This is a genomic window from Pseudomonas sp. TWR2-1-1, from assembly GCF_049897045.1.
Lineage (GTDB): Bacteria > Pseudomonadota > Gammaproteobacteria > Pseudomonadales > Pseudomonadaceae > Aquipseudomonas > Aquipseudomonas versuta.
Genome location: NZ_JAFCVM010000007.1, coordinates 222,886 through 279,495, shown reverse-complemented (window position 1 = coordinate 279,495; position 56,610 = coordinate 222,886). Strand labels below are relative to the sequence as shown.

The window sequence follows — 56,610 nt, the reverse complement described above, 5'->3', positions numbered from 1 at the left end:
GCGTCTGGAGTCCAAGACCAAGCGTGGCAGCATCAAGGCCGGGCGGGGCAAGGTAGATTTCTGACACCACCTGTATCTATGCAGGAGCGAGCGCCTGCAGTCTTTACGCGGGCCTTAAACGCTTGGCCTGGCGATACAGATAAACACTCAGCAACAACCCGCTGAACGCCGCCATTGCCGCGAACAAAAAGATCGAGGCAAAGCCAAAGCCTGCAGCCACGGCACCCACCAGGGGGCCGGTAATGCCCAGTGACAGGTCGATAAACAGCGAGTAGGCGCCCACTGCCGCGCCACGGCTGGAGGCCGGCACCAGATTGACCGCTTCAACCCCCAATGCCGGGAATACCAGCGAGAAGCCGAAACCACTGAGTGCTGCGCCTGCCAGTGCCAGCTCAGGGTTGGGCGCCAGCCATAGCAACAACAGCCCCAGGGTCTCGACGCTCAGGCAGGCAATCGCCACCCGAAAGCCGCCAATGCGGTTGATCAGGTTGCCGAACAGCAGTCGCGCACCGATAAAGCTGGCGCCAAACAGGCTCAGGCACAGTACGGCGTTTTCCCAGTGATTGGTCGCGTAGTACAGGGTGATGAAGGTAGCGATGGTGCCAAAGCCGATCGAACCCAGCGCCAGACCTGCGCCATGGGGCAAGACGCGGCCCAGCACATGCAGGAACGGCAGGCGCACGCCGCTGACAATCGGCGCTGCACGTTTGGGCCAGGCCAGCAGCAGGCCGATGGTAGCCAGGGCAATAATGCTTGCGCCCATGCTCCACATGCCCCAGTGGCTGACCATCAGCACGCCCAGCGGGGCGCCGATGGCGATGGCGCCATAACTGGCGATGCCATTCCAGGAAATCACCTTGGCAGTGTTTTGCGCCCCGACCCGGCCAATGCCCCAGCCGATGGAGCCGGAACCCACCAGGCTTTCAGCGCTGCCCAGCACCAGCCGGCCGATCAGCAGGCAGGTCAGGCTCAGCGCCGGCATGGCCGCGGTCCAGGTGGATGCGAGCATCAGCACGCCACTCAGGCCGCAGCCTGCCAGGCCATACATTACGGCGCGCTTGCTGCCACGATTGTCGATGATGCGGCTGGCATAAGGACGGCTCAGCAGCGTGGCCAGATATTGCACGCTGATCACCAGTCCGGCGATGACCGTGCCGTAGCCCAGGTGGTTGTGTACGTATCCGGGCAAGACAGCCAGCGGAATGCCGATGTTCATGTAGCCGATAAAGGTGAACAGAACGATGGAAACCACTTGTAGCGTGATCGCCATTGGACGCTGTGTTTCAGGCATGGGGTAGGGGTCCTGCGGGGGTGCGGTTGGGTGCGGATTGATTATAGCGGCGCAACCAGTTGTGTCGCGATCAGGGCGGCCAGGGCGTTTTCCTTGGTGCCAAAACGTTTGAGCAAGGTGGCTTGCTTCTCTGGGGTAAGGCGCTCCCACAGGACGATCATTTTCTCGGCGGTGCCGATCAAAACGCTGGCTTGGGTTTCGCTGAAGGTATCGGTCACGCTGTATTCCTGGGAGGGGGGTGGAGCGATTGTGTCAGTCGGTGTGAAAAAACCAATGCTTTTTCACACCGACTGATGAAGCCGTCAGTCTTCGCTGTCGGCCATGAGGCTTTCAGAGGCCTCTTCCAGTGCGGGGTTTTCGCCACTGGTGTGTTCCGGGATTGGCTGCTGAGTTTCTTGCAGGCTTGGGAAGGGGAGGTTTGGGATTTCGTGCATCGTCGCGCTCCTCGCAAGGTGTGTTTAAGTAGCTTGCTAAGGATACAGGACGAAGTGTGACAATTTGTCTTTTTCTTGGGTCTGGCGGGGATTATGTCGAACTTTTCATTTTTTCGTTGTCCCGGCCAGAGACTGTAGGAGCGAGCTTGCTCGCGAGCTTTTCAACGCGGCAATGAAGAGCTCGCGAGCAAGCTCGCTCCTACAGTGAGTGGGGCTAGCGGGTACACACCTGCGCAATGGCCTTGGCCAGCAGGCCCAGGCGTGTGCCATCGACCCCGGCCATGTTGGCGCGTCCTGAGCCGACCATGTACACGCTGTGCTTTTCACGCAGCAATTGCACTTGCTCGGCAGTCAGGCCGGTGTAAGAAAACATCCCGCGTTGCTCGTTGATGTGGGCAAAGTGCTCCGCTAGACCGAACGGGGTCAATGCCTCAACCAGCCCGCTGCGCAATTGCGCGATACGGCTGCGCATGGCCTCTACTTCTGCGGCCCACTCCTGTTTGAGCTTTGCATCGCCCAGAATGGTCGCCACTACCGCCGCGCCGTGGTCCGGCGGGTTGGACCAGAGATTGCGGGCCAGATAAGCCAGCTGGCTGCGTATGTCAGTCAGCTTTTCGGCATCGTGGGCACACACGATCAAGGCGCCAACACGCTCACGATACAGGCCGAAGTTTTTCGAGCAGGAACTGGTGATCAGTACTTCCGGCAGTTCGCTTACGAACAGGCGGGTGGACCATGCATCGTCTTCCAGCCCGTCGCCGAACCCTTGATAAGCAAAGTCGATCAGCGGCAACAGTTCGCGCCGGCGCACCACTTCCAGTACTTGCAGCCAGTCAGCACGCGACAGGTCAAAACCGGTCGGGTTGTGGCAGCAGGCGTGCAGCAGCACCACGTCGCCTTTGGGTACCTGCTCAAGCGCGGCAAGCATGGCGGCAACGTCCAGCTTGTTGTCGTTGCCCACATACGGGTAATGGCTGATTTTCAGGCCCGCGGCGGCGAAGATGGTTTCGTGAATCGGCCAGGTCGGATCGCTCAGCCAGATTCCGCGGCCCGGCAGGCATTGCGCGATAAAGTCTGCGCTCAGGCGCAGGGCGCCGGTACCGCCTGGCGTCTGGGTGGCACCTGCACGCCCGGCTGCCAGTAACGGCGACTCGGCACCCAGGACCAGTTCGCTGATCAGTTGGCCGAAACGGCTGTCACCATGGCCGCCGATATAGGTTTTGGTTTGCTGTTGGTCCACCAGGCGCTGTTCCGCCTTTTTCACCGATTCCAGGATCGGCGTCAGGCCATTGGCATCTTTATAGACACCCACGCCCAGGTCGAACTTGTTCGGGTTGGGGTCCTGGTTGTAGGCGTCCATCAACCCCAGAATCGGGTCGCCGGGGACCCGACCAATGCCTGCGAAGTGCATTACTTGCGGCCCTCAGCGGTTTTCGCGACGTCGTCAGTGCGTGCGGCCATGATGAAGTCATTGCGGTGCAGGCCTTTGATCGAGTGGCTCCACCAGGTCACGGTCACTTTGCCCCACTCGGTGAGCAGGCCCGGGTGATGACCTTCGGCTTCAGCGATTTCACCTACGGCGTTGGTAAAGGCCAGGGCAAATTTGAAGTTCTTGAACAGAAAAACCTTTTCCAGTTGCATGACGCCGTCGCGAACTTCGATATTCCAGTCCGGGATCTGTTTGATCAGGATCGGCAACTCTTCATCGCTGACTTGTGGAGCATCGGCGCGGCAGGCTTCGCAGTGGGCTTGGTTCAGTGTGTTCATGGTGTATTCCTGAAGTCAGTTGTTCTTCTTGTGTAAAAGAAATGTTCAAAAAGACCGGTCAAGCCGCTTTCGGCCTTGGCGGGAACTTGGGCGCGTGCAAGCCCATGGTCATGCCTTTTTCGACCATGCCCATGATGTCCTCGTGGGCCAGATCAAACAGTCGCTTCAAGTCCGGCAGGACAAAATACAGCGGCTGCAGAATGTCGATGCGATACGGCGTGCGCATGGCTTCCAGCGGATCGAAGGCCTGATGTTCAGGCTCTGCCGACAAGCTGTAAACCGTTTCTTTGGGCGATGAGAGAATGCCGCCGCCGTAAATGCGCTTGCCCTGCGGGGTGTCGACCAGCCCGAACTCGATGGTCATCCAGTACAGGCGGGCCAGATACACGCGCTGCTCCTTGGATGCCTGCAGGCCGAGCTTGCCGTAGGTGTGGGTGAACTCGGCGAACCAGGGGTTGGTCAGCAGCGGGCAGTGGCCAAAAATCTCGTGGAAAATATCCGGCTCTTGCAGGTAATCCAGCTCTTCAGGGGTGCGAATAAAGGTCGCTACCGGGAATTGCTTGTTGGCGAGCAATTCAAAGAAGGTCTGAAACGGAATGAGCGCAGGAACGCGGGCAACTTGCCAGCCAGTGGTGGCGGCCAATACCTGGTTGATTTCGCTCAGTTGCGGAATGCGGTCGTGGGGCAGGCCGAGTTTTTCGATGCCTTCCATGTATTCGGGGCAGGCACGGCCTTCCAGCAGTTTCAGCTGGCGGGTAATCAATGTATTCCACACCCCGTGTTCTTCAGGCGTGTAGTCGATAAAGCCGTTGGCATCCGGCTCGCGGGCGACGTATTTCGTTTGCTTCATGGGGCTCTCCGCAATGAAATCGTTTTTATTATTCGGTTTGTTGCGATGCCCTAGTGATACCCCATTTGAATATTTCATGCCCCTAGCCTAAAGCCAGCAATACTGGGATGATGCGGCTAATTCGTAAAGTATTCGTTACGATTGTGTGGTCGAGCCGCCACTCCTGAGTATATGGCGGCAAAACTGTCAAATAATCGTGACGATGAAATGATTGGTTGTTCAATCTTTACCCCTGTGGGAGCCGGCCTGGCGGTGCATTCGCGCTATTGGCCAGCAAGCCGGCTTCCACCATTGGCCCCCCTGCCACCTTATTTGCCCCGAGCCTTGCCCCATGCGTATCAAAGTTCACTGCCAAAACCGGATTGGCATCCTTCGCGACATCCTTAACCTGCTGGTTGCCTACGGCATTAACGTCAAGCGCGGCGAAGTGGGGGGCGACCAGGGCAACGCGATCTATCTGTACTGCCCGAACCTGATCAACCTGCAGTTCCAGGCCCTGCGTCCGAAGTTCGAAACCATCGCCGGGGTCTTCGGGGTCAAGCGTGTGGGCTTGATGCCCAGCGAGCGCAGGCACATGGAACTCAATGCCTTGCTCGGGGCCCTGGAGTTTCCGGTGTTGTCCATCGATATGGCCGGCAGCATCGTGGCCGCCAACCGTGCCGCTGCCCAGTTGCTGGGAGTGCGGGTGGATGAAGTGCCGGGGATTGCCCTGTCGCGCTACGCCGAAGATTTTGACCTGCCCGAGCTGGTGCGCGCCAACAAGTCGCGGATTAACGGCCTGCGGGTCAAGATTAAAGGCGATGTGTTTCTGGCCGATATCGCCCCCTTGCAGCTGGAGCACGATGACAGCGAGGCCATGGCCGGCGCGGTCCTGACCCTGCATCGTGCTGACCGCGTAGGCGAGCAGATCTACAACGTGCGCAAACAGGAACTGCGCGGTTTCGACAGCATCTTCCAAAGCTCTAAAGTCATGGCTGCGGTGGTGCGTGAGGCGCGGCGCATGGCCCCGCTCGATGCTCCTCTATTAATAGAAGGGGAAACCGGCACCGGCAAGGAGCTGCTGGCCCGCGCCTGCCACCTGGCCAGCCCGCGCGGACAATCGCCGCTGATGGCGCTCAACTGCGCCGGTCTGCCTGAATCGATGGCTGAAACCGAATTGTTCGGTTATGGCCCCGGTGCCTTTGAGGGCGCACGGGCCGAAGGCAAGCTCGGCCTGCTGGAGTTGACATCGGGCGGTACGCTATTTCTCGATGGCGTCGGGGAGATGAGCCCGCGTCTGCAGGTCAAGTTGCTGCGCTTCTTGCAGGACGGCTGCTTTCGGCGTGTAGGCAGTGATGAAGAGGTGTACCTCGATGTGCGGGTGATGTGTGCCACCCAGGTCGACTTGTCCGAGTTGTGTGCCCGGGGCGAGTTCCGCCAGGACCTCTACCACCGGCTTAACGTGCTGTCGCTGCACATTCCGCCCTTGCGCGATTGTCTGGATGGGCTGGAGCCTTTGATCGAGCATTTCCTGGATCAGGCCAGCCGGCAAATCGGTTGTCCGTTGCCGCGTCTGGCGCCTGCGGCCCTGAGCCGCTTGAGCCACTACCACTGGCCGGGCAACGTACGGCAACTGGAAAACGTATTGTTTCAGGCGGTTTCTTTGTGCGATGGCGGGGTGGTCAAGGCCGAGCATATCCGCCTGCCGGACTACGGCGTGCGCCAGCCGCTGGGCGAGTTTTCGCTGGAAGGCGGGTTGGAGCAGATCGTCGGGCGTTTCGAAAAGGCGGTGCTGGAGCAACTGTATTCCGAGCATCCGAGCAGCCGGTTATTGGGCAAGCGGCTGGGGGTCTCCCACACCACCATCGCCAACAAACTGCGCGAGTACGACATTATCAAGCCGGCTTAGGCCCAATCGCCGGCAAGCCGGCTCCCACATGATGTGTGTGAATTGCACCATCCTGTAGGAGCGAGCTTGGTAGGAGCGAGCTTGCTCGCGAGCTCTTCAACACAGCAACGAAGTGCTCCCACAGTTTATTGACCGGCCCCATAACTGCAGCAGCCGGCTTGCCGGCAATAGCGGCGCAATTGACAGCACAGGCCATGCCTTGCCGCTACCGGCACAATAGCGCCGTTTTTACGTCTTCAATCTTTCCTTTCCCGCCTCCACACAAGCCTCCAGGCCCCGCTGCGCGGCCATTACCCGCGTCAAAAAAAAGTTGGTGCGCAAATTGCTAGATGCTCTGCAGTACAGCGGTGGGCGGCAAGCGTCCGTCAGACAGAGGAAAGACTGTGGACAAGTACCTTTATGTGGCAATGACCGGCGCCAGCCAGAACGCACTGGCGCAGAAGGCTCATGCCAACAATCTGGCGAACATCTCGACCAACGGTTTTCAACGGGACCTGGAGCAGGCCCGCTCGATGCCGGTGTTTGGTGACAGCTTTCCAGCCCGTGCCTATGCGCTGACCGAGCGCCCTGCCACCGATTTCAGCCCTGGCGCCATGATTGAAACCGGGCGCGACCTGGATGTGGCCGTGGCCGGTGATGGCTGGATGGCCGTGCAGTCTCCCGACGGCAGTGAAGCCTATGTGCGTACCGCGAGCATGAATGTGGATGCCCTGGGCATTCTGCGTGCTGGCAATGGCATGCCGGTCATGGGTAACGGCGGGCCGATTGCCGTGCCGCCGGAGCAAAAAATCGAAGTCGGTGAAGACGGCACCATCTCCATCCGTGCCATGGGCGAAGGCTCGCGGGTGATGGCGCAAGTGGACCGCATCAAGCTGGTCCAGCCGGACCTCAAAACCATGAGCAAGGGCCTGGACGGCATGATCCACACCAACGACGGCAAGCCGGCCCAGGCCGACGCCAACGTGCGTGTGGTCTCGGGGTTTCTGGAGGCGAGCAACGTCAATGCCGTCGACGAGATGACCTCGGTGCTGGCCCTGTCCAAGCAGTTCGAACTGCATATCAAAATGATGAACACCGCCAAAGAAGACGACCAGGCCATGACCCGCGTCCTGGCAATGAGCTAACTCGGCCAATTACTTAAACGCAGCGCCCTGAACGGCGCGCGAGGAGAGCACCATGCTTCCGGCACTGTGGGTTGCAAAAACAGGTTTGGCTGCACAAGACACCAACCTGACCACCATTTCCAACAATCTGGCCAACGTCTCGACCACCGGTTTCAAACGTGATCGTGCCGAATTTCAGGACTTGCTGTACCAGATCAAACGCCAGCCTGGCGCCCAGTCGACCCAGGACAGCGAACTGCCGTCGGGCCTGCAGGTAGGCACCGGGGTGCGCATCGTCGGCACGCAAAAGAACTTTACGGCAGGCAGCTTGCAAACCACCGACCAGCCGCTGGACATGGCGATCAATGGCCGCGGTTTTTTCCAGATCATGCAGCCGGACGGCACCACGGCCTACAGCCGCGACGGTACCTTTCACCTGGACTCCAACGGCCAGATCGTCACCGCCAGCGGCTTTGCCCTGGAACCGGCGATTGTGGTGCCGGCCGATGCCCAGACGTTCACCGTTGGCCAGGACGGCACCGTGTCGGTGACGATTGCCGGCAACCCGGCCGCGCAAGTGATCGGTAACGTACAGACCGCTGACTTCATCAACCCGGCCGGTTTGCAGTCCCAGGGCGGCAACCTGTTCCTGGAAACCGCGTCCAGTGGCGCGCCGCAAATCGGTACCCCGGGCCTCAACGGTTTTGGCACCACGATGCAAAGCACGCTGGAAACCTCGAACGTCAGCACCGTGGAAGAAATGGTCAACATGATCACCACCCAGCGCGCCTACGAGATGAACTCCAAAGTGATCTCCACCGCCGACCAGATGTTGTCGTTTGTTACGCAAAATCTGTAATTACGCAGGAGCAGTCATGAAACGTTTTTGTTCAGTTCTGGCATTGGGCGCCGTCACCTTCGTGGCGGGTTGCGTCAGCCCGCCACCGCGGCCCAACGACCCGTATTACGCCCCCGTCCTGCCGCGTACTCCGCTGCCGGCAGCGGCCAACAACGGCTCGATTTACCAGGCAGGCTTTGAACAGAACCTGTATAGCGACCGCAAGGCGTTTCGCATTGGTGACATCATCACCATCACCCTGAACGAGAAAACTCAGGCGAGCAAAAACGCCAACTCGGCAATCGGCAAAAACAGCAACACCAGCATCGGTCTGACCTCGTTGTTTGGCGGCGGCCTGACCACCAATAACCCGCTGGGCAGTGGTGATCTGAGCCTCAATGCCGGTTACAGCGGTAGCCGCGCGACCAAGGGCGATAGCAAGGCCGGGCAGGGCAACAGCCTCACCGGTTCGGTCACGGTGACCGTAGCCGATGTATTGCCCAACGGCATCATCGCGGTACGCGGCGAGAAGTGGATGACCCTCAACACCGGTGATGAACTGGTGCGCATTGCCGGCCTGGTTCGGGCCGATGACATCAGCACCGATAACACCGTGTCCTCGACCCGCGTGGCCGATGCGCGCATTACCTACTCGGGCACCGGCTCGTTTGCCGATGCCAGTCAGCCGGGCTGGTTTGACCGCTTCTTCCTTAGCCCGCTGTTCCCTTTCTAAAAAGAGCCCATTTAGTGATGACCGCCCATCTCAAGCATTTGCTGGCAGCCGTACTGCTGATGTCGACCACCCTGGGCGTTCACGCCGAGCGGTTGAAGGACATCGCCAGCATTTCTGGCGTGCGCTCCAACCAATTGATTGGTTATGGCCTGGTGGTCGGGCTCAATGGCACGGGCGACCAGACTACTCAAACCCCGTTCACCCTGCAGACGTTCAACAACATGCTCTCGCAGTTCGGGATCAAGGTGCCGCCTGGCTCGGGTAACGTGCAGCTGAAAAACGTTGCCGCCGTGTCCATCAGTGCCGACTTGCCCGCGTTTGCCAAGCCAGGGCAGGTGATCGACATCACCGTTTCCTCCATCGGCAACTCCAAAAGCCTGCGCGGCGGCACGCTGCTGCTTACACCGCTCAAGGGTATCGATGGCAACGTTTACGCAGTCGCCCAGGGCAACCTGGTGGTGGGCGGATTCGATGCCGAAGGCCGTGATGGTTCGAAGATCACCGTCAACGTTCCTTCTGCCGGGCGCATTCCCGGTGGTGCGTCGGTAGAGCGTGCGGTGCCCAGCGGTTTCAATCAGGGCAACAGCCTGACCCTTAACCTCAATCGCTCCGACTTCACCACCGCCAAGCGCGTGGTCGACAAGATCAACGACTTGCTCGGCCCTGGCGTCGCCCAGGCAATTGATGGCGGCTCGGTGCGGGTCACTGCGCCACTGGACCCCAGCCAGCGTGTCGACTACCTGTCGATCCTGGAAAACCTCGAAGTCGATCCGGGACAGGCGGTGGCCAAGGTCATCATCAACTCGCGCACCGGCACCATCGTGATCGGCCAGAACGTCAAGGTTTCGCCTGCGGCCGTGACCCACGGCAGCCTGACCGTGACCATCACCGAAGACCCTATCGTCAGCCAGCCGGGCCCGCTGTCCAACGGCCAGACCGCTGTCGTGCCGCGTTCACGGCTCAATGCGCAGCAAGAAGCCAAGCCGATGTTCAAGTTCGGCCCTGGCACCACGCTGGACGAGATTGTGCGTGCGGTGAATCAGGTGGGCGCGGCCCCCGGCGACTTGATGGCGATTCTCGAAGCGCTGAAACAGGCCGGTGCCTTGCAAGCCGACCTGATCGTGATCTGAGGCCGCCGTCATGGATATGCGTAAGAGCGGTCTGGTCAGTGGCAGCGATTCGGGGGCGTTTACCGACCTCAATCGTCTGAACAACCTGAAGGTCGGCGACCGTGAAAGTGACGGCAACATGCGCAAGGTGGCGCAGGAATTCGAGTCGCTGTTCCTCAACGAAATGCTCAAGTCCATGCGCTCGGCGAACGAAGTGCTAGGCAAGGACAACCCGCTCAACACCCCCGCGGCCAAGCAGTATCAGGAAATGTACGACCAGCAACTGTCGGTGACCTTGTCCCGTCAGGGCGGCGGTATCGGTCTGGCTGACGTGTTGATGCGCCAGATGTCGAAGAACAAACCCGCAGTGCCGGGGGAGGCCGCTACGGCTGCCTTGAGCGCTGAAGTGAAAACACCTGCCCCGGTCACCCCGGCGGCGGCCAGCCCGTTTGTACGCTCCAGCGGCCAGCGTCCGTTGTGGGCCTCGCGGGTGGCCACCACTGCCGTGGAAGGCGGGCATAAAAATGATGTGGCAATGCTCAATCAGCGTCGCCTGGCATTGCCGAACAAACTGACCGACCGCTTGCTGGCCGGGATTGTGCCCTCGGCCGATCCGGCCCGCTCAACCCTCAATACCGGGACCGTGCCCGGTCGCACCAGCACATCGATGGATGCCGTGATCAAGGGCAGCCGCCACCCCATGCTCAGCGCGGGCGGTGTGCAAGGGCGGATGCAGATTTATGGACGGGCCGTGGCGCAACCGCCACTGGCACCGGCCAAACAGGCCTTCGAATCACCGGACGCCTTTGTCGCCACCATGTTGCCGATGGCGCAGCAGGCGGCCGACCGCATCGGCGTCGATCCGCTGTATCTGGTGGCGCAGGCGGCGCTGGAAACCGGCTGGGGTAAATCGGTGATGCGCCAGCAGGATGGCAGCAGCAGCCACAACCTGTTCGGCATCAAGGCCACGGGCAGCTGGCAGGGGCCGCAGGCGCGGGCCATCACCAGTGAGTTCAAGGGCGGGCAGATGGTCAAGGAGACGGCGGACTTCCGTTCTTACGACTCCTATCAGGACAGCTTCCACGACCTGGTCACGCTGCTGCAAAGCAACAATCGTTATAAAGAAGTGCTGAACGCAGCCGATAAACCAGAGCAGTTTGTTCGTGAGTTGCAGAAGGCCGGTTATGCGACCGACCCTGAGTACGCGAGCAAGATTTCGCAGATTGCCAAGCAAATGAAGACCTACCAGAGCTACGTCTCGACGGGTTCTTCCACGCACATATAAGGTTTGAACCATGGCGAGTTTGATCAACATCGGGATGTCGGGGCTGAACGCGAGCCAAGGGGCATTGGCGACCGTAGGCAACAACATTGCCAACGCCAACACCTCGGGCTACTCGCGCCAGCAAATCGTGCAGAGCAGCGCCGGCTCGCAGCAAGTGGGCGGGGTGTTTATCGGCACCGGCACCACCCTGGCTGACGTGCGCCGGGTGTACAACTCCTACCTCGACGCCCAGTTGCAAACCACCACCTCGCTCAACGGTGATGCCCAGGCCTATCTCGATCAGATCGGCTCGGTGGACAAACTGCTGTCAGATAAAAGCACCGGTATATCGGCTGTGCTCAGCAGTTTCTTTTCATCCTTACAAACCGCGGCCGGCGCTCCCGGCGACATGTCGGCCCGCCAGTTATTGCTGACCAATGCGCAAGCCCTGAGTAACCGTTTCAACTCGATCTCGAGCCAGCTCAACCAGCAGAACGAAGGCATCAACACCCAGCTGGATACTCTGACCTCCATGGTCAACCAGCACACCGCCACCATTGCCTCGCTCAACAAGCAAATCGCCCAGGCCACCACTGCCGGCAACACGCCGAACAACTTGCTGGATGCGCGCAACGAAGCGGTGCGCACCCTTAATGAACTGGTTGGGGTCACGGTCCAGGAACACGACAACGTTTATGACGTGACCCTGGGCACAGGGCAGGCGCTGGTGCAGGGCAACACGTCCAATACCTTGTCGGCGGTGCCGGGCAAAGTCGATAAAAGCCAGTTCAGCATTCAGATCAACTACGCGCAGTCCAGCTCCGATGTCACTTCGGTCATTACCGGCGGCAAGATCGGCGGCCTGCTGCGCTATCGCGATGACGTGCTGGCCCCGGCAATCAACGATTTGGGGCGCACCGCGATTGTGGTCGCCGACGCGATCAACAAGCAGCTGGGGCAGGGCCTGGATGCCAATGGCGAGTTTGGCTCGTCGATGTTCAACAGCATCAACAGTGCCCAGGCCATCAGCCAGCGCAGCCTGGCCGCGACCGGCAACAGTGCGGGCTCGGGCAACCTGAACGTCAGCATTACTGACAGTGGGGCCTTGACCGCCTACGACTATCAGGTGACGTTCACCAGCGACAAGGACTACACGGTCAAGCGCTCGGACGGAACCAGCATGGGCGCCTTCAATCTGGATCAAAAGCCTGCTGCAGTGATCGATGGCTTCACCATGGACCTTAGCGGTGGCGCCTTGAGCAAAGGCGATCAATTCAAAGTCAGCCCGACCCGCAACGGCGCCAGCAATATCGGGGTGCAGATGAGCGATGCCGGTAAATTGGCGTTCGCCGCACCGCTGGTGGCGGGGAAGGGCGGCTCCAACAGTGGTACGGGGACCTTGAGCACGCCAAGCCTGTCCTCGGTGCTGGATATCTACGGTGGCGCAGACCTGGGCCAGACGCAGTCGCAGATTGAAGGCGTAATGCCGGTGCGTATTGCGTTTGACGAAGCCGCGGGCGGGGCCCAGGGCTACCGCGTGCTGAACGAAAAAGGCGAGGAGATCGCCAAGGGCACCATCGTGCCGGGCCAGGACAACAAGGTCACCATCAACCTGCCAGTGCTGGATGCGGCGGGCTTGCCGGTGACAAACGCCGATGGCACGGCCAAAACCATAGGCTTTGACACCACCATCAGCGGGTCGCCGGCCAAGGGCGACAGCTTCGACATCAAGTTCAACAAGGACGGCAAGGCAGACAACACGAACGCCAACCTGTTGCTGGGCCTGCAGACCAAAGCCACGGTCGGCGTCGGCAAAGACGGCACCGGCGGTGTCAGCATGGCTTCCTCGTACACCCAGCTGGTTTCCAAAGTGGGCGGCAAGGCCAGCCAGGCCGCCGTCGACGGTACGGCCAACACCGCAGCGCTGGCGTATGCCACGCAGACCCGCAGCTCGGTGTCCCAGGTCAACCTCGATGAAGAAGCCTCCAACCTGGTCAAGTTCCAGCAGTACTACACCGCATCGTCGCAGATCATCAAAGCGGCGCAAGAAACCTTCAGCACGCTGATCAACAGTCTTTAAGGGAGTTCTCGACGATGCGTATCTCTACTTCCCAGTTTTTTGAGTCGACCAGCGCCACCTACCAGAACAACTTCTCGTCGGTGATCAAGACCCAGGGCCAGATCGACTCCGGCGTGCGCATCCAGACTGCGGCGGATGATCCGGTCGGTGCCGCGCGCCTGCTGCAATTGCAGCAGCAAAAAGACATGCTGGGTCAGTACACCACCAACATGAACAGCATCAAGGCCTCGCTGGGCAGTCAGGAAACCATTCTCGACAGCATCAACACCGCGTTGCAAAAGGCCAGTGAGCTGGCGTTGGGGGCTGGCAGCGGCAAGAGCGATGCCGATCGCGCCACCATCGCCAACGAACTGGGCAGTATCGAAGACCAGGTGTTCAGCTTGCTCAACAGCAAGGACGCCGCGGGCAACTACATGTTCTCCGGTTCGAAAACCGACACCCCGCCCTATACCCGCAACAACGACGGGACGTACAGCTATCAGGGTGACGACACCCAGCTCAACCTCAAGGTCTCGGACACCCTGAGCCTGGCCGGCAGCGACACGGCCAAGAGCTTTATGGAGAACTCGGTCAATACCGGGCGTACACAGGTCACGGCACTGCCGGTGGTAGACGCCACCGGCGCGGTCATCCCCGACAATGGCAAGGTCTCGCTGTCGGCCGGTTTGATCACTTCAAGCCCGGTATTCAATAAAAGCTTTGTCGATGGTCAGCCCTACACGCTGGCATTCACCAGCAGCACCCAGTACAAGCTGACCGACGCCCAAGGCAATGACGTGACCGCTGAAGTGTCTGGCAATGGCGTCTTCGATTCCACCAAGGAGGGTGCCCACAGCATCAGCCTGCGCGGCGTATCGTTCGACATCAACCTGGACCTCAAGGACATTCCTGCAGTCGATCAGGATGCGGCAGTGGCGGGGCACTCTTTTACCCTTGAGGCCAAGTCTGACACCTTCAATGCCTCGCGCACCCCGAGCAACACCTCGACGGCGCAGATCACCGGTACCGCCGTGGCCGATGCCAAGGCCTACAGCGACAGCTTCCCGAGCAGTGGCGCGGTCATCAAGTTCACCAGCGATACGCAATATGAAATCTACACCCAGCCAGTGACGGCCAGCAGCAAGTCGATTGCCAGCGGCACGATGGCGGGCGACTCGATCACGGCCATGGGCGTCACCTTTGATTTCACCGGTGCGCGCGCTGCGGGCGACCAGTTTGTGGTCAACAGCAACAACCATCAGAGTCAAAGTGCGCTGGACACCATTAGCCAGTTGCGCAAGGCGCTGGTGATCCCCAGTGACAAGGACCCGGTGGCCCAGCAAACCCAGAAAGACGCCATCAACTCGGCAATAGGCAACTTGAAAAACGCCAGTGCCGGGGTCGACAGTGCCCGGGGTTCCATTGGTGCGCGCTTGAAAGCGGTGGACATCCAGACCGATGAAAACATCAGCATGGGCCTGGCCAACGACTCCACCACCGCCGCCATTGGCAACACCGACATGGCCGGCGCTTCGATCGACCTGGCATTCCAGAAAGCCATGCTCGAAGCCTCGCAACTGGCATTTGTCAAAATCTCGCAGTTGAGCCTGTTCAATCAGCTGTAACGCAGAATTTGCAGCAAACCTGTGGGAGCTGGCTTGCCAGCGATACCGGCAATACCGGACTGTCTGAAGGGGCAGGGTGATGCTATCGCCGGCAAGCCGGCTCCCACAGAATCCTGGCCCTGCCCGAAACGTTTTGTAAAAAACCGCACCAAATCAAGTGACCTATGAGTCACAACGCGCATCTTCACTGTATCGTGTGAAACGTACGGGCGGGTGCAGAGCCTTTTTCAGGCTGTTTTGTCTATTTTCATGCACCCACATTCGCCGCTTTTTGCGCGTTTAAGCCCTTTTATTGTCAGCGCCCCTCGATTGTGCGAGCGGGTGATCTCCAGCTATTCAGTATTGGGAAGCCACAATGATTGGCATTAAAAGCATCGCCAGTTACGTGCCTGCAGACGGTGTAGACAACTACGCCCAGGGCGCGAAGTTCTCCAAGGACGAAGACTTCATTCTGGGCAAGATTGGCTCGGCATTTTTGCCGCGCAAAGATGCTGACCAGGAAACCTCGGACCTGTGTGTCGAGGCAGTCAACGCACTATTTGCCAACAACCCGCAGCTCAAGCGCGAATCCATTGACGCGCTGATCGTCGTGACTCAAAACGGTGACGCGGAAGGTTTGCCGCACACCGCTGCCATCGTCCAGGACAAGCTTGGCCTGCCGACCCACGTAGCGGCCTTTGATATTTCCCTGGGCTGCTCGGGCTATGTCTACGGCATCTACGCGATGAAAGGCTTCATGGAAGCCACGGGCCTGAAAAACGGCCTGCTGATCACCGCCGACCCGTATTCGAAAATCGTCGACCCGGAAGACCGCAACACCACCATGCTCTTTGGCGACGCGGCCACCGCTACCTGGATGGGCGAAGACGCTCCCTGGCAGCTGGGCAAAGCCAAATTCGGCACCGACGGTTCGGGTGCCCCGCACTTGAAAGTCAGCGATGGCGTGTTCTTCATGAACGGACGTCAGGTTTTCAACTTCGCGTTGCTCAAAGTGCCGGCGCACCTGCACGAATTGATGGACGAGTCCGGGCTGACCTCCCAGGACATCGATGCCTTCTGCATCCACCAGGGCAGTGCGGCGATCGTTGACGCGGTTGCTCGCCGCTTTGAAGGCGAGCCGGAGAAATTCATCAAGGACATGGTCGAGACCGGCAACACCGTGTCATCGAGCATTCCATTGCTGCTGGAAAGGCACGTAATGGATGCCCCGACCTGGAAGCGCGTAGCCCTGAGCGGCTTTGGCGTAGGCCTGTCGTGGGGTTCGGCGATCATCTATCGCCCTTGAACTGACGCTTGAACCAAAAAACGCCCATGGCCAAAAGCCATGGGCGTTTTGCGTTGTGGCGACCCCTTTGTAGGAGCTGGCTTGCCAGCGAGGCGGTCCTGAGCTGAAGCCATCGCTGGCAAGCCAGCTCCCACAGGGAAATTGGCCGCTCATGGAGCTATGTAAGCCCTTGAAACACAAGGGATGGCCCCCGGCCAGTAAAAAAAAACAAAAAACCCCTCAAGCAACCTGCATTCACGACGATAACTATTACGAAGGTTCTCTAGGCCACACCCGGCGGTTGCCAGGGCCGGAAGCCGCAGTATTCATCCAATGAGGATTTCGTCATGGCTTTATCAGTAAACACTAACGTCACATCCCAGACCGTTCAGAAAAACCTGAACAAAGCCGGCGACTCGTTGAGCACCTCGATGACCCGTCTGTCTTCCGGCCTGAAAATCAACAGCGCCAAAGACGACGCTGCCGGCATGCAGATCGCCAACCGTCTGACCTCCCAGGTTAAAGGCATGACTGTAGCAATCGCCAACGCCAACAACGGCTCCTCGATTGCACAGACTGCTGAAGGCGCGATGCAAGAGTCGACCAACATTCTGCAACGTTTGCGTGAACTGGCCCTGCAGTCCGCGAACGGTGATAAAAGCGACGATGACCGTGCATCCCTGCAGCAAGAATTCACCGCGAAAGTCGGTGAACTGACCCGTATTTCGTCTACCACCACGTTCGGTGGTCGTAACCTGCTGGACGGCTCGTTCCAGAACCAGGCCTTCCAGGTCGGTGCCGATGCCAACCAGACCATCTCGTTTGGCATGAGCGATATCAGTGCTACCGGTTTGAAAGGTTCTTTTGGTGAGGCGAGTGCTTCGGGTGGTGTAAGCACGCTGTCTGCAAACGTTGTTGGTGGTGTGAACGATGCGGCTACTTTTAAGGCGACAGCTGCTGCTACTTTCGCAGCTGCGGAAGATCAAATCCTGACTGTTAATGGAACAGATATTGCTATTGCGAAAGGCTCCAAAATCGAAGACGCAATTGCCGAAATTAACAAGCAAACCTCCAAAACTGGCGTAACGGCGTCAGCTGACACGGTTGGTACTAGCTTGGTTTTGTCTTCGGCCGCTAAATTTACAGCGTCAGGCCCTGACGATGCAGGCTTTGTAACTCCAGCTGACCCGAAAACAAACCAGTTAGATGCTGGCGAAGTAAAGATTAACGGCCTTACTGTCGCTATCAAAGCAGGTACGCTTGAACAAGCAGCAACAGATATAACAACAGCGAGCACTACAGCTAAAACGGGTGTGAGTGCGTCAGTTAAAGATGGTCGTTTGGTGCTGACTTCTGATAGCGGTCAGGCAATCAGTCTGACTGACGGTGCGGGCGCTACTGGTCCAGGCTCGCTATCCAAGCTAGGTCTGTCCACTGGCACCACCCAAGCCAAGCTGACCGCTGACACTTCCGTGTCCTTCAACGGTGTAGAAGTGAAGTTCAAGAAAGGCGACTCGATGGATTCCATCGTTTCCTCGATTAACAGCGCGAGTACCGGCGTTACTGCCAGCAAAAATGCTGACAACACGCTTAAGCTGTTCTCCACCAAAGACATCACCATTGCGGACGGTAGCGCTGGTACTGGCCTGGCCTCTCTGGGTCTGACGACTACGGCTAAAACCACCACCGCCAACACTGTCGAAACCAGCGTATCGAACCTGAGCGTGTTGACTGCCGAAGGCGCTCAACAGTCGATCCAGGCCCTGACTGGCGCAATCCAGCAGATCGATACTCAGCGTTCCGAGCTGGGTGCCGTGCAAAACCGTTTCGACAGCACTGTGTCCAACCTGCAAAGCATCTCCGAGAACTCGACTGCTGCCCGTGGCCGCGTTCAGGACACTGACTTCGCATCGGAAGCTGCAGAACTGACCAAGCAACAAACCCTGCAACAGGCCGCTACCGCGATCCTGTCCCAGGCGAACCAGCTGCCATCCGCTGTGATGAAATTGCTTCAGTAATTTCAGCCCTCGGTTGACAACGGAAGGGTGCGTTTACGTGCCCTTTCGTTTTTTTCAGTTTTGAGGTGGTGACATGGACATGAGCATCAAGCTGAATACCGCTTACCCGAGCGCAGCAGGGGCATCAAGCCCCGCGCCAGCGCCTGTTGCAACCACTCAGGCACACACGGCCCCGGTGACAGGCAAGCCGCCTGAGCGCGCGGAACTGGAAAAGGCTGTCAGTGACATACAAGAATTCGCACAGTCGAACCAGCGCAAGCTGGACTTTTCGATTGATGACACCACCGGCGTCATGGTGGTCAAGGTGATTGCCTCCGACAGTGGAGAGGTGATTCGCCAGCTGCCTTCAGAGGTGGCCCTCAAGTTGGCGCAAAACCTGGCTGACCCTCACAGCCTGCTTTTTCAGGCCAAAGCGTGAAGGTGGCATGAATTGTGATGCTGTCTGCTTCCTCGGTCTTGCTCGTCAAAAAAGCGTAAGCCCATAAAGCGGCAGCCCGGACAAGGAGAATACAGATGGCAAGTTCTACGATTACGGGTGTTGGTTCGGGTTTCGATACCATCGGTATTGTTAAAGCGCTGGTTGATGCTGAAAAAGCACCCAAGCAAACCCAGATAACTGCGCAGCAAAAAGACACCACGATTCAGTTATCCGCTGTGGGTACGGTAAAGGGCGCGCTTGAAACCTATCGCGCAGCCATTGCCAAGCTCAATAGTGTCTCCAGCTTCAACGGTCTGGCGGCTACGTCGTCCGATGAAAAAATTTCCAAGGTCACCATTGATGACAAGGCTTCCAGCGGCACCTATGCGCTGGATGTGACCAAGCTGGCGACCGCCTCGAAAGTGACCAGCAAGGTATTTGAGGGTGGTGCCTCTTCAGTGGTCAACTCGGGTACCGAGCCCACGACCCTGACCATTTCGCAGTCTGGCACTGATTACAATGTATCGGTCCCGGCTGGCGCTACCCTGCAGCAAACCCGGGAAGCGATTAACAACCAGCTGCAATCCAAGGGCATCAGTGCCAACGTTTTGACCGATGCCAACGGGTCACGCCTGGTTATCGGTTCGCAAACCACGGGCAAGGGGACCGACATCACCATCAGTGGTGATTCAGAGTTATCGAGCGGGTATGACGCCGGTAAAGCGCCAGAGAATGCCATCTACACCATTGATGGCATCGCCATGGAGTCGTCGAGCAACAAGATCACTTCGGCCATCAGCGGCGTGACGCTGGAGTTGATTGATACCAAGGCGTCGACCATTACCGTGGCTTCCAATACGGCAACCCTGAAAACCTCGGTCCAGTCCTTTGTCAGCGCTTACAACGCGCTGCTGACCAGTATCAACACGCAAACCAAAGTCACTGCCACGGGTGATGCCGCAACCACTACCTCGGGCGCCCTGACCGGCGATGCCTCGATGCGGCAACTGGTCAACGGCATTCGAAACGAGCTGCTGCAGAACAGCAGTTCGTCGAGCATGGGCAGCCTGTCCCAGATGGGTATCAGTACCGATCAGAAAACCGGGCTTTTGACCCTGGATGACAAGAAGTGGGATGCCGCAGTCGCAACGCCCAATGGCGCACTCGAAATCAGCAAGGTGTTTACCGGTGACACGGGTCTGGTTGCGCGTATGACCAAGGCCACAGACAGCTATGTCGGTACTACCGGGCTCCTGGCGAGTCGGGTCGCTGACTTGAATACCAAGCTGACCGATCTGACCACCCAGCAGGCGGATCTGGACCGGCGCATGGATAGCATGAAGACCTCCCTGACCTCCAAGTACACCGCCATGGACACCTTGATCGCGAAGATCAACGCCAGCAGCTCCAGCATCATGACCACCCTGAACTCGCTGAATAACCCTAAATCCAGCTGATTTGACGCAGTCAGATCATTAAAGTTTTAGCCGTGACAGTCGACATAAAGATCAAGTCCTGGCCATTTTTGCCTGTCACCGTAATGAGGTAGCAACATGAACCCGATGCGCGCCCTTCGTCAGTACCAGAAGGTCAATTCCCACGCCCAAATCTCTGAGGCCAGCCCCCATCGCCTGATTCAAATGCTGATGGAAGGCGGTCTGGATCGCATGGCTCAGGCCAAAGGCGCGATGAGCCGTGGTGATATCCCGCAGAAGGTGGTGTTGATCACCAAGGCTATCGACATCATCACGGGCCTGCGTCAGGGCATGGATGAATCAAAGACTGAAGACAAGGTCGCGTTTCAGCGCCAGGACAGTCTGTACGAGTACATGACCATTCGTTTGACTCAGGCCAATGCGCAAAATGACCCTGAAATCATCGACGAAGTGGCCCGCCTGCTGATCACGGTTAAAAGTGGTTGGGACGAGATCGCACCACAATAAAATTGAAGGCCTGAGGAGTGCGTCATGAGCCAACTGCAACGAATTCAAGAAACCCGTGAAGCGCTGATCGATGCCCTGGCTGAACGCAATTGGGATGCCATCGGCCAGCTGGATTCGGCCTGCCGGGTGTGTGTCGAGAGTGTGCTGGATGAGGCGCCGGTGGATGAGGCCGTGTTGCGCGAGAATCTGGAAGGGTTGCTGGTGGTCTATCGGATGTTGCTGGAAGCGGCGACCGATGAGCGTCAATTGCTTGTCGAGCAAATGTCTCAGATCAATCAAGCAAAAAATGCCTCAAAGGTTTACCATCTGTTCCGTTAAGGCATAAGAAACATATGGTTAATTGACACTTTCCGCGCCATAAATTTGACTTGTATTTCTTTTTGACTTAACTAGTGCTGTATTCTGTTTTCAGTCGTCTTAGATATCCAACAGATAGGGCGACGGCATCTGCCCTGTCATCCGGGGCAATGAGTTGACTAGGGAAGTTGCTATTGCATGTGGCGTGAAACCAAAATTCTGCTGATCGATGACGATAGCGTCCGCCGCCGCGACTTGGCGGTGATTTTAAATTTTCTCGGTGAAGAAAATTTAGCCAGCTCAAGCCAGGAATGGGAGCAGGCGGTTAGCTCTTTGTCATCCAGTCGCGAAGTGATCTGTGTGCTGGTAGGCGCTGTAAGCCTCGCCGGCGGTGTTTCAAGCTTGCTTAGGACACTGGCCGGATGGGATGAGTTCCTGCCGATCATGCTTTTAGGTGAAATTTCTGCAGTCGACCTGCCGGAAGACCAGCGTCGCCGCGTTTTATCCAGCCTCGAAATGCCCCCCAGCTACAGCAAACTGCTTGATTCCCTGCACCGTGCTCAGGTCTATCGCGAGATGTATGACCAGGCCCGCGAGCGTGGCCGTCATCGCGAACCCAACTTGTTCCGTAGCCTGGTGGGCACAAGCCGGGCCATTCAGCATGTGCGTCAAATGATGCAGCAAGTGGCCGATACCGACGCCAGCGTGCTGATCCTCGGCGAGTCCGGGACCGGCAAGGAAGTGGTTGCGCGTAATCTGCATTACCACTCCAAGCGCCGCGATGCGCCATTTGTACCGGTTAACTGTGGGGCGATTCCTGCAGAGCTGCTCGAAAGCGAGCTGTTCGGCCATGAGAAGGGCGCCTTCACCGGCGCCATCACCAGCCGCGCCGGGCGTTTTGAACTGGCCAATGGCGGCACGCTGTTTCTCGACGAGATCGGCGATATGCCGCTGCCGATGCAGGTCAAACTGCTGCGCGTGTTGCAGGAGCGTACCTTTGAACGGGTGGGCAGCAACAAGACCCAGAGCGCTGACGTGCGGATCATCGCCGCCACCCACAAGAACCTTGAAAGCATGATTGAGGTCGGCGCTTTCCGCGAAGACCTGTACTACCGCCTCAATGTGTTCCCGATCGAAATGGCGCCCCTGCGTGAGCGGGTCGAAGATATTCCGCTGCTGATGAACGAGCTGATTTCGCGCATGGAGCACGAAAAGCGTGGTTCGATCCGCTTCAATTCCGGCGCCATCATGTCGTTGTGTCGCCACGCATGGCCGGGCAACGTCCGCGAGCTGGCCAACATGGTTGAGCGCATGGCGATCATGCATCCGTACGGAGTGATCGGCGTTGCTGAGTTGCCTAAGAAATTTCGCTACGTGGATGACGACGACGAGCAGTTGTCCGACACCTTGTTCAGCGATATGGAAGAGCGTGTGGCGATCAACAACAACGCACCGGACTTCAGCGTTGCTGCGATGCTGCCGCCCGAAGGCCTGGACCTCAAGGACTACCTCGGCGGGCTGGAGCAAGGGCTGATCCAGCAGGCGCTGGACGACGCCAACGGCATCGTGGCCCGCGCGGCCGAACGCCTGCGCATTCGTCGAACCACCCTGGTTGAGAAAATGCGCAAATACGGCATGAGCCGTCGCGACGGGGAAGAGCAGGCGGAAGATTGACGCCTGCTGCCACTTCCCGGATCCCCTGACTCTGTAGGAGCGAGCGTGCTCGCGAGCTCCTGCGTGCCCGGGGCAGTCATCGCCGGCACCCTTGCACCTGCACCGGTTTAAGCCGCTTCTTTAGGCACGGGTATTGCACCGCTTGGGTTAACGAACCGTTTTATGACGGTCAGCCAAGCGAGAACGTCCCATGCCGCACATTGCCCAACAGCCCTCTGGCCCTGATCTCGCAGGGCAAGCCATGTCGCTGGGGGCTGCTCCCTCCACCCCGGCGCAGCTGGAGCAGGCGTTCTCGCAGTTCAATCAAATGCCGACCCAGTTGAGCGACTCCTACAGTCTGCTCGAAGCCCGGGTCTGCGAGCTTAAAGGCGAGCTGGCGTTTGTCAGCGCCCAGCGCATGGCAGAGCTGGCCGAGAAAGAACGGCTGGCCAACCGCCTGCAAAACCTCCTTGATCTGTTGCCTGGCGGGGTTATCGTCATTGATGATCGCGGCCGGGTGCGCGAGGCCAACCCTGCTGCCAGCGAGTTGCTTGGCTTGCCTCTGGAGGGCGAGCTGTGGCGCCATGTAATCGCCCGCTGCTTCGCTCCCCGCGAAGATGACGGCCATGAGGTGTCGCTTAAAGACGGGCGGCGTCTGTCGATTGCCACCCGCTCGCTGGATGCCGAGCCCGGCCAACTGGTATTGCTCAACGACCTGACAGAAACCCGGCGCCTGCAAGATCAGCTCGCCCGTCACGAGCGCTTGTCTTCATTGGGGCGCATGGTCGCTTCTCTTGCACATCAGATCCGCACGCCACTGTCGGCAGCACTGATCTACGCCAGTCATCTGACTGAGCAAGTGCTTCCCGTCGACACCCAGCAGCGTTTTGCCGGGCGCCTCAAGGAGCGGCTGCATGAGCTGGAACACCAGGTGCGCGACATGCTGGTGTTTGCTCGTGGCGAACTGCCACTGACGGATCGCGTCAGCCCCAATGCCCTGATGCAGGCCCTGCAGGCCGCTGCACAGACCCATGTTCAGGGCGTGTCGATGCGCTGGCAGTGCGACGCTTATGGCGGCCAGGTGCTGTGCAATCGCGACACCCTGGTCGGTGCGTTGCTCAATTTGATCGAAAACGCCCTGCAGGCAGGCACGCCACAGGTGCGGCTCAAGGTTCATCTGTATGCCCGTGGCAACACCCTGCGCCTGTGTGTCAGTGACAGCGGCAGTGGCATTGAACCCAAGGTGCTTGAGCGCCTGGGCGAGCCGTTTTTCACCACCAAGGCCACCGGCACGGGCCTTGGGCTGGCGGTGGTCAATGCCGTGGTGCGTGCGCACCAGGGGCAGATGCTCTTACATTCGCGGCCGGGGCGCGGCACTTGTGCCGTGCTCAGCTTGCCGCTGATTCCAGGCGAGGCGCAGGAAAACTGATGGCGATGCGAATCAAGGTTCTGTTGGTCGAAGATGATCATGCCCTGCGCGAAGCGCTGGCTGACACCCTGCTGCTGGCCGGCCACGGTTTTCGTGCGGTGGCTTCGGCCGAAGAGGCGCTGCAAGCGGTTGCTGGCGAGTCATTCAGCCTGGTGGTCAGTGACGTCAATATGCCCGGCATGGACGGTCATCAATTGCTTGGCCGGTTGCGTGCAAGCCAGCCGCAATTGCCGGTGTTGTTGATGACGGCCCATGGTGCTGTAGAGCGCGCCGTGGATGCCATGCGTCAGGGCGCAGTGGACTATCTGGTGAAACCGTTTGAACCCAAGGCGCTGCTGGATCTGGTTGCCCGGCATGCACTGGGGTGTCTGGGGGTGGCTGACAGCGAGGGGCCGGTGGCGGTTGAGCCGGCCAGCACACAGTTGCTGGAACTGGCTGCACGCGTGGCCCGCAGCGATTCGACAGTACTGATCTCGGGCGAATCCGGCACCGGTAAAGAAGTGCTCGCGCGATACATTCACCAGCACTCACACCGCAGCAGCCAGCCTTTCGTGGCGATCAACTGCGCGGCGATCCCCGACAACATGCTCGAAGCCACCTTGTTCGGCCATGAGAAGGGCTCGTTCACGGGTGCGATTGCGGCGCAGGCGGGCAAGTTTGAGCAGGCGGACGGCGGTACTTTGTTGCTCGACGAAATCAGCGAGATGCCCCTGGGCTTGCAGGCCAAATTGCTACGGGTTTTGCAAGAGCGGGAAGTGGAGCGGGTCGGGGGGCGCAAGCCGATTGTGCTGGATATCCGGGTGGTCGCTACCACCAACCGTGACCTGGCGGGCGAAGTGGCAGCGGGGCGCTTTCGTGAAGACTTGTACTACCGGCTCTCGGTGTTTCCGCTGGCCTGGCGGCCTTTGCGCGAGCGCACCGCCGATATTCTGCCGCTGGCCGAGCGCTTGCTGGCCAAGTACATCAACAAAATGAAGCACACCGCGGTGCGTTTCTCGCCGCAGGCCATGGCAAGTCTGACGGCCTACGCCTGGCCGGGCAATGTGCGGGAGCTGGATAACGCGATTCAGCGGGCGCTGATTCTGCAGCAGGGCGGATTGATCGAGGCGCCGGACTTCTGTCTGGCCGGCCCGGTGGCGTGCGCGCCATTGCCGGTATCGGTCGAATCGTTGCCGCTTGATGCCGTTACCGGAGCACTGGGCGATGACCTGCGCCGTCGCGAATTCGAAATGATCATCGACACCCTGCGCACCGAGCGCGGTCGCCGCAAGGAGGCTGCCGAACGCCTGGGCATCAGCCCGCGCACGCTGCGCTACAAGCTGGCGCAGATGCGCGACGCCGGCATGGATGTCGAGGCCTGTCTGTTTGCGGCCACCTGACGCCCATTTTTCCCTGTAGGAGCGAGCTTGCTCGCGAGCTCTCTGCTACTGCGTCAAAAGCTCGCTCCTATAGATGCCCGGCCTTGTCTGCGACGATTGGTAGCGTTAATTGTCAGGAAACGACAAAGAGCTGGCACTCTTGTTGCTACACCTCTGCATGAGTTGGAAAAGTGTCAAAAAATTGCGGGTCGTCGGAGGCATTCGTCCATGAGCCAAGGTATTGAATTTAATCGATTGATGTTGGACATGCGGGCCATGCAAATGGACGCCATGGCCCAACCGAAATCGGCTGTGCAAGCCGTTCCTGAAGCGGGTGCCGGCAGCTTCTCCGACATGCTCGGCAATGCGATCAATAAGGTCAGTGAGACCCAACAGGCGTCGAGCCAATTGTCCAACGCGTTCGAAATTGGCAAGACCGGAGTTGACCTGACTGACGTGATGATTGCATCGCAAAAAGCCACTGTCTCTTTCCAGGCCTTGACCCAGGTGCGTAACAAGTTGGTTCAGGCGTACCAGGACATCATGCAGATGCCGGTTTAGGGACGATATTAAGTCATGGCTGATGCACTCCCGGATAACGTTCCGGCCAATCCAGGCCCGTCTGGCGGCAAGTCGCCGCTGTTCGGCCTGTCTTTTCTGGACAACCTGGCCGAGATGACCATGCTGCGCCAGGTCGGCCTTATGGTTGGCCTGGCCGCGAGCGTGGCGATTGGTTTTGCCGTGGTTCTGTGGTCGCAGCAACCCGATTACCGGCCGCTGTACGGCAGCCTGGCCGGGATGGATGCCAAGCAGGTCATGGAAACCCTGGCCTCCGCCGACATCGCCTACACCGTTGAACCGAATTCTGGCGCCTTGCTGGTCAAGGCCGATGACGTCTCACGCGCGCGGCTCAAACTGGCTGCCGCAGGTGTTACCCCCACCGACAGCAATATCGGTTTTGAGATCCTCGATAAAGACCAGGGCCTGGGCACTAGCCAGTTCATGGAAGCCACGCGCTATCGCCGTGGTCTGGAAGGCGAACTGGCGCGCACCATTTCCAGCCTCAACAACGTCAAGGGCGCCCGCGTGCACCTGGCGATCCCCAAGAGTTCGGTGTTCGTGCGCGATGAGCGCAAGCCCAGCGCCTCGGTACTGGTCGAGCTGTACGGCGGCCGTTCGCTGGAACCGGGCCAGGTGCAGGCCATTATCAATCTGGTGGCCACCAGCGTCCCGGAACTGAACAAGTCGCAGATCACGGTGGTCGACCAAAAAGGCAATCTGCTGTCGGATCAGGCGCAAAATTCCGAGCTGACCATGGCCGGCAAGCAGTTCGACTACAGCCGCCGCATGGAAAGCATGCTCACTCAACGGGTGCATAACATCCTGCAGCCGGTGCTGGGCAATGACCGCTACAAGGCTGAAGTGTCTGCCGATGTTGATTTCAGCGCAGTCGAGTCCACATCCGAACAGTTCAACCCGGATCAACCGGCCCTGCGCAGCGAGCAATCGACCAGCGAGCAGCGCACCGCCAGCACTGGCCCGCAAGGCGTTCCCGGGGCATTGAGCAATCAGCCGCCGAGCCCAGCCTCGGCGCCACAGAAAACCGCTCAGGGCGGCGCTGGCGGTGCGGGCATGATTGCGCCCGGTAACCCGCTGCTGGATGCCAACGGTCAGCAAATCATGGACCCGGCTACCGGCCAGCCGATGCTGGCCCCGTACCCGGCAGACAAGCGCTCGCAATCGACCCGCAACTTTGAACTGGACCGCTCCATCAGCCACACCAAGCAGCAGCAGGGCAAGGTCAATCGCCTGTCCGTGGCGGTGGTGATCGACGACAAGGTCAGCGTTAACCCGGCCAACGGCGAAATCACCCAGGTGCCGTGGACCAGCGATCAACTGGCGCGCTTTACCCGTCTGGTGCAGGACGCAGTCGGTTTTGATGCCAGCCGTGGCGACAGCGTCAGTGTGATCAACGTGCCGTTCTCCACCGAGCGCGCTGAAGTGGTGGCCGATATTCCGTTCTACTCTCAGCCCTGGTTCTGGGATGTGCTCAAGCAAGTGCTGGGCGTGCTGTTCATTCTGCTACTGGTATTCGGGGTGCTGCGTCCGGTGCTTAACAACATCACCGGCCATGGTCGCAACAAGCAGGTGGCGGGTATTGGCAGCGATGCCGAAATGGGCGGTCTGGATGGCGAACTGGCCAACGACCGGGTCAGCCTCGGCGGCCCGCAGAGCATCATGTTGCCGAGCCCGAGCGAAGGCTATGACGCGCAGTTGAACGCAATCAAGAGTCTGGTGGCAGAAGACCCGGGCCGTGTGGCTCAGGTGGTGAAAGAGTGGATCAACGCTGATGAGTGATAATCGAGCTGCTGCCAACCCCAAGCTGACCCGGGTCGACAAGGCCGCGATTCTGCTGCTGTCGCTTGGCGAATCTGACGCGGCCCAAGTACTGCGTCACATGGGGCCCAAAGAAGTCCAGCGGGTGGGTGTGGCGATGGCGCAAATGCGCAACGTGCACCGCGAGCAGGTCGAACAGGTCATGAGCGAGTTCGTTGAAATCGTCGGCGACCAGACCAGCCTGGGGGTCGGCTCGGACAGCTACATCCGCAAAATGCTCACCTCGGCCCTGGGCGAAGACAAGGCCAACGGCCTGATAGACCGCATCCTGCTGGGCGGCAACACCAGCGGCCTCGACAGCCTGAAGTGGATGGAACCCCGTGCCGTGGCGGATGTGATTCGCTTCGAACACCCGCAGATTCAAGCCATCGTGGTCGCCTATCTCGACCCCGATCAGGCGGGCGAAGTGCTTGGCCACTTTGATCAAAAGGCGCGGCTGGACATCATCCTGCGCGTTTCCTCGCTCAACACCGTGCAGCCGGCGGCCCTTAAAGAACTGAACCAGATTCTCGAAAAGCAGTTCTCCGGCAACTCCAATGCTGCGCGCACCTCTCTGGGCGGCATCAAGCGGGCGGCCGACATCATGAACTTCCTCGACAGCTCGATGGAATCTCAACTGATGGACTCCATTCGCGACATCGACGAAGACCTGTCCGGGCAGATCGAAGACCTTATGTTTGTCTTCAACAACCTGGCGGATGTCGATGACCGGGGCATTCAGGCGCTGCTGCGCGAAGTGTCATCGGACGTGCTGGTGCTGGCACTCAAGGGCTCCGACGAAAACGTGCAGGAAAAAATCTTCAAGAACATGTCCAAGCGAGCTGCCGAATTGCTGCGCGACGACCTGGAAGCCAAAGGCCCTGTGCGGGTCAGCGATGTCGAAACTGCACAGAAAGAAATCCTCACCATTGCCCGCCGTATGGCCGAAGCCGGAGAAATCGTTCTCGGCGGGAAGGGCGGCGAAGAGATGATCTAAGTGAGCAATGGTGAGTCCCCCGGAGATGTGATTCGCGCCAAGGATGTGGGTGCCTTCGACGTATGGGGCCTGCCCAGCTTTGACCCGTGGCGCGAGCCGCTTGAAGTTGAACCCGAGGTGGTCGAGGAACCGCCGGTCGAGATGCAGGAGGTGCCCCTCGACGAAGTCCGGCCGCTGACCCTTGAAGAGCTCGAAAGCATCCGTCAGGAGGCCTATAACGAAGGCTTTGCCACGGGTGAAAGGGAAGGCTTTCACAGCACTCAGCTCAAGGTTCGCCAGGAAGCCGAGGTTGCCCTGAACGCCAGGGTGGCCAGCCTTGAGCGTTTGATGAGCAGTTTGCTGGCGCCGCTTGCCGAGCAGGACCAGCAGCTGGAAAAAGCCATGGTCGGCCTGGTTGAGCACATGACTCGCCAAGTGATCCAGCGCGAACTGAAAACCGATTCCAGGCAGATCGAACAGGTATTGCGCGAGGGCCTGAAGCTTCTGCCGATGGGCGCTGAAAACATCCGCCTGTTTATCAATCCGCAGGATTTTGACCAGGTCAAAGCCCTGCGCGAGCGCCATGACGAGCACTGGAAAATCCTCGAAGACGAGAGCCTGCAACCGGGTGGCTGCCGCATCGAAACCGAACATAGCCGCATTGATGCCAGCATTGAAACCCGGATCAAACTGGCCATGGACCAGTTGTTCGATCAGTTGCACGAGCAGGCATTGCATCCGGCTGCGGCAGATATCGATATTGATCTGGACTCGCCAGATGCGCCTTAGACGTACCAGCTTCGGCAAACGTCTGAGTGCATATGCCCCGGCGGTATCGTTGCCCGCGCAACCGGTAGTCGAAGGCCGCCTGCTGCGCATGGTCGGCCTGACCCTGGAAGCCGAAGGCCTGCGCGCCGCCATGGGCAGCCGCTGTCTGGTGATCAACGATGACAGTTTTCATCCGGTGCAAGTTGAAGCCGAGGTCATGGGCTTTTCGGGCAGCAAGATTTTTTTGATGCCGGTGGGCAGTGTTGCCGGAATCGCCCCGGGCGCCCGCGTGGTGCCGCTGGCCGATAACGGACGCTTGCCGATGGGCATGAGCATGCTCGGTCGCGTCCTCGACGGTGCCGGGCGGGCGTTGGACGGCAAGGGCGGGATGAAAGCCGAAGACTGGGTGCCGATGGACGGCCCGACCATCAACCCGCTCAAGCGTGATCCCATCAGCGTGCCGCTGGACGTCGGCATTCGCAGTATCAACGGTTTATTGACGGTGGGCCGTGGCCAGCGTCTGGGCCTGTTCGCCGGTACCGGGGTGGGCAAGAGTGTGCTGCTGGGCATGATGACCCGCTTTACCGAGGCCGACATCATCGTGGTCGGGCTGATCGGCGAGCGGGGCCGCGAAGTGAAGGAATTCATCGAACATATCCTCGGCGAAGAAGGCCTCAAGCGTTCGGTGGTGGTTGCCTCCCCGGCTGACGATGCGCCGCTGATGCGTCTGCGCGCAGCCATGTACTGCACGCGAATCGCTGAATACTTTCGCGACAAGGGCAAGAACGTGCTGCTGTTGATGGACTCGTTGACGCGATTCGCCCAGGCCCAGCGCGAGATTGCCCTGGCCATTGGCGAGCCGCCGGCAACCAAGGGCTATCCGCCCTCGGTGTTTGCCAAATTGCCCAAGCTGGTGGAGCGTGCCGGTAACGCCGAAGCCGGTGGTGGCTCGATCACTGCGTTTTACACCGTGCTGTCCGAAGGCGATGACCAGCAGGACCCGATTGCCGACTCGGCGCGGGGCGTGCTCGACGGGCACATCGTGTTGTCCCGGCGTCTGGCCGAAGAAGGCCATTACCCTGCAATTGATATTGAAGCGTCCATCAGCCGGGTGATGCCGTCGGTGGTGACCGAAGAACACATGCGTCGCGCGCAGCAGTTCAAGCAGCTGTGGTCGCGCTTCCAGCAGGCCCGGGACTTGATCAGCGTGGGGGCTTACGTGCCGGGCGGCGATCGGGAAACCGATACTGCGATTGCCTTGCAGCCGGCGATGGTGGCGTACCTGCGCCAGGGGCTGAACGACAACATCAGCCTGGGTGAAAGTGCTGGCCATCTGGGGACGATCTTCGCTCCGGCCGCGGGCGGTTAATCGACCATGGCCAGTGATGGAAGGGCGGCGCGTCTGGCGCCGGTGGTGGACATGGCCGAAAAGACCGAAAAGGCTGCCGCTCAGCGCCTTGGCCATTTTCAGGGGCAGGTCAATCTGGCCAACAGCAAGCTCGGCGACCTGGAAAACTTCCGTGGGGAATATCAGGCGCAATGGGTCGAGCGCGGCAGCCAGGGCGTGACCGGGCAATGGTTGCGCAACTATCAGTACTTTCTCAACCAGCTTGAAACTGCGGTCGGCCAGCAGCGCCAGAGCCTGGTGTGGCATCAGAACAATCTCGACAAGGCCCGCGAAACCTGGCAGCAGGCGTATGCCCGGGTGGAAGGGCTGCGCAAGCTGGTCCAGCGTTACGCCGAAGAAGCCCGTCAGCTGGAAGACAAGCGCGAGCAAAAACTGATGGACGAACTGTCCCAACGTTTACCGCGTAACAGCCCTTACTGACCCCCCTCCTGTAGGAGTGAGCAAGCTCGTTCCCACAGAGTTTGTTCGGCGCGTCTATAGTTTTCGGATCAACCCGACACGGGAGCATCCCCATGGCAGTGACGTCTGAACTCTCCGCAGATGGCCGTAAGCTGACGATCGCGATCAAAGGCCGGTTCGACTTTGCCAAGCATCAAGAATTTCGTGACGCCTACGAAAAATTCGGCCCTGATACTGAATACGTGGTGGATCTCAAGGAGGCCACCTATGTCGACAGCTCGGCGCTGGGCATGCTGCTGTTGCTGCGTGACCATGCCGGCGGCGATAGCTCCGAGATCCGGGTCATCAACAGCAACCCGGATGTGCTTAAAATTTTCAACATCTCTAACTTCGACAAGCTGTTCGATATCACGTGAACACTCCCCTGACAGTGCTGATTGCCGAAGACAGCACCGCTGACCGCCTGCTGTTGTCGAGCATTGTGCAGCGTCAGGGTCATAACGTGCTGCTCGCCGCCAATGGCGCTGAAGCCGTAGCGCTGTTTGCCCTCCAGCGTCCACAACTGGTGCTGATGGATGGTTTGATGCCCGTGATGGACGGGTTCGAAGCAGCCCGGCAAATCAAGGCGTTGGCCGGCGAGGTGCTGGTGCCGATCATTTTTCTCACTTCCCTGAACCAGGCCGATGCCCTGGCCCGCAGTCTGGAGGCGGGCGGCGACGATGTGCTGAGCAAGCCTTACAACCCCTTGCTGCTGGCGGCGAAAATCACCGTGATGGACCGGATGCGGCGCCTGCAAGAGACCGTCCTGCAGCAGCGCGACATGATTGCCAGGCACAACGATTACTTGCTCAACGAGCAGCGGGTGGCCAAGGCGGTTTTTGACCGAGTGGCGCATGCGGGCTGTCTGAGCGCGCCGAATATCCGTTATCTGCAATCGCCCTATGCCCTGTTCAATGGTGATTTGTTGCTGGCGGCCTACACCCCGACCGGCGATACCCACTTGCTGCTGGCCGACTTTACCGGGCACGGCCTGCCGGCTGCGATCGGGGCGATGCCGTTGGCGGAAGTGTTTTACAGCATGACGGCCAAGGGGTATGGGTTGGGCGAAATGCTCCGCGAAATGAATGCCAAGCTCAAACGCATCCTGCCTGTCGACATGTTCTGCTGCGCCACTGTGCTGTGTGTCAGTGCGCAGCGGCGCAGTGTTGAAGTCTGGAACGGCGGGATGCCGGATGGCTACCTGCAAACAATGGCCACGGGGCGGCGCACGGCATTGACCTCACAGCACCTGCCTTTGGGGGTGCTGCGTGCTGGCGTATTTGATCATGGCACCCAGGTCTGGCCGATGCTGCCCGGCGATCAGCTGTTTTTACTGACCGACGGGGTGGTAGATACCAGTGGCCCGGATGAGCAACTGTTCGGGGTGGAGCGCTTGCTGCAGGTGCTGGATGCCAATCGTCAGCCGCAACAGCTGATTGCCGAGGTCGAGCGGGCGCTGCACGACTTTCAGGGCTACTCCCGGGATGATGTGAGCATGGTGCAGATCACCTCGCAGCTGGCGCAGCGTCCGCAAGTGCCTGTCATGCTCTATTCCGACAGTGGCCAGTGCAGCCCGCTGGACTGGTCGGCCAGCTTTGAGTTTCGCGCCTCCACACTCCGGCAATTCAATCCGCTGCCCTACCTGTTGCAATTACTGATGGAGGTTCACGGTCTGCGCCCCCAGGGCGCCGTCATTCATGCGGTGCTGTCCGAGCTTTATAGCAACGCACTGGAGCACGGGGTTCTGGGCCTCGATTCACGGCTCAAACGTGATATTCACGGCTATACCCACTATTACCGGCTCCGTAATGAGCGTCTGGATGCGCTCCAGAGCGGCTTTGTGCGGGTGCAACTGCAAATCGAACCGGTTCATCAGGGCGGACGGCTAATGTTGCAGGTTGATGACAGTGGCGCAGGCTTTGATGTTGCAAAGGTGCTGTCTAGACCGCTTGATCTAGACCGTTTGTCGGGGCGTGGTGTGAGTTTGGTACGACAACTGTGCCCTGCAGCACGTTGGTCAGGCGATGGTCGCAGTGCGACCGTAGAGTTTTCATGGGAGGCTCTGGCATAATCCGAGCATTCTTGATCAAGGAGTGAGCAAGTGTCCGATATACATATGGATCCAAAAGTAGTCAGTGCGCTGCGCGATGTAATGGAAGGCGGGTTTGAGGACCTGCTCGATACCTTTCTCTCGGACTCCGAAGAGCGTCTCGGCCAGCTGCACAGTACTCACGAAGCCTGCGACCTGACCCTGGTCGCCCACAGCTTCAAAGGCAGCAGCAGTAACATGGGCGCCATTCGTTTGGCGCATCTTTGCGGCCTGCTCGAAGAGCGGGCACAAAAGAAGCAGCTGGCCGGTATCGAGGAGCTGGTGATCAAAATCGACGATGAATACCAGATGGTGCGTCGACTCTATCGTGCCGAGCGCCAGCGTTTCGGCTCGTCCAATTTTGCCTCTGGCTGATTCTGCCAAAGCTGGCCCGAACCTTGCTCTGACTCATCCACCTGTACCTACGCCAGCCGTACAGTGGAGACCTGTCAATGCCACTCGCCGCCAATCCCTTTCTTCAGACCCCTGGCGCTGCTGCGTCCAAAACCCCTGCGGCCAAAATCCCCCAGACCGCTGCAGAACCCGCTAAATCCGGGGCTGTACACTTTTCCCGGGTGTATGCCAAAGCGACTGAAACCAGGCCCGCCAGCGGTATGCGCGAGCAGTCACCAGGGGCGGTTGCCAAGCATGATCAGGGCAGCGACAAGGTCCCGCAAAAACCGTCAGCCGTTGCCGATAGCGGCAAACCCTTGCCTGGTGGCAAGCCCGGTAGTGCCGACAGTGCCGATCAGGACGAGGGCGCTGGCGAGGTGAGCAAAGAGGCGCCTGTGGCTGCAGTGCCAGTGCCTGCGGCTGAAGCTTCGGTGCCGGTAGAACCTGCGCAGCCGGTACAGCCCGACATTCAGTCTGCGCAACTGGCTGCCGCCGCACAGGCACCGCTTCAGTCTCCACCGGTGGCTGATGACGGTTTCGATCCAGAAGCCGACCCCCTCGACGACATGCCTGCCGTACGCCTGGCAATGGAGCAGGGCGGCCATGTCTCGGCCGGCAGCCAGGCTCCGGGCAAAAACGTCTCTCTGGAAAGCTCGCCTTCTACAGTTGCGGGGCAAACCGGCGCTGTTGCCATGCTGCTCGATCCGAAAACCGACGGCTCAGCTTGCGGCGAGGGCGGTGAGGAGGCGTTCAAGGGGCTGGTCGATGATGGCCTCAAAGATCTGAAAAGCGCATCCAGCGATACCCGTGTGGATGACTTCGCCAGTCGCCTGGCCGCACTCACCCAGGCGGCGGTGCCAAAAACCGCCAATGCACTGCCGGTCAACCAGCCGTTGGCCATGCACCAGAGTGGCTGGACTGAAGAAGTGGTCAATCGGGTGATGTACCTGTCCAGTGCCAACCTGAAATCGGCGGATATCCAGCTGGAGCCGGCTGAATTGGGGCGCCTGGATATCCGGGTGAACCTATCGCCCGACCAGGCGGCGCAGGTCAACTTTGTCAGTGCTCACGCCGGAGTGCGCGAGGCACTGGACAGCCAGATGCACCGCTTGCGTGAAATGTTCGCCCAGCAGGGCATGGGGCAGGTCGACGTTAACGTGTCTGATCAGTCACGCAACTGGCAGGGCCAGGGCCAGGAACAACAGGCCCAAAGCCGTTCCGGTGGTCAACGGCTTGATGGCGCCGGTGAGGATGAGCGGGCAATTGCTGCCACAGAGGCCGTAGCGCCGAGTGTGGTTATCGGCTCCAGCGCCGTGGATTACTACGCGTAAAACCCCGGCACTGTCCTGCCGCCCCTACAGGTGGAAATGGCCCGCAGCCTCCGGCTGGTAAAGCACTTTCCTGATCTCAATCCGGCGGGTCCGATCAGAAATTCGCCAGTCAATGGCGTCCCCCTCCTGATAGCCCAGGATGGCGGCGCCGATGTCGGAATACACGGAGTGTTTCCCTGCGTTGCTGTCTGCATCTTCTGGGTAGACCAAGGCCACTTCGATCTCTTCGTCGTCCAGCTGCAGCAAGGCCCTGGAGTTCATCGTGACGACATTGCTCGCCACTTGCTGCGGCTTGACGACAATGGCTCGCTCAAGTTCATGTTCGAGTTCAACAATGGCCGGTGATTGCTCGAGCGCGATCAGACTCTCGAGCCTGGCCTTGTCGATTTCAGTGATGTAGATCCTTGTGGAGTCGCCAACGGCACCTTCGCGCAAGAACTGGCGATAGCGCCCCGCGGTCATGGAAAACGACTTCAATGTCGGCGTTTCGCTCTCAAGCATAAAGCCGCTGCGCAGAAAGGCTTTCAGCGAGCGCGCGTTGTCCGGGTGGATCTTGGCGATGAGCTTCTCGGTCCGCATGTCGAGGAAGGCCAGTTTCATGCCTTCGCGGATCGTGCGGGCGCCAAGGTTTCGGCCCCATTTGTCGCTGTCTCCGATGACCAGGACTATTTCGCAATTGGGGCCGGTCTTGATTAGACGGACAAAGCCCACCGGAGCGTCATGCCGGTCATAGGCCATGAAGAATCGGCCGCCCCGGTTGAACAGATGGGTCAGGATCGGCAATTGAGTCCGATCAATAGCTTGCCCGATGGAGCGGGAGACATGGCGCGAATCGCTCAGATAGCAGGTAACGCGCTCATCCTCCAACCAATCCATCAGCGTCAGCGCGTGCGCCCGAGTAATTTCAGGGCACAGAGAAATGAAAGGCTTGTTCATCTTCAACACACTTATTTGTAAAAGGATGAAAGCCCTTCATGGCTATGGCCATAACGGTTCTTTCGGCAACCGGCTATTTTAAGGCATTACGCGAGTAATGCCGAGCAGCTTGGAAAGTTCGAGGGAAACCATCGTTCTGCGGCATCCCGACACTTCTGGCATAACACTTGCTCTGCCTACCCGAGCATCTGTGAAAACCGAAAAGCGACGGATTATTGGCATGGCGACGAGCGACGTAGTGAAGGACCCTGCCGAGAAAGGCAAATTAAAGCTGATTATCCTGATTGCAGTGGCGGTGCTGCTGGCGATCGGCCTGTCTGTGGGGGCCACCTGGTATTTCGTGAGCAGCCCCAAGAGTGAGGCGGCGCCTGTCGTTGACGCAAACATCAAGCTCCCGGCGATTTATGAACCCATGGCGCCGGCCTTCGTGGTCAATTACAACGCCAACGGCCGCCAGCGCTATATGCAAGTGAGCATGACCTTGCAAGCACGCGACCAGAATGACCTCAACGCACTCAAGGTGCACATGCCAGTGATCCGCAACAATTTGGTGATGTTGTTCTCCGGGCAAACCTTTGATGATCTGGCGACGCCGGTCGGCCAAGAAATACTTCGTCAGAAAGCCACTGCCACCGTGCAGGAAGTAGCGCAAAAAGAACTCGGAAAAGTGGTTGTCGATCAGGTGCTCTTTACTAACTTTGTATTGCAGTAGGATCACGACATGGCCGTGCAAGACCTGCTGTCCCAGGATGAGATCGACGCGCTGTTGCATGGTGTCGATGATGGCCTGGTACAGGCCGAAGCAGCTGCCGAACCCGGCAGTGTCAAAAGTTACGACCTGACCAGTCAGGACCGGATTGTCCGGGGGCGCATGCCGACCCTGGAAATGATCAACGAACGTTTCGCCCGTTACACCCGTATCAGCATGTTCAACATGCTGCGCCGCTCGGCAGACGTAGCGGTGGGCGGGGTGCAGGTCATGAAGTTCGGTGAATACGTGCACTCGCTGTACGTACCCACCAGTCTGAACCTGGTCAAGATCAAGCCATTGCGCGGCACCGCGCTGTTTATCCTCGACGCCAAACTGGTGTTCAAGCTGGTAGACAACTTCTTCGGCGGTGACGGCCGTCACGCCAAGATCGAGGGCCGTGAATTCACCCCTACCGAATTACGGGTAGTGCGCATGGTGCTGGAGCAGGCCTTCATCGATTTGAAGGAAGCCTGGCAGGCGATCATGGAAGTCAATTTCGAGTACATCAACTCGGAAGTGAACCCTGCCATGGCCAATATCGTCGGGCCCAGCGAAGCCATTGTGGTGTCAACCTTTCACATCGAACTCGACGGCGGTGGCGGCGATCTGCACGTCACCATGCCGTACTCGATGATCGAGCCGGTGCGCGAGATGCTCGACGCCGGGTTTCAGTCCGATCTCGACGATCAGGACGAGCGCTGGAGCAAGGCTTTGCGCGAAGACGTACTGGATGTCAGCGTGCCGCTGAGCGCCACCGTTGCCCGCCGTCAATTGCGTCTGCGCGACATATTGCACATGCAGCCGGGGGATGTGATCCCTATCGAGTTACAAGACGAACTGGTGATGCGCGCCAATGGCGTCCCTGCGTTCAAGGTCAAGCTGGGCTCGCACAAAGGCAATCTGGCCTTGCAAGTGATTGAGCCCATCGGACGGCGCTAGGCGCCGATCCACCCCCCAATAGCTGTGTTAATGAATGCGAGGTCACCCCGATGGCTAACGAACGCGATACAAGTGCTGCAGACCAGGCCCTGGCTGATGAATGGGCCGCTGCCCTGGAAGAAACCGGTGACGTCGGGCAGGCGGATATCGACGCGCTGCTGGCGGCCGATGCGGCTACCAAGCCGGCCTCCAACCGTTTGCCAATGGAAGAGTTCGGCAGCGTGCCGCGCAGTAATGAGCCGGTCACCCTGGATGGCCCCAACCTGGATGTGATTCTGGATATTCCGGTGTCCATCTCCATGGAAGTGGGCAGCACCGATATCAACATCCGCAACCTGTTGCAGCTCAACCAGGGCTCGGTCATCGAGCTTGATCGTCTGGCTGGTGAGCCACTGGATGTGCTGGTCAACGGCACCCTGATTGCCCATGGCGAAGTGGTGGTGGTCAACGAAAAATTCGGCATCCGCCTGACTGACGTGATCAGTCCAAGCGAACGCATCAAGAAGCTGCGTTAAGTGAAGCGGGTTCTTTGCGGGCTACTGGCTTTACCCCTGAGCGTGCTGGCGGCCGAGCCGCCGGCAAGCGCCACGGCAGTCGTTGGGCCCATGGTGAGCAGTGGCGTCGGCGGGCAGCTGACGCAATTGGTGCTGGGCTTGTTGTTGGTGCTGGGGCTGATTTTTGCCCTGGCCTGGCTGCTGCGACGGGTACAGCAAACCGGGCCGCGTCAGGGGCAACTGATTGAGTTGATCAGCTCGCGGGCCCTGGGTGCGCGTGACCGGCTGGTGCTGGTGCAGGTGGGCAATGAACAGATTCTGCTCGGTCTTACACCCGGGCGTATCACCCCCTTGCACGTGCTCAAGGAGCCGGTCCAGGTGCCAAGTACCACGCAGTCGGCAACCCCTGAATTTGCCCGGCGATTGATGGAAGTACTGGGTCAGCAAAAGGACAAGCCGTAATGCGTTTAGTCGTCGCGCTGTTGTTGGCATTGCTTGCGCCTGTGGCGTTCGGGGCCGACCCGTTGTCGATTCCGGCGATCACCCTGGGCACCGGGGCCAACGGCCAGCAAGAGTACTCGGTCAGCCTGCAGATTTTGCTGATCATGACCGCGCTGAGCTTTATCCCGGCGTTCGTCATGCTGATGACCAGCTTCACGCGGATCATCATCGTGTTTTCGATCCTGCGTCAGGCGCTGGGGCTGCAACAAACGCCGTCAAACCAGATTCTCACCGGCATGGCGCTGTTCCTGACCATGTTCATCATGGCGCCAGTGTTTGACCGGGTGAATCAGGACGCCTTGCAGCCTTATCTGGCAGAAAAACTCTCGGCCCAGGACGCCATTCTCAAGGCTGAAGTCCCGATCAAGGACTTTATGCTGGCGCAGACCCGCTCCAGTGACCTCGAACTGTTTATGCGCCTGTCCAAGCGTACCGACATCGCCACTCCGGATGCCGCGCCCTTGACCATTCTGGTACCGGCGTTCGTGACCTCTGAGTTGAAAACCGCGTTCCAGATTGGCTTCATGATTTTTATCCCGTTTTTGATCATCGACCTGGTGGTGGCCAGTGTGCTGATGGCCATGGGCATGATGATGCTGTCGCCGCTGATCATTTCGCTGCCGTTCAAAATCATGCTGTTTGTACTGGTGGATGGCTGGGCGCTGATTATCGGCACCCTGGCCAGCAGTTTCGGCGGAGTTTGACCCCATGACCGGGAGTAATGCGCAATGACCCCAGAAGTCGCGGTTGATCTGTTTCGTAGCGCGCTGTGGCTGACCACGGTGATGGTCGCGGTGCTGGTCGTTCCCAGTTTGTTGGTCGGGCTGTTGGTGGCCATGTTCCAGGCAGCCACCCAGATCAACGAGCAAACCCTGAGTTTTCTCCCGCGATTGCTGGTGATGCTGGTGACCTTGATCGTCGCCGGTCCCTGGCTGGTGCAAACCTTTATGGAATACATCCTGCAGTTGTACGGCAGCATTCCGCAGTTGATCGGCTAAATGTCTCTGCTCGCCCTGACCGACGCGCAGATCAGTACCTGGGTCGCCAGTTTTATGCTGCCGCTGTTCCGGGTGGGTGCGTTGCTGACCACCATGCCGATCATCGGTACGACCCTGGTGCCCAAGCGCATCAAGCTGTTTCTGTCATTGGCGGTCACCCTGGCAATCATGCCCAGCTTGCCGCCATTACCGGCCGTCAACCCGCTGGACCTCAGTGGCCTGATGCTGATTGCCGAGCAAATCATCATCGGTGCGTTGCTGGGCTTCTCGCTGCAGCTGTTTTTTCAGGCGTTCGTGGTGGCCGGGCAAATTGTCGCGATCCAGATGGGCATGGGCTTCGCATCTATGGTCGACCCGGCCAACGGGGTCAATGTGGCAGTCATCGGGCAGTTCTTCACCATGCTCGTGACCTTGTTGTTTCTGTCCATGAACGGCCATCTGGTGGTATTCGAGGTGCTTACCGAGAGCTTCACGACCTTGCCGGTGGGCGGTGGCTTGTTGACCAATCACTACTGGGAAATCGCCAACAAGCTGGGCTGGGTGCTGGGTGCCGCATTGTTACTGGTGCTGCCTGCCATTACTGCATTGCTGGTGGTCAACATCGCCTTTGGGGTGATGACCCGGGCGGCGCCGCAACTCAATATCTTCTCGATCGGTTTTCCGCTGACTCTGGTGCTGGGCATGGTGATCCTGTGGATCGGCCTGGCGGATATTCTCAATCAGTATCAACCGCTGGCCTCGGAGGCCTTGCAGTTTTTACGTGAGCTGGCACAGGCGCGATAGCCATGGCAGAAAGCGAGAGCGGTGCCGATAAAACAGAAGACCCCACGGAGAAACGGAAGAAAGACTCCAGGGAAAAGGGAGAGATCGCACGCTCCAAAGAGCTGAATACCCTGGCCATCATGCTGGCGGGCTCTATCGGGTTGCTGATTTTTGGCGGCGCGCTGGCACGGGACATGATGGATCTGATGCGCTACAACTTCAGCATCAGTCGCGAGGCGCTGCTCAACCCCGACTCCATGGGGCTGGCTTTGCTGTACTCGGGCAAGGTTGCCCTGATTGCCGTGCAACCGGTACTGGTCAGCTTGTTGATCGCGGCCCTGGTCGGGCCCATCGCGCTGGGCGGCTGGTTGTTCGCTGCCGGCAGCCTGGCGCCCAAGTTCAGCCGTATGAACCCGGCTGCCGGGATCAAGCGCATGTTCTCGGCCAAGGCGCTGGTCGAGTTGCTCAAAGCGCTGGCCAAGTTCTTCATCATCCTGATCGTTGCCTTGCTGGTGCTGCAGTCCGACATTGACGATTTGCTGCGCATTGCCCATGAGCCTTTGGAGCTGGCGGTGATTCACAGCTTGCAAGTGGTTGCCTGGAGCGCCTTGTGGATGGCCTGCGGGTTGATTCTGATTGCGGCGGTGGACGTGCCGGTGCAGCTGTGGGAAAGCCACAAAAAGCTGCTGATGACCAAGCAGGAAGTGCGTGACGAACACAAGGATCAGGAAGGGCGGCCGGAGGTCAAGCAACGGATTCGCCAGCTGCAACGGGAAATGAGCCAGCGGCGCATGATGAGCGCCATCCCGGATGCGGACGTCATCATCACCAACCCGACGCACTATGCCGTAGCGCTGAAATACGACCCGGAGAAAGGCGCAGCGCCGATGCTGCTGGCCAAGGGCAGCGATTTTCTGGCGCTCAAGATTCGCGAGATTGGTGCCAAACATAATATTTTGCTGCTTGAATCCCCGGCGCTGGCGCGCTCGATTTACCACTCCACGGAGCTGGAGCAGGAAATCCCGGCAGGGTTGTATCTGGCCGTGGCCCAGGTGCTGGCTTATGTGTACCAGATACGTCAATACCAGGCGGGCCGTGGCAAGCGTCCGGATCCGCTGAAGGATTTGCCGATCCCGGCGGATTTACGGCGTGATGAGTAGCGTGCTGACGGATGCCTGTCATCCATTGTCGGTAGAGGCTTGGCGTAAACCTGCTTAACTTGGAGTTGCGAGTTTTTTTCATCAATTCGCGTGCAGGCCATGGAGAGTGCGATGCCGATCGAGTTAACCCTTATTCCTGAAAGTTCGATCAGAACCTATGCACTTAGCGATTCGCGTGACATTGCTCACGTCGATCTCGAAGGGCTGTTTCCGAAGTTTCCTGCTCTGGACGGCACCTTTGCGATTTTCTGGCTGGATCAATTGAAAGGGCGCCATATTGTTGGTTTCAGCACCGAGGGCTCGAACTTGCTGGCGGTCATCTCGTTGCCGACGGTGCCGCACGGTCTCGGAAGGGAGCAGTACTACGGCGCAATCATGGAGCGCTGCTACAAAGAGCGTGATTCGATTTTGTCTTTTTTACGCAAGTCGTTGAGTTTTGAAGGCATCAATGGCCGCTGCGTGCGCAGTTTTATCCTCTACAAGCTGATACGCCAGCTGCAGCTGGACAGCGTCCCGGTGTGGGAAGAGCCCTCGCACATACGCGACGGGCGTTGCGGTGCAATTTTAATCGGCGGTCGCGGATCCGAGCGCTATGAACCCAATCGCAAGCTGGATGTGGTGTTCCGGTCCAGCAGCAGCGCGTGCCTGGTGATTGATCTGGGGGAGTGGAGGTGGAACTGAGTTTCGGCGCCCCGTCTGACCGTAGGAGCGAGCTTTTCAATCTGCAGACAAACAGCTCGCGAGCAAGCTCGCTCCTACAGGGTTATGTATATATGACTGCCGCCCGGCAGCTCTGAAATATAGGCATGGCCATTTGCCTAAGTTGGAAGGTTTCTTGCACAAGCTGGCTTTACGGCGCATCTGGCGTCAAAAGTTTGCTAAAGGTTTGTCGCAATGTCATTGGATCGCTCTCAGTTAATCAACACCGCACGCAACGGTCTGGCCGGTTTGGGTCATGGACAGTTGGGCGTGCCGTTGTTGTTGCTGGTGATGCTGGCAATGATGATGTTGCCGATTCCGGCCTTCCTGCTAGACGTGTTTTTTACCTTCAACATTGCGCTGTCGATTGTGGTGTTGCTGGTGTGCGTGTACGCCCTGCGACCGCTGGACTTTGCAGTGTTCCCCACCATTTTGCTGGTTGCCACGTTAATGCGCCTGGCGCTCAACGTGGCGTCGACCCGGGTGGTGATGCTTCACGGCCAGGAAGGTCACGGCGCCGCGGGCAAGGTGATTCAGGCTTTCGGTGAGGTGGTGATCGGCGGCAACTACGTGGTCGGTATCGTCGTGTTCGCGATTTTGATGATCATCAACTTCGTCGTGGTGACCAAGGGCGCCGGGCGTATTTCCGAGGTGAGCGCCCGTTTCACCCTGGACGCCATGCCCGGCAAGCAAATGGCGATTGACGCAGACCTCAATGCCGGCCTGATCGATCAGCCACAGGCCAAGCAGCGCCGTCAGGAAGTGGCCCAGGAAGCCGAGTTCTACGGTTCTATGGACGGCGCCAGCAAGTTCGTGCGCGGTGACGCCATCGCCGGCTTGCTGATTCTGTTCATCAACCTGATCGGCGGCATGGCCGTCGGTATCTTCCAGCACGGCATGACCTTCAGCGAGGCCGGCAAGGTGTATGCCTTGCTCACCATCGGTGACGGTTTGGTGGCGCAGTTGCCATCGCTTTTGCTGTCCACTGCAGCTGCGATCATGGTGACCCGTGCTTCCGGCTCCGAAGACATGGGCAAGCAGATCAATCGGCAGATGTTTGCCTCGCCCAAGGCGCTGGCGGTGTCGGCCGGTTTAATGGCGGTCATGGGGATTGTGCCGGGCATGCCGCACTTCTCGTTCCTGAGCCTGGCCGCCGTTGCGGGGGGCGTGGCGTACCTGATGTGGAAAAAACAGAACGTGGTCAAGGTCCAGGCCCTGCAAGAAGTGCAGCGCCAACAAGAGCTGCTGCCTTCGCCGGCCCGCGCCCAGGAGAGCAAGGAACTGGGCTGGGATGACGTAACGCCCATCGACATGATCGGGCTGGAGGTCGGTTACCGCCTGATTCCGCTGGTGGACCGCAATCAGGGTGGGCAGTTGCTGGCACGGATCAAGGGCGTGCGTAAAAAGCTGTCTCAGGACCTGGGCTTTCTGATGCCCACCGTGCACATCCGCGACAACCTCGATCTGGCCCCCAGCGCCTACCGTCTGACCTTGATGGGGGTGATTCTGGCCGAGGCCGAGATCTACCCCGATCGCGAGCTGGCGATCAACCCGGGACAGGTATTCGGCACCCTCAACGGGATCACCACCAAAGACCCGGCCTTTGGTCTGGAAGCCGTGTGGATCGAAGTCAGCCAGCGCAGTCAGGCGCAATCGCTGGGCTATACCGTAGTGGATGCCAGCACTGTGGTGGCCACTCACCTGAATCAGATTCTGTACAAGCACTCCCATGAGTTGATCGGTCATGAAGAAGTGCAGCAGTTGATGCAGTTGCTGGCCAAGGCCTCGCCCAAGCTGGCCGAAGAGTTGGTGCCGGGGATTTTGAGCCTGTCGCAGTTGCTCAAAGTGTTGCAGGCCTTGTTGGCAGAGCAGGTGCCGGTGCGCGACATTCGCAGCATTGCCGAAGCCGTCGCGAACAATGCCCACAAGAGTCAAGATACTGCCGCTTTGGTTGCAGCCGTGCGCGTCGCGCTGTCCCGCGCAATCGTGCAAAGCATTGTAGGCGTTGAGTCTGAGCTGCCTGTGATCACCCTGGAACCAAGGTTGGAACAAATATTGCTCAATAGTTTGCAAAAGGCCGGACAAGGCCAGGAAGAGGGCGTGTTGCTGGAGCCAAGCATGGCTGAAAAACTCCAGCGCTCGCTGATCGACGCCGCCCAGCGTCAGGAGATGCAAGGCAACCCGGTGATCTTGCTGGTGGCAGGCCCGGTACGCGCGATGCTTTCGCGGTTTGGACGCCTGGCGGTGCCTAACCTGCATGTGCTCGCGTACCAGGAAATCCCTGATAACAAGCAAGTCACGATTGTTGCGACAGTAGGCCCTAACGGCTGAGGGTTTGATTTATGCAAGTGAAGCGATTTTTCGCCGCCGACATGCGTCAGGCCATGAAGCTGATTCGTGATGAATTGGGGGCCGACGCCGCCATTATCGGTAACCGCCGTATCGCCGGGGGCGTGGAACTGACTGCCGCGCTGGACTACAAGCTGTCTGCGCTGGCACCCCGTGTACCGAATATCGAGCTGGAAGAAGAGCTGCGCAAGACCCAGTCCAGCATTGTCTCGGCCCGGGCCGAGTTGAGTTTGCGCGTTGAGGGCGATGCCGATGTCAGCCGCCAGCTGTTTGCCGGCCTGCCGCTGACCGCCGCTGAACCCTTGACCGAGCAGGCACTGCAGGAACCTGCGCGTCCGGCACCGGTGGCCGCGCCATCGATGGACCAGCGTGCCTTCGACAACATGCGCTCGGAACTCAATGTGCTGCGTGAGTTGCTCGAAGTGCAGTTGGGTTCGCTGGCCTGGAACCAGATGCAAGTCTCGCGGCCTGCACAAGCGAATTTATGGCGTCGTTTACAGCGCATCGGCTTGTCCGGGCCGCTGTCGCGGGACCTGTTGGCACAAGTGGCTGAAATCGAAGAGCCGCGTCAGGCGTGGCGGATGTTGCTGGCCCACCTGGCACGGATGATCGCCACCCCTGAGCTTGAACCGCTGGAAGAGGGCGGTGTGATTGCGATGGTGGGCCCGGCAGGGATGGGTAAAACCACGACCCTGGCCAAGCTGGCAGCGCGTTATGTCCTCAAGTACGGCGCGCAGAATATTGCATTGGTGAGCATGGACAGCTTCCGGATCGGTGCCCAGGAGCAACTCAAAACCTTGGGCCGCATTCTCAATGTACCCGTGACTCACGTGGCACCTGGCCAGTCGTTGGGCCAGACCCTTGAGCCGTTGGTGCGCAAGCGCGTGGTGCTGGTTGATACCGCTGGCTTGCAAGCCAGCGACCCGGCGCTGCGCCTGCAACTTGAAAGTCTTGCAGGGCGTGGCATCAAGGCGCGCAATTATCTGGTACTGGCTACCACCAGCCAGAAGCAGGTGTTGGCGGCGGCCTACCTCAGTTACAAACGGTGCGGGCTGGCCGGTTGCATTCTGACCAAGCTGGATGAAACGGCGAGTCTGGGGGAGGTACTGAGCCTGGCGATCAGCCACGGGCTGCCGGTGGCCTATCTCACGGATGGTCCGCGGATCCCCGATGATCTTCACTTGCCGCGTCGTCACCAATTGGTGAGCCGGGCGGTGAGTGTGCAAATGCAGGAAGAACCCAGCGAAGAGGCCATGGCCGATATGTTCGCTGATATCTATCAAAGCCCTCCCAAACAGGTCGGCTGAGGTAGTCAAGATTTTGTACCAATGTACCTACATCGATGGTCTGCAAGGTGTTGTGCCAGTGGGCACGCGCAGCCAGCTTTGTAGCCGCGTCTAAGAAAGACAAGGTAAAAAATGATCATGGGCAGCATGCATCCCGTACAGGTGATCGCAGTGACCGGCGGCAAGGGTGGCGTCGGTAAAACTAACGTGTCAGTCAACTTGTCCATCGCGCTGGCAGAAATGGGCCGGCGCGTCATGTTGATGGACGCCGACCTGGGTTTGGCGAACGTCGATGTCCTGCTCGGACTGACCCCCAAGTTCACTCTGGCCGATGTGGTCGAGGGTCGTTGCGAGCTGCGCGACGTACTGCTCCAGGGCCCCGGCGGAATCCGCATCGTGCCGGCCGCCTCGGGCACCCAGAGCATGGTCAACCTGAGCCCGGCCCAGCATGCCGGCCTTATACAGGCTTTCAGTGACTTGGGCGATAACCTCGATGTGCTGGTGATCGATACCGCTGCCGGGATCGGCGACTCAGTGGTGAGTTTCGTGCGCGCAGCCCAGGAAGTACTGCTGGTGGTGTGTGACGAACCGACTTCGATCACCGATGCCTACGCGCTGATCAAGCTGCTGAACCGCGATTTCGGGATGAACCGTTTCCGGGTGCTGGCCAACATGGCCCAGAGCCCCCAGGAAGGTCGCAACCTGTTTGCCAAATTGACCAAGGTTACCGACCGTTTTCTGGATGTTGCCCTGCAATACGTGGGCGCAGTGCCCTACGACGAGTGTGTGCGCAAGGCCGTGCAAAAACAGCGTGCCGTGTATGAAGCATTTCCGCGTTCCAAGTGCTCGCTGGCGTTCAAGGCCATCGCCCAGAAAGTCGACACCTGGCCGCTGCCGGCCAATCCCCGGGGCCACCTGGAATTCTTTGTCGAGCGTCTGGTTCAACAGGCAGGCGGGGGACGGCACTGATGACCGCCAGCGGCTATCGCATGTACAGCAAGTCGTCGCGTGACAGCCAGTATGAGCTGATCGAACGCTACGCACCGTTGGTCAAGCGTATCGCCTATCACCTGTTGGCGCGTTTGCCCGCCAGCGTACAGGTGGACGATCTGATCCAGGCCGGGATGATTGGCCTGCTCGAAGTGTCGACCAAATACGACGCCACCAAGGGCGCGAGCTTCGAGACCTATGCCGGTATCCGCATCCGCGGCGCGATGCTCGATGAGGTGCGCAAGGGCGACTGGGCTCCGCGCTCGGTGCACCGCAATACGCGCATGGTCAGTGATGCAATTCGGGTAATTGAAGCAAAAACCGGCTGTGACGCTAAAGATCACGAGGTTGCGGCCGAACTCCAGTTAAGCCTCGACGATTACTACGCCATTTTGAATGACACCCTGGGCAGTCGCCTGTTCAGCTTCGACGATCTGTTGCAGGACGGCGAACACGAAGGGCTGCATGAGGATGGCGCGAGTGCTCACCTTGAACCCTCGCGCGACCTGGAAGATGAGCGTTTCCAGGCGGCATTGGCCGATGCGATCAGCCTGTTGCCGGAGCGCGAGCGTCTGGTCCTGGCGTTGTATTACGACGAGGAGCTGAACCTCAAGGAGATCGGCGAGGTGCTGGGGGTTAGCGAATCGCGCGTCAGCCAGTTGCACAGCCAGTGCGCAGCCCGACTGCGGGCGCGCCTGAGCCAGTGGCGGGCGAACTGAAACTAGCGGGAAAACGCTGATTTACGGTGGGAGCGGGTTTGCCCGCGATGGGAGCGACGCGGTGTGTCAGGCAGGCCGCGTTGCCTGCATCGCGCGCAAGTCCGCTCCCACCGTTGATTCATGGCGTGTGCGAAACCGGATTGATTGAATGGCGCTTCCAGAGACGGAACGCGTTTAAGACTGCTTGGAGGTCGAATTGGACAAGAACATGAAGATCCTCATCGTTGATGATTTCTCAACGATGCGCCGGATCATTAAAAATCTGTTGCGTGACCTCGGATTCACCAACACGGTGGAGGCGGACGACGGCATCACGGCGTTGCCGATCCTTAACCTGGGCAATATCGACTTTCTGGTGACGGACTGGAACATGCCGGGCATGACCGGTATCGAGCTGTTGCGCCATGTGCGTGCCGACGAAAAACTCAAGCACCTGCCCGTACTGATGGTGACCGCTGAAGCCAAGCGCGAACAAATCATCGAGGCGGCCCAGGCCGGGGTCAACGGCTATGTGGTCAAGCCGTTCACTGCCATCGCACTCAAAGACAAGATCGAAAAAATCTTTGATCGCATCGGTTGAACGGTTTCCCGGGGGGCGCTATGGAGCATCAAGAAGCGACACAGGGCGAGTTTGAGTCGACCCTGAAAAAGCATGCTCGCGAATTGGTCGACAGCCTTGAGAAGGGCAAGTTTGGCGATGCGGTGCAACTGATTCATGAGCTGAACCAGGCGCGCGATCGCGGCCTGTACCAGGAGGTCGGCAAGCTGACCCGTGAGTTGCACAGCTCGATTGTCAACTTCCACATCGATCCGAACATGCCGCGCGCTGAAGAAGTGTCGCAGATCACCGATGCCGCCGAACGTTTGGCTTATGTTGTGAAGCTGACCGAAGCTGCGGCCAATCGAACCATGGATCTGGTAGAAAACAGCACACCGCTGGTCAATGGTCTGGGCAACGAGGCCAAGGCCCTGAGCGCAGACTGGGGGCGCTTTATGCGCCGAGAAGTCGGCGCCGAGGAGTTTCGCGAGCTGGCGCGTCGGGTTGACAGCTTTTTGACGCGCAGCGAAGCCGATAACAATGTTGTGTCCGCCAACCTCACTGACATTTTGCTCGCCCAGGATTACCAGGACCTCACCGGTCAGGTGATCAAGCGTGTCACGCAGCTGGTGACCGATGTGGAAAGCAATTTGCTCAAGCTGGTGCTGATGGCCAGTCAGGTCGATCGCTTTGCAGGGATCGAACATGACCGTGCTGCACTGCTCGCAGAAAATAATTCGCAAAAAAACCTGACTAAGGGTGAAGGTCCGCAGATTCATGCCGATAAACGTGATGATGTCGTGTCCGGCCAGGATGATGTTGACGATTTGCTTTCCAGTTTAGGTTTCTAGGCACTGTGTAGGCGCTCGGGAAGGGTTACCCGTCCCGGCGTCGAAAGGTCCTACTTCAAGGAGCACGTACATGAGCTTCGGCGCCGATGAAGAAATCCTTCAGGATTTCCTGGTTGAAGCCGGCGAGATTCTAGAGCTGCTGTCCGAACAGCTGGTCGAGCTTGAAAGCCGACCGGATGACGCGGACCTGCTCAATGCAATTTTTCGCGGTTTTCACACTGTAAAAGGGGGCGCCGGCTTCCTGCAGCTCCATGAGTTGGTGGAGTGCTGCCACATCGCCGAGAACGTTTTCGACATCCTGCGCAAGGGTGAGCGTGGCGTCGATTCGGAGTTGATGGACGTGGTTCTTGAAGCCCTGGATGCGGTTAACAGCATGTTTACCCAGGTGCGCGAGCGTAGCCCGATTACGCCGGCAAGCCCTGAGTTGCTCGCTGCCCTGGCGCGCCTGGCCGAGCCTGCTTCAGTGCAGACGGTTGCCGCACCGGCTGCGGTTGCCGAATCGGTGGCCAGCGACAACAGCGATATCACCGATGACGAATTTGAAATGCTGCTGGACTCACTCAATGCGGTCAAGGCTGCTGCCGCCGAGCCCGCACCGGCACCTGTAGCGCCAACCGCCAGCGATGAAATCAGCGATGCCGAATTCGAGTCGCTGCTCGACCAGTTACACGGCAAGGGCCAGTTCCGCGCCGATGCGGTTGCCAGTGTCGCGCCAGAGCCGGTCCCTGTGGTGCCGGAGGCGGTGAGCAATGAGATCACCGACGACGAATTCGAAGCCTTGCTTGATCAGTTGCATGGCAAAGGTTCATTCAATACCGATGCGCTGGCGGCGGCACCTGACCAGGTTGACGAGCCTGTCAGCCCGGATCACATCAGTGATCACGAATTTGAAGCACTGCTCGATGAGTTGCACGGCAAAGGCCAGTTTTCTGCCCAGAGCCCTGCGGTTGCAGCGGTTGCAGCCGCCCAGGCGCCGGCTCCGGTAGCCAGTGCGCCCGAAGCTCCCCGTGCCGTGGCGCCCCGGGCACCGGCGGCCAGCGCAGAAAAGCCGGTGGCCTCTGAAGCCGAAACCACTGTGCGGGTCGATACTGCGCGGCTGGACGACATCATGAACATGGTCGGCGAATTGGTGCTGGTACGTAACCGTCTGGTGCGCCTGGGCCTCAACAGCCACGACGAAGCGATGGCCAAGGCGTTGTCCAATCTTGACGTGGTGACTGCCGACCTGCAGACCGCGGTCATGAAGACCCGCATGCAGCCGATCAAGAAAGTGTTCGGCCGCTTCCCGCGTCTGGTTCGGGATCTGGCGCGACAGTTGAAAAAAGAAATCAGCCTGGAGCTGGTGGGCGAAGAAACCGACCTCGACAAAAACCTGGTCGAGGCCCTGGCCGATCCGCTGGTGCACTTGGTGCGCAACGCGGTCGACCACGGTTGTGAAACCCCTGAAGAGCGTGAAGCTGCCGGTAAATCGCGCTGCGGCCGGGTGATTCTGTCCGCCGAGCAGGAAGGCGACCATATCCTGCTGTCGATCTCTGATGACGGCAAAGGGATGGACGCCAACGTGTTGCGCGCCATTGCGGTAAAAAAAGGCTTGATGGACAAGGACGCTGCCGATCGCCTGAGCGAGAACGATTGCTTCAACCTGATTTTTGCTCCCGGCTTCTCGACCAAAACCGAGATCTCCGATGTGTCCGGGCGTGGCGTGGGCATGGACGTGGTGAAAACCAAGATCGCCCAGCTCAATGGCTCGCTGAGCATTGAGTCGACCCTGGGGCGCGGTTCGAAAATCGTGATCAAGGTACCGCTGACCCTGGCGATCATGCCGACTCTGATGGTCATGCTGGGCAATCAGGCGTTCGCATTCCCGCTGGTCAACGTCAACGAAATCTTCCACCTCGACCTGTCGCGTACCAATGTGGTCGATGGCCAGGAAGTGGTCATCGTGCGTGACAAGGCATTGCCATTGTTCTACCTCAAGCGCTGGCTGGTGGCCTCTGCGGCCCATGAAGAGCAGCGCGAAGGGCATGTGGTGATTCTCTCGGTGGGCACTCAGCGCATTGGCTTTGTGGTCGATCAACTGGTCGGTCAGGAAGAAGTGGTGATCAAGCCGTTGGGCAAAATGCTCCAGGGCACGCCAGGCATGTCGGGCGCCACCATCACCGGTGACGGCCGCATTGCTCTGATCCTGGATGTCCCGAGCATGCTCAAGCACTACGCTTCGCGGCGTATTTGATTCTGGTGGCACCGGCGGTGCACCTCGTACCGCCTAACGGAGTGTTTATGGTAGTCAAGGTCCTGGTGGTGGATGATTCCGGTTTTTTCCGCCGCCGCGTCTCGGAAATTCTGTCGGCCGATCCAACCATTCAGGTGATCGGTACCGCCACCAATGGCAGGGAGGCCATTGATCAGACGCTGGCGCTCAAGCCCGATGTGATCACCATGGACTACGAAATGCCGTTGATGGACGGCATTACGGCGGTGCGTCATATCATGCAGCGCTGCCCGACGCCGGTGTTGATGTTCTCTTCGCTGACCCATGAAGGCGCCCGCGTGACCCTCGATGCGCTGGACGCCGGGGCCGTGGATTTCCTGCCGAAAAATTTTGAAGATATCTCGCGCAACCCCGAGAAGGTAAAGCAGTTGCTGTGCGAAAAGGTTCACAGTATTTCGCGCAGTAACCGTCGCCTGTCCAGCTACAGTACTCCACCAGCGGCCATGCCGGCGCCTGTTGCCAGCCGCCCGGCCCCGGGCGGTTTGGCAGTGCCTGCCTCAACGCCAGCCCCGGTGCGTACCACCCCGGTGGCCAATCGTGCGGCGCCGGCAGCGGCATCGCCTGCGCCAAAGCGCAAGGCCTACAAGCTGGTGGCTATCGGCACCTCAACAGGCGGACCGGTGGCCTTGCAGCGGGTCCTGACCCAGTTGCCGGGTAATTTCCCGGCGCCGATCGTGCTGGTCCAGCACATGCCGGCGGCCTTTACCAAAGCCTTTGCCGAACGTCTGGACAAGCTGTGCCGGATCAGCGTCAAGGAAGCCGAAGACGGCGATATGCTGCGTCCTGGCCTGGCGCTGCTGGCCCCCGGCGGCAAGCAGTTGATGATTGATGGGCGTGGCACGGTGAGAATTCTCCCGGGCGATGAGCGCCTGAACTACAAACCCTGCGTTGATATCACCTTCGGTTCTGCGGCCAAGGCCTATGGTGACAAAGTTTTGGCGGTGGTCTTGACCGGCATGGGCGCCGATGGCCGTGAAGGTGCACGTCTGCTCAAGCAGGGCGGCAGTACGGTGTGGGCGCAGGACGAAGCCAGCTGCGTGATCTACGGCATGCCCATGGCCATCATCAAAGCCGGCCTGGCCGATGCGGTGTACAGCCTTGACGATGTCGGCCGCTACTTGGTCGAGGCCTGTCACTGATGGACGTGCTCAGCCTGATCGGCATCATCATGGCCTTCGTCGCAATCATCGGCGGCAACTACCTGGAAGGTGGGCATCTGGGAGCTCTGGCCAATGGTCCGGCGGCATTGATTGTGTTGGGCGGCACGGTAGGCGCGGCGATGCTGCAGTCGCCCGTGAGTGCCTTCAAGCGGGCGATGAAAGACGTGGTCTGGATTCTGTTTCCGCCGCGCATCGATATGGCTGCTGGCATTGACCGGGTCGTCAACTGGAGCCTTACGGCCCGCAAGGAGGGGCTGCTGGGCCTCGAAAGCGTGGCCGATGCCGAGCCTGACAGCTATTCACGCAAAGGCCTGCAATTGCTGGTCGACGGTGTAGAGCCCGAAGCGATCCGCAGTGTGCTGGAGGTCGATTACATGACCCGCGAAAGCCGCGATATCGAGGCCGCCAAAGTTTTTGAAAGCATGGGCGGGTATGCGCCGACCATCGGCATCATCGGTGCGGTGATGGGCCTGATCCACGTGATGGGCAATCTGGCTGATCCGGCTCAGTTGGGCAGCGGTATTGCGGTGGCGTTTGTGGCCACCATTTACGGGGTCGCCAGTGCCAACCTGGTGCTGTTGCCCATAGCCAGCAAGCTCAAGGCAATTGCCCTGCGCCAGTCGCTGTATCGCGAGATGATGCTCGAAGGCATCCTGTCGATTGCCGAAGGCGAAAACCCGCGCTCCATCGAACTCAAGCTCCAGGGCTTTGTGGGTTAACTATGAGTCGCCGTCGCCGCTCCGCTGATGAGCACGTCAATCATGAACGCTGGCTGGTGTCCTACGCGGATTTCATTACTCTGCTGTTTGCTTTTTTTGTGGTCATGTACTCGATTTCGTCGATCAACGAAGGCAAGTACAAGGTGATTTCCCAGGCCCTGGTCGGGGTCTTCAATGACAGCGAGCGCAGCGTCAAGCCAATCCCCGTGGGCGATGAGCGCCCACTGACGACTACGCCGGCAGAACCGTTGATCAAAGACAGCGAACACACTGACGCCGGTCTGGGGCAGATTCCTGATGATCCGCTCAAAACCATTGCCGATGACATCACCACCGCCTTCGGCGACCTGATCGCATCCAGGCAATTGACGGTGCGCGGCAACGAGCTGTGGGTCGAGATCGAACTCAACTCCAGCCTGTTGTTTGGCAGCGGCGACGCCATGCCCAGCAATGTGGCGTTCAACATCATCGACAAGGTGGCAGCGATCCTCAAGCCGTTCGACAACCCGATTCACGTCGAGGGCTTTACCGACGATTTGCCCATCCGGACTGCGCAGTACCCGACCAACTGGGAGCTGTCCTCGGCGCGTTCGTCGAGCATCGTGCGCATGCTGGCGATGCAGGGCGTCAACCCCGGACGCATGGCCTCGGTGGGCTACGGCGAATTTCAGCCGGTGGCCAACAACGCGACGCCAGAGGGGCGCGCGCTCAATCGCCGGGTGGTGCTGGTGGTATCGCGCAACCTGGAAGTACGGCGCAGCCTGACCGGCGTGGGGACTGCTCACGCAACACCCGATGCCGCCCTGAAGCGGGCTGGCACACAAACTGCACCGCCTCAAACAAAGCCGCTGGTTCCAGGGAATGCCGTCAATTCCCCGTCGCCGCCCCTATAAGTGCATGTCAATTCTCGGCCGGCACGTTCGCAGCCGGGAGGAACAACAAAATGAGAGTCTGGGCAGTAGCCAATCAAAAAGGTGGAGTCGGCAAGACCACCACATCCATCGCTCTGGCCGGTTTGCTGGCTGAGGCGGGCAAGCGCGTGGTAGTGGTCGACCTCGACCCGCACGGTTCCATGACCAGCTATTTCGGTTATGACCCCGATGCCCTTGAGCACAGCGTGTACGACTTGTTTCTGCACCAGGGCCAGGTGCCCCAAGGCCTGGCTGCGCAATTGCTGCTGCCCACCAGTCACCAGAACATTGCCTTGTTGCCAGCGACCACTGCGCTGGCAACCCTGGAGCGTCAGGCGCCGGGGCAGAGTGGTCTGGGCCTGGTGATCGCCCGTAGCCTGGCGCAACTGTGGCAGGACTATGACTACGCCATCATCGACAGCCCGCCGATTCTGGGGGTGCTGATGGTCAATGCATTGGCGGCCAGCCAGCAGCTGATCATCCCGGTGCAAACCGAGCATCTGGCGCTCAAGGGCCTGGAGCGCATGGTCCATACCCTGCGCATGATCAACCGCTCGCGCCAGCAGGAGCTGCCGTTCTGCATCGTGCCGACGTTGTTCGACCGCCGCACTCAAGCCTCCATGAGCACCCTGCGGGTGTTGCGCGATGTGTATCCCGACACCCTGTGGCAGGGCTTTGTCCCGGTCGACACGCGCCTGCGTGATGCCAGCCGGGCAGGGCAGACACCCTCGCAGTTCGACGAAAAAAGCCGTGGGGTGATCGCCTACCGGGCATTGCTCAAACATGTATTGACCCGCCAGCTTGCGCCGCAGGCGGTTTGAGGTGAGCGTGCATTCAAGTACTCGCCGGGCACGGCCGATAACGTCTCAAGGTCTCGGTCGCGAGACAGTTGAGTGGGGCACTTTATGACACAGCCGACAGCGCTTTCTCACGGACCGCAACTGGCTTTGCAATCCTATCTCGACGACTTGCTGTTCGATGCCACTGAAGCGTTGCTGCAGGTTGAGCCGCCAGCCCCGGAACTGGACGAGTTTGCCGGCGCTGCGCTTGAAGAGCAGGTGCGTGATGCGCGTGCTGAAGCGCTGACGCTCGCCATGCCGGTAACGCTGGCTGACGTGGGCGTTGCGGCCGAGTCGTTCGTCCATCCTCTGGTGGAGGTTCATCGGCCGCGAGCGGCGGCTCAATTACCGGTGCACAACGACGGTCGCCCGGCATGGGCCGACGAGCCCTTCGAATGTCTGCTGTTTGATGTGGCCGGATTGACGCTGGCAGTGCCGCTGGTGTGCCTGGGTTCGATTTACTCACTGCAAGGTCGGGAATTGACCCCGCTGTTTGGTCAGCCTGACTGGTTTCTGGGCATCCTGCCGAGCCAAAGCGGCAACCTCAACGTACTGGACACCGCGCGCTGGGTGATGCCCGACCGCTATCGCGATGATTTTCGCGAGGGCCTGCAATACGTCATTTCGGTCCAGGGTTACGACTGGGGGCTGGCCGTGCATCAAGTCAGCCGCTCGCTGCGCCTGGACCCCAACCAGATCAAATGGCGCACCAAGCGCGGGCAACGCCCGTGGCTGGCGGGCACGGTGATTGAGCACATGTGCGCGCTGCTGGATGTAGAGCAACTGGCCGAACTGATTAGTAGCGGTGCGGCCAGGCACACGGCCAGTGCCGGGACAACCGACAAATAAACCACCGGGGCTTTGGCCGCGGTCAGACAGTACACACCGCATCAGCGGTCATTCTTCAGGGGTTTGGATATGAGCAAGGCAGCGGCACAACAGAGCAGCGAAGATCCGATCCTGCAATGGGTCACCTTCAAGCTGGACAACGAGACCTACGGCATCAACGTGATGCAGGTGCAGGAAGTGCTGCGTTACACCGAAATCGCTCCGGTTCCCGGTGCGCCGTCCTACGTGCTGGGCATCATTAACCTGCGCGGCAATGTGGTAACCGTGATCGACACGCGTCAGCGTTTTGGCTTGCATAACGCAGAGATCACCGACAACTCGCGCATCGTCATCATTGAAGCCGACAAGCAAGTGGTCGGGATTCTGGTCGACAGCGTGGCGGAAGTGGTTTACCTGCGTCAGTCGGAAATCGAAACGGCGCCTAATGTGGGCAACGACGAATCGGCCAAATTCATCCAGGGCGTGTGCAACAAGAACGGCGAATTGCTGATTCTGGTTGAGCTGGACAAGATGATGACCGAAGAAGAATGGTCGGACCTGGAGAACATCTGATTGATCCTTGAGGCGGCGGTAATCGTCCTGGGCCTGCTCTGGGCTGCGACATTGTGGGTGTTAGTGACCCACATCCGCCGCCAGCGCGCGAGTGCCGCGCAGCAGGCGAGGGCGGACGAACTGCGTGACCGGCGCCTCAGGGAACTGACACGGCGCCTGGACACCTACCAGAACGGCAATGTGCAGATGGGAGAAGATCTGCACGAATTGCGTGC

The 56,610-nt window shown here is 59.4% G+C and carries 58 protein-coding genes (2 of these 58 cut by a window edge); 51 read left to right on the top strand and 7 right to left on the bottom strand.

Annotation, left to right across the window (positions count from 1 at the left end; translation table 11 throughout):
- A protein-coding gene (gene arfB / locus ACP7BO_RS18930; protein WP_397454342.1) for an alternative ribosome rescue aminoacyl-tRNA hydrolase ArfB crosses the window boundary here: on the top strand, positions 1-64 show its 3' portion. The gene continues 350 nt to the left of window position 1, outside the view; 64 of the gene's 414 nt are visible here — the last part of the coding sequence; its start codon lies off the left edge, out of view; its stop codon occupies positions 62-64.
- 39 nt (positions 65-103) lie between these two features.
- Here arfB and ACP7BO_RS18925 read toward each other — a convergent pair whose 3' ends face one another.
- The 6 genes from ACP7BO_RS18925 to phhA all read right to left on the bottom strand — a co-directional run bounded on the left by ACP7BO_RS18925 (position 104) and on the right by phhA (position 4,342).
- The gene (locus ACP7BO_RS18925) at positions 104-1,291 is read right to left on the bottom strand and encodes an MFS transporter (protein ID WP_060693922.1); all 1,188 of its coding nucleotides are present in this window, start codon (positions 1,289-1,291) and stop codon (positions 104-106) included.
- 41 nt (positions 1,292-1,332) lie between these two features.
- Complete coding sequence (locus ACP7BO_RS18920) at positions 1,333-1,509, bottom strand: hypothetical protein (RefSeq protein ID WP_003441776.1); 177 nt, start codon at positions 1,507-1,509, stop codon at positions 1,333-1,335.
- 84 nt (positions 1,510-1,593) lie between these two features.
- Complete coding sequence (locus ACP7BO_RS18915) at positions 1,594-1,725, bottom strand: hypothetical protein (protein WP_257719949.1); 132 nt, start codon at positions 1,723-1,725, stop codon at positions 1,594-1,596.
- A 214-nt stretch (positions 1,726-1,939) separates the two neighbouring features.
- A complete protein-coding gene (locus ACP7BO_RS18910; RefSeq protein ID WP_426212059.1) occupies positions 1,940-3,136 on the bottom strand; it encodes an amino acid aminotransferase in 1,197 nt (398 codons plus the stop codon).
- On the bottom strand, positions 3,136-3,492 hold the full coding sequence (locus tag ACP7BO_RS18905) for a 4a-hydroxytetrahydrobiopterin dehydratase (protein ID WP_060693914.1): 357 nt from the start codon (positions 3,490-3,492) through the stop codon (positions 3,136-3,138). The genes ACP7BO_RS18910 and ACP7BO_RS18905 overlap by 1 nt, the downstream gene beginning before the upstream one ends.
- A 58-nt stretch (positions 3,493-3,550) precedes the next feature.
- Positions 3,551-4,342, bottom strand: coding sequence for a phenylalanine 4-monooxygenase (phhA, locus tag ACP7BO_RS18900; protein ID WP_073509250.1), 792 nt, complete (start codon positions 4,340-4,342; stop codon positions 3,551-3,553).
- Between the two features lie 331 nt (positions 4,343-4,673).
- Between phhA and ACP7BO_RS18895 the strand changes: the two genes are divergently transcribed.
- From ACP7BO_RS18895 to ACP7BO_RS18765, 27 genes are all read left to right on the top strand, one after another.
- Positions 4,674-6,230: a sigma-54-dependent transcriptional regulator gene (locus ACP7BO_RS18895; protein ID WP_060693909.1), complete on the top strand. Its 1,557-nt coding sequence runs from the start codon at positions 4,674-4,676 to the stop codon at positions 6,228-6,230.
- A 383-nt stretch (positions 6,231-6,613) separates the two neighbouring features.
- A complete protein-coding gene (locus ACP7BO_RS18890) occupies positions 6,614-7,354 on the top strand; it encodes a flagellar basal body rod protein FlgF (protein ID WP_426212055.1) in 741 nt (246 codons plus the stop codon).
- Between the two features lie 52 nt (positions 7,355-7,406).
- A complete protein-coding gene (gene flgG, locus ACP7BO_RS18885) occupies positions 7,407-8,192 on the top strand; it encodes a flagellar basal-body rod protein FlgG (protein ID WP_397454337.1) in 786 nt (261 codons plus the stop codon).
- A 16-nt stretch (positions 8,193-8,208) separates the two neighbouring features.
- The gene (flgH, locus tag ACP7BO_RS18880; protein WP_060693903.1) at positions 8,209-8,904 is read left to right on the top strand and encodes a flagellar basal body L-ring protein FlgH; all 696 of its coding nucleotides are present in this window, start codon (positions 8,209-8,211) and stop codon (positions 8,902-8,904) included.
- 17 nt (positions 8,905-8,921) lie between these two features.
- Positions 8,922-10,034 carry a flagellar basal body P-ring protein FlgI gene (locus tag ACP7BO_RS18875; RefSeq protein ID WP_060693901.1) on the top strand — a complete coding sequence of 371 codons (1,113 nt, stop codon included), beginning with the start codon at positions 8,922-8,924 and terminating at the stop codon, positions 10,032-10,034.
- A 10-nt stretch (positions 10,035-10,044) separates the two neighbouring features.
- Positions 10,045-11,298, top strand: a complete 1,254-nt coding sequence (gene flgJ, locus ACP7BO_RS18870; RefSeq protein WP_073509248.1) for a flagellar assembly peptidoglycan hydrolase FlgJ — start codon at positions 10,045-10,047, stop codon at positions 11,296-11,298.
- A 10-nt stretch (positions 11,299-11,308) separates the two neighbouring features.
- The gene (flgK, locus tag ACP7BO_RS18865) at positions 11,309-13,357 is read left to right on the top strand and encodes a flagellar hook-associated protein FlgK (RefSeq protein ID WP_426212050.1); all 2,049 of its coding nucleotides are present in this window, start codon (positions 11,309-11,311) and stop codon (positions 13,355-13,357) included.
- A gap of 14 nt (positions 13,358-13,371) precedes the next feature.
- Entirely contained in the window at positions 13,372-14,961 is a 1,590-nt protein-coding gene (locus ACP7BO_RS18860; protein ID WP_426212048.1) for a flagellar hook-associated protein 3, read from the top strand.
- A gap of 355 nt (positions 14,962-15,316) precedes the next feature.
- Positions 15,317-16,246, top strand: a complete 930-nt coding sequence (locus ACP7BO_RS18855) for a ketoacyl-ACP synthase III (RefSeq protein WP_060693891.1) — start codon at positions 15,317-15,319, stop codon at positions 16,244-16,246.
- Positions 16,247-16,572: 326 nt separating this feature from the next.
- Complete coding sequence (locus ACP7BO_RS18850; protein ID WP_426212046.1) at positions 16,573-18,243, top strand: flagellin; 1,671 nt, start codon at positions 16,573-16,575, stop codon at positions 18,241-18,243.
- A 73-nt stretch (positions 18,244-18,316) separates the two neighbouring features.
- Positions 18,317-18,661 carry a flagellar protein FlaG gene (locus ACP7BO_RS18845; protein ID WP_426212044.1) on the top strand — a complete coding sequence of 115 codons (345 nt, stop codon included), beginning with the start codon at positions 18,317-18,319 and terminating at the stop codon, positions 18,659-18,661.
- 95 nt (positions 18,662-18,756) lie between these two features.
- Positions 18,757-20,118: a flagellar filament capping protein FliD gene (fliD, locus tag ACP7BO_RS18840; RefSeq protein WP_426212042.1), complete on the top strand. Its 1,362-nt coding sequence runs from the start codon at positions 18,757-18,759 to the stop codon at positions 20,116-20,118.
- A 96-nt stretch (positions 20,119-20,214) separates the two neighbouring features.
- A complete protein-coding gene (fliS, locus tag ACP7BO_RS18835; protein ID WP_426212040.1) occupies positions 20,215-20,604 on the top strand; it encodes a flagellar export chaperone FliS in 390 nt (129 codons plus the stop codon).
- Positions 20,605-20,628: 24 nt separating this feature from the next.
- Complete coding sequence (locus tag ACP7BO_RS18830; protein ID WP_060693882.1) at positions 20,629-20,922, top strand: hypothetical protein; 294 nt, start codon at positions 20,629-20,631, stop codon at positions 20,920-20,922.
- A 177-nt stretch (positions 20,923-21,099) separates the two neighbouring features.
- The gene (locus ACP7BO_RS18825; RefSeq protein ID WP_060693880.1) at positions 21,100-22,575 is read left to right on the top strand and encodes a sigma-54 dependent transcriptional regulator; all 1,476 of its coding nucleotides are present in this window, start codon (positions 21,100-21,102) and stop codon (positions 22,573-22,575) included.
- 241 nt (positions 22,576-22,816) lie between these two features.
- Positions 22,817-23,983, top strand: a complete 1,167-nt coding sequence (locus tag ACP7BO_RS18820; RefSeq protein ID WP_426212097.1) for a sensor histidine kinase — start codon at positions 22,817-22,819, stop codon at positions 23,981-23,983.
- A gap of 5 nt (positions 23,984-23,988) precedes the next feature.
- Positions 23,989-25,362: a sigma-54-dependent transcriptional regulator gene (locus ACP7BO_RS18815; RefSeq protein WP_426212095.1), complete on the top strand. Its 1,374-nt coding sequence runs from the start codon at positions 23,989-23,991 to the stop codon at positions 25,360-25,362.
- A 207-nt stretch (positions 25,363-25,569) separates the two neighbouring features.
- The gene (fliE, locus tag ACP7BO_RS18810; protein ID WP_397454326.1) at positions 25,570-25,902 is read left to right on the top strand and encodes a flagellar hook-basal body complex protein FliE; all 333 of its coding nucleotides are present in this window, start codon (positions 25,570-25,572) and stop codon (positions 25,900-25,902) included.
- Between the two features lie 15 nt (positions 25,903-25,917).
- A complete protein-coding gene (gene fliF / locus ACP7BO_RS18805) occupies positions 25,918-27,699 on the top strand; it encodes a flagellar basal-body MS-ring/collar protein FliF (RefSeq protein WP_397454324.1) in 1,782 nt (593 codons plus the stop codon).
- Positions 27,692-28,714 (top strand): flagellar motor switch protein FliG, encoded by a 1,023-nt coding sequence (gene fliG, locus ACP7BO_RS18800; protein WP_060693874.1) that lies wholly within the window; start codon positions 27,692-27,694, stop codon positions 28,712-28,714. Before fliF ends, fliG begins: the two co-directional genes overlap by 8 nt.
- Entirely contained in the window at positions 28,715-29,482 is a 768-nt protein-coding gene (fliH, locus tag ACP7BO_RS18795) for a flagellar assembly protein FliH (RefSeq protein ID WP_426212036.1), read from the top strand.
- The gene (gene fliI, locus ACP7BO_RS18790; protein ID WP_060693870.1) at positions 29,472-30,830 is read left to right on the top strand and encodes a flagellar protein export ATPase FliI; all 1,359 of its coding nucleotides are present in this window, start codon (positions 29,472-29,474) and stop codon (positions 30,828-30,830) included. The genes fliH and fliI overlap by 11 nt, the downstream gene beginning before the upstream one ends.
- A 6-nt stretch (positions 30,831-30,836) precedes the next feature.
- Positions 30,837-31,289 (top strand): flagellar export protein FliJ, encoded by a 453-nt coding sequence (gene fliJ, locus ACP7BO_RS18785; protein ID WP_060693868.1) that lies wholly within the window; start codon positions 30,837-30,839, stop codon positions 31,287-31,289.
- 92 nt (positions 31,290-31,381) lie between these two features.
- Positions 31,382-31,684 carry an STAS domain-containing protein gene (locus ACP7BO_RS18780; RefSeq protein WP_397454321.1) on the top strand — a complete coding sequence of 101 codons (303 nt, stop codon included), beginning with the start codon at positions 31,382-31,384 and terminating at the stop codon, positions 31,682-31,684.
- Entirely contained in the window at positions 31,681-33,378 is a 1,698-nt protein-coding gene (locus tag ACP7BO_RS18775) for an ATP-binding SpoIIE family protein phosphatase (protein ID WP_397454320.1), read from the top strand. Before ACP7BO_RS18780 ends, ACP7BO_RS18775 begins: the two co-directional genes overlap by 4 nt.
- Before the next feature lie 30 nt (positions 33,379-33,408).
- Complete coding sequence (locus ACP7BO_RS18770; protein WP_397454319.1) at positions 33,409-33,771, top strand: Hpt domain-containing protein; 363 nt, start codon at positions 33,409-33,411, stop codon at positions 33,769-33,771.
- Positions 33,772-33,848: 77 nt separating this feature from the next.
- The gene (locus ACP7BO_RS18765) at positions 33,849-35,120 is read left to right on the top strand and encodes a flagellar hook-length control protein FliK (protein WP_426212028.1); all 1,272 of its coding nucleotides are present in this window, start codon (positions 33,849-33,851) and stop codon (positions 35,118-35,120) included.
- A gap of 24 nt (positions 35,121-35,144) precedes the next feature.
- On the opposite strand, the gene ACP7BO_RS18760 is transcribed toward ACP7BO_RS18765, so the two are convergent.
- Positions 35,145-36,056: a GNAT family N-acetyltransferase gene (locus ACP7BO_RS18760; RefSeq protein WP_426212026.1), complete on the bottom strand. Its 912-nt coding sequence runs from the start codon at positions 36,054-36,056 to the stop codon at positions 35,145-35,147.
- A 220-nt stretch (positions 36,057-36,276) separates the two neighbouring features.
- Between ACP7BO_RS18760 and fliL the strand changes: the two genes are divergently transcribed.
- From fliL to ACP7BO_RS18645, 23 genes are all read left to right on the top strand, one after another.
- Positions 36,277-36,768: a flagellar basal body-associated protein FliL gene (gene fliL, locus ACP7BO_RS18755; protein ID WP_426212093.1), complete on the top strand. Its 492-nt coding sequence runs from the start codon at positions 36,277-36,279 to the stop codon at positions 36,766-36,768.
- A 9-nt stretch (positions 36,769-36,777) separates the two neighbouring features.
- Positions 36,778-37,746 carry a flagellar motor switch protein FliM gene (fliM, locus tag ACP7BO_RS18750; protein ID WP_060693854.1) on the top strand — a complete coding sequence of 323 codons (969 nt, stop codon included), beginning with the start codon at positions 36,778-36,780 and terminating at the stop codon, positions 37,744-37,746.
- Between the two features lie 50 nt (positions 37,747-37,796).
- Positions 37,797-38,261, top strand: coding sequence for a flagellar motor switch protein FliN (gene fliN, locus ACP7BO_RS18745; protein WP_426212024.1), 465 nt, complete (start codon positions 37,797-37,799; stop codon positions 38,259-38,261).
- Positions 38,262-38,702: a flagellar biosynthetic protein FliO gene (gene fliO / locus ACP7BO_RS18740; RefSeq protein WP_426212022.1), complete on the top strand. Its 441-nt coding sequence runs from the start codon at positions 38,262-38,264 to the stop codon at positions 38,700-38,702.
- Positions 38,702-39,445, top strand: coding sequence for a flagellar type III secretion system pore protein FliP (fliP, locus tag ACP7BO_RS18735; protein ID WP_060693848.1), 744 nt, complete (start codon positions 38,702-38,704; stop codon positions 39,443-39,445). The genes fliO and fliP overlap by 1 nt, the downstream gene beginning before the upstream one ends.
- A 24-nt stretch (positions 39,446-39,469) precedes the next feature.
- Entirely contained in the window at positions 39,470-39,739 is a 270-nt protein-coding gene (fliQ, locus tag ACP7BO_RS18730) for a flagellar biosynthesis protein FliQ (RefSeq protein ID WP_003441876.1), read from the top strand.
- A complete protein-coding gene (gene fliR / locus ACP7BO_RS18725) occupies positions 39,740-40,522 on the top strand; it encodes a flagellar biosynthetic protein FliR (RefSeq protein ID WP_397454311.1) in 783 nt (260 codons plus the stop codon).
- A gap of 2 nt (positions 40,523-40,524) precedes the next feature.
- Positions 40,525-41,661, top strand: coding sequence for a flagellar biosynthesis protein FlhB (flhB, locus tag ACP7BO_RS18720; RefSeq protein WP_426212019.1), 1,137 nt, complete (start codon positions 40,525-40,527; stop codon positions 41,659-41,661).
- Between the two features lie 111 nt (positions 41,662-41,772).
- Positions 41,773-42,342 (top strand): hypothetical protein, encoded by a 570-nt coding sequence (locus ACP7BO_RS18715; protein ID WP_397454308.1) that lies wholly within the window; start codon positions 41,773-41,775, stop codon positions 42,340-42,342.
- A gap of 219 nt (positions 42,343-42,561) precedes the next feature.
- A complete protein-coding gene (flhA, locus tag ACP7BO_RS18710; RefSeq protein WP_060696946.1) occupies positions 42,562-44,691 on the top strand; it encodes a flagellar biosynthesis protein FlhA in 2,130 nt (709 codons plus the stop codon).
- Positions 44,692-44,702: 11 nt separating this feature from the next.
- On the top strand, positions 44,703-46,016 hold the full coding sequence (gene flhF / locus ACP7BO_RS18705) for a flagellar biosynthesis protein FlhF (protein ID WP_060693841.1): 1,314 nt from the start codon (positions 44,703-44,705) through the stop codon (positions 46,014-46,016).
- A gap of 117 nt (positions 46,017-46,133) precedes the next feature.
- A complete protein-coding gene (gene fleN / locus ACP7BO_RS18700; protein ID WP_060696945.1) occupies positions 46,134-46,964 on the top strand; it encodes a flagellar synthesis regulator FleN in 831 nt (276 codons plus the stop codon).
- A complete protein-coding gene (fliA, locus tag ACP7BO_RS18695; RefSeq protein WP_237178951.1) occupies positions 46,961-47,704 on the top strand; it encodes an RNA polymerase sigma factor FliA in 744 nt (247 codons plus the stop codon). Before fleN ends, fliA begins: the two co-directional genes overlap by 4 nt.
- A 208-nt stretch (positions 47,705-47,912) precedes the next feature.
- Positions 47,913-48,284, top strand: a complete 372-nt coding sequence (locus tag ACP7BO_RS18690; RefSeq protein WP_162232793.1) for a chemotaxis response regulator CheY — start codon at positions 47,913-47,915, stop codon at positions 48,282-48,284.
- A 20-nt stretch (positions 48,285-48,304) separates the two neighbouring features.
- Positions 48,305-49,093: a protein phosphatase CheZ gene (locus tag ACP7BO_RS18685; protein ID WP_060693835.1), complete on the top strand. Its 789-nt coding sequence runs from the start codon at positions 48,305-48,307 to the stop codon at positions 49,091-49,093.
- Positions 49,094-49,163: 70 nt separating this feature from the next.
- On the top strand, positions 49,164-51,326 hold the full coding sequence (locus tag ACP7BO_RS18680) for a chemotaxis protein CheA (protein ID WP_426212015.1): 2,163 nt from the start codon (positions 49,164-49,166) through the stop codon (positions 51,324-51,326).
- Positions 51,327-51,373: 47 nt separating this feature from the next.
- Positions 51,374-52,504: a protein-glutamate methylesterase/protein-glutamine glutaminase gene (locus tag ACP7BO_RS18675; RefSeq protein ID WP_426212013.1), complete on the top strand. Its 1,131-nt coding sequence runs from the start codon at positions 51,374-51,376 to the stop codon at positions 52,502-52,504.
- Positions 52,504-53,244 carry a flagellar motor protein gene (locus ACP7BO_RS18670; protein ID WP_073509233.1) on the top strand — a complete coding sequence of 247 codons (741 nt, stop codon included), beginning with the start codon at positions 52,504-52,506 and terminating at the stop codon, positions 53,242-53,244. The genes ACP7BO_RS18675 and ACP7BO_RS18670 overlap by 1 nt, the downstream gene beginning before the upstream one ends.
- A gap of 2 nt (positions 53,245-53,246) precedes the next feature.
- On the top strand, positions 53,247-54,137 hold the full coding sequence (gene motD, locus ACP7BO_RS18665) for a flagellar motor protein MotD (RefSeq protein ID WP_397454305.1): 891 nt from the start codon (positions 53,247-53,249) through the stop codon (positions 54,135-54,137).
- A 50-nt stretch (positions 54,138-54,187) separates the two neighbouring features.
- On the top strand, positions 54,188-54,976 hold the full coding sequence (locus ACP7BO_RS18660; protein WP_397454303.1) for a ParA family protein: 789 nt from the start codon (positions 54,188-54,190) through the stop codon (positions 54,974-54,976).
- A gap of 84 nt (positions 54,977-55,060) precedes the next feature.
- Positions 55,061-55,843: a CheW domain-containing protein gene (locus ACP7BO_RS18655; RefSeq protein ID WP_397454301.1), complete on the top strand. Its 783-nt coding sequence runs from the start codon at positions 55,061-55,063 to the stop codon at positions 55,841-55,843.
- A gap of 69 nt (positions 55,844-55,912) precedes the next feature.
- The gene (locus ACP7BO_RS18650; RefSeq protein WP_060693821.1) at positions 55,913-56,395 is read left to right on the top strand and encodes a chemotaxis protein CheW; all 483 of its coding nucleotides are present in this window, start codon (positions 55,913-55,915) and stop codon (positions 56,393-56,395) included.
- Positions 56,396-56,610: the 5' portion of a DUF2802 domain-containing protein gene (locus tag ACP7BO_RS18645; RefSeq protein ID WP_060693819.1), read on the top strand. Its footprint extends 178 nt past the window's final position; 215 of the gene's 393 nt are visible here — the first part of the coding sequence; the start codon lies at positions 56,396-56,398; its stop codon lies beyond the right edge, outside the window.

What these genes read in the sequence shown, in the direction of transcription:
- ACP7BO_RS18715 (WP_397454308.1), top strand. Translation starts at nt 41,773, where the DNA reads ATGCCGATCGAGTTAACCCTTATTCCTGAAAGTTCGATCAGAACCTAT.
- ACP7BO_RS18825 (WP_060693880.1), top strand. Translation starts at nt 21,100, where the DNA reads ATGTGGCGTGAAACCAAAATTCTGCTGATCGATGACGATAGCGTCCGC.
- ACP7BO_RS18760 (WP_426212026.1), bottom strand. Translation starts at nt 36,056, where the DNA reads ATGAACAAGCCTTTCATTTCTCTGTGCCCTGAAATTACTCGGGCGCAC.
- fliJ (WP_060693868.1), top strand. Translation starts at nt 30,837, where the DNA reads ATGGCCAGTGATGGAAGGGCGGCGCGTCTGGCGCCGGTGGTGGACATG.
- flhB (WP_426212019.1), top strand. Translation starts at nt 40,525, where the DNA reads ATGGCAGAAAGCGAGAGCGGTGCCGATAAAACAGAAGACCCCACGGAG.
- fliF (WP_397454324.1), top strand. Translation starts at nt 25,918, where the DNA reads ATGGCTGATGCACTCCCGGATAACGTTCCGGCCAATCCAGGCCCGTCT.
- fliI (WP_060693870.1), top strand. Translation starts at nt 29,472, where the DNA reads ATGCGCCTTAGACGTACCAGCTTCGGCAAACGTCTGAGTGCATATGCC.
- ACP7BO_RS18675 (WP_426212013.1), top strand. Translation starts at nt 51,374, where the DNA reads ATGGTAGTCAAGGTCCTGGTGGTGGATGATTCCGGTTTTTTCCGCCGC.
- ACP7BO_RS18780 (WP_397454321.1), top strand. Translation starts at nt 31,382, where the DNA reads ATGGCAGTGACGTCTGAACTCTCCGCAGATGGCCGTAAGCTGACGATC.
- fliS (WP_426212040.1), top strand. Translation starts at nt 20,215, where the DNA reads ATGAACCCGATGCGCGCCCTTCGTCAGTACCAGAAGGTCAATTCCCAC.
- fliG (WP_060693874.1), top strand. Translation starts at nt 27,692, where the DNA reads ATGAGTGATAATCGAGCTGCTGCCAACCCCAAGCTGACCCGGGTCGAC.
- flhF (WP_060693841.1), top strand. Translation starts at nt 44,703, where the DNA reads ATGCAAGTGAAGCGATTTTTCGCCGCCGACATGCGTCAGGCCATGAAG.
- fliQ (WP_003441876.1), top strand. Translation starts at nt 39,470, where the DNA reads ATGACCCCAGAAGTCGCGGTTGATCTGTTTCGTAGCGCGCTGTGGCTG.
- fliL (WP_426212093.1), top strand. Translation starts at nt 36,277, where the DNA reads ATGGCGACGAGCGACGTAGTGAAGGACCCTGCCGAGAAAGGCAAATTA.
- ACP7BO_RS18690 (WP_162232793.1), top strand. Translation starts at nt 47,913, where the DNA reads ATGAAGATCCTCATCGTTGATGATTTCTCAACGATGCGCCGGATCATT.
- ACP7BO_RS18860 (WP_426212048.1), top strand. Translation starts at nt 13,372, where the DNA reads ATGCGTATCTCTACTTCCCAGTTTTTTGAGTCGACCAGCGCCACCTAC.
- fliE (WP_397454326.1), top strand. Translation starts at nt 25,570, where the DNA reads ATGAGCCAAGGTATTGAATTTAATCGATTGATGTTGGACATGCGGGCC.
- ACP7BO_RS18910 (WP_426212059.1), bottom strand. Translation starts at nt 3,136, where the DNA reads ATGCACTTCGCAGGCATTGGTCGGGTCCCCGGCGACCCGATTCTGGGG.
- flgG (WP_397454337.1), top strand. Translation starts at nt 7,407, where the DNA reads ATGCTTCCGGCACTGTGGGTTGCAAAAACAGGTTTGGCTGCACAAGAC.
- ACP7BO_RS18895 (WP_060693909.1), top strand. Translation starts at nt 4,674, where the DNA reads ATGCGTATCAAAGTTCACTGCCAAAACCGGATTGGCATCCTTCGCGAC.
- ACP7BO_RS18685 (WP_060693835.1), top strand. Translation starts at nt 48,305, where the DNA reads ATGGAGCATCAAGAAGCGACACAGGGCGAGTTTGAGTCGACCCTGAAA.
- fliR (WP_397454311.1), top strand. Translation starts at nt 39,740, where the DNA reads ATGTCTCTGCTCGCCCTGACCGACGCGCAGATCAGTACCTGGGTCGCC.
- fliM (WP_060693854.1), top strand. Translation starts at nt 36,778, where the DNA reads ATGGCCGTGCAAGACCTGCTGTCCCAGGATGAGATCGACGCGCTGTTG.
- flgH (WP_060693903.1), top strand. Translation starts at nt 8,209, where the DNA reads ATGAAACGTTTTTGTTCAGTTCTGGCATTGGGCGCCGTCACCTTCGTG.
- fliD (WP_426212042.1), top strand. Translation starts at nt 18,757, where the DNA reads ATGGCAAGTTCTACGATTACGGGTGTTGGTTCGGGTTTCGATACCATC.
- fliP (WP_060693848.1), top strand. Translation starts at nt 38,702, where the DNA reads ATGCGTTTAGTCGTCGCGCTGTTGTTGGCATTGCTTGCGCCTGTGGCG.
- ACP7BO_RS18845 (WP_426212044.1), top strand. Translation starts at nt 18,317, where the DNA reads ATGGACATGAGCATCAAGCTGAATACCGCTTACCCGAGCGCAGCAGGG.
- ACP7BO_RS18915 (WP_257719949.1), bottom strand. Translation starts at nt 1,725, where the DNA reads ATGCACGAAATCCCAAACCTCCCCTTCCCAAGCCTGCAAGAAACTCAG.
- ACP7BO_RS18850 (WP_426212046.1), top strand. Translation starts at nt 16,573, where the DNA reads ATGGCTTTATCAGTAAACACTAACGTCACATCCCAGACCGTTCAGAAA.
- ACP7BO_RS18670 (WP_073509233.1), top strand. Translation starts at nt 52,504, where the DNA reads ATGGACGTGCTCAGCCTGATCGGCATCATCATGGCCTTCGTCGCAATC.
- fliN (WP_426212024.1), top strand. Translation starts at nt 37,797, where the DNA reads ATGGCTAACGAACGCGATACAAGTGCTGCAGACCAGGCCCTGGCTGAT.
- flgJ (WP_073509248.1), top strand. Translation starts at nt 10,045, where the DNA reads ATGGATATGCGTAAGAGCGGTCTGGTCAGTGGCAGCGATTCGGGGGCG.
- flgK (WP_426212050.1), top strand. Translation starts at nt 11,309, where the DNA reads ATGGCGAGTTTGATCAACATCGGGATGTCGGGGCTGAACGCGAGCCAA.
- fleN (WP_060696945.1), top strand. Translation starts at nt 46,134, where the DNA reads ATGGGCAGCATGCATCCCGTACAGGTGATCGCAGTGACCGGCGGCAAG.
- ACP7BO_RS18830 (WP_060693882.1), top strand. Translation starts at nt 20,629, where the DNA reads ATGAGCCAACTGCAACGAATTCAAGAAACCCGTGAAGCGCTGATCGAT.
- ACP7BO_RS18905 (WP_060693914.1), bottom strand. Translation starts at nt 3,492, where the DNA reads ATGAACACACTGAACCAAGCCCACTGCGAAGCCTGCCGCGCCGATGCT.
- ACP7BO_RS18815 (WP_426212095.1), top strand. Translation starts at nt 23,989, where the DNA reads ATGCGAATCAAGGTTCTGTTGGTCGAAGATGATCATGCCCTGCGCGAA.
- ACP7BO_RS18660 (WP_397454303.1), top strand. Translation starts at nt 54,188, where the DNA reads ATGAGAGTCTGGGCAGTAGCCAATCAAAAAGGTGGAGTCGGCAAGACC.
- ACP7BO_RS18925 (WP_060693922.1), bottom strand. Translation starts at nt 1,291, where the DNA reads ATGCCTGAAACACAGCGTCCAATGGCGATCACGCTACAAGTGGTTTCC.
- ACP7BO_RS18765 (WP_426212028.1), top strand. Translation starts at nt 33,849, where the DNA reads ATGCCACTCGCCGCCAATCCCTTTCTTCAGACCCCTGGCGCTGCTGCG.
- ACP7BO_RS18655 (WP_397454301.1), top strand. Translation starts at nt 55,061, where the DNA reads ATGACACAGCCGACAGCGCTTTCTCACGGACCGCAACTGGCTTTGCAA.
- ACP7BO_RS18855 (WP_060693891.1), top strand. Translation starts at nt 15,317, where the DNA reads ATGATTGGCATTAAAAGCATCGCCAGTTACGTGCCTGCAGACGGTGTA.
- phhA (WP_073509250.1), bottom strand. Translation starts at nt 4,342, where the DNA reads ATGAAGCAAACGAAATACGTCGCCCGCGAGCCGGATGCCAACGGCTTT.
- ACP7BO_RS18820 (WP_426212097.1), top strand. Translation starts at nt 22,817, where the DNA reads ATGTCGCTGGGGGCTGCTCCCTCCACCCCGGCGCAGCTGGAGCAGGCG.
- ACP7BO_RS18680 (WP_426212015.1), top strand. Translation starts at nt 49,164, where the DNA reads ATGAGCTTCGGCGCCGATGAAGAAATCCTTCAGGATTTCCTGGTTGAA.
- ACP7BO_RS18650 (WP_060693821.1), top strand. Translation starts at nt 55,913, where the DNA reads ATGAGCAAGGCAGCGGCACAACAGAGCAGCGAAGATCCGATCCTGCAA.
- motD (WP_397454305.1), top strand. Translation starts at nt 53,247, where the DNA reads ATGAGTCGCCGTCGCCGCTCCGCTGATGAGCACGTCAATCATGAACGC.
- ACP7BO_RS18875 (WP_060693901.1), top strand. Translation starts at nt 8,922, where the DNA reads ATGACCGCCCATCTCAAGCATTTGCTGGCAGCCGTACTGCTGATGTCG.